The organism is Pseudoneobacillus rhizosphaerae (assembly GCF_917563885.1).
Lineage (GTDB): Bacteria > Bacillota > Bacilli > Bacillales > Cytobacillaceae > Pseudoneobacillus > Pseudoneobacillus rhizosphaerae.
In genome coordinates this window covers 57672-99157 of the sequence record NZ_CAKJTG010000016.1, presented here as the reverse complement: position 1 = coordinate 99157, position 41486 = coordinate 57672, and the positions used below count along the sequence as shown (strand labels likewise).

The 41486-nt window shown below is 35.4% G+C and carries 33 protein-coding genes and 1 tRNA gene; 3 read left to right on the top strand and 31 right to left on the bottom strand.

Features of this window, described 5'->3' with window-relative positions; all coding sequences use genetic code 11:
- Nucleotides 1–96 precede the first annotated feature (96 nt).
- The 4 genes from LRP83_RS14575 to queG all read right to left on the bottom strand — a co-directional run bounded on the left by LRP83_RS14575 (nucleotide 97) and on the right by queG (nucleotide 5384).
- The gene (locus tag LRP83_RS14575; RefSeq protein WP_230497409.1) at nucleotides 97–1992 is read right to left on the bottom strand and encodes a PrkA family serine protein kinase; all 1896 of its coding nucleotides are present in this window, start codon (nucleotides 1990–1992) and stop codon (nucleotides 97–99) included.
- 337 nt (nucleotides 1993–2329) lie between these two features.
- Nucleotides 2330–2806, bottom strand: a complete 477-nt coding sequence (gene trmL / locus LRP83_RS14570; RefSeq protein ID WP_230497408.1) for a tRNA (uridine(34)/cytosine(34)/5-carboxymethylaminomethyluridine(34)-2'-O)-methyltransferase TrmL — start codon at nucleotides 2804–2806, stop codon at nucleotides 2330–2332.
- 60 nt (nucleotides 2807–2866) lie between these two features.
- Nucleotides 2867–3745, bottom strand: coding sequence for an amidase domain-containing protein (locus LRP83_RS14565; RefSeq protein WP_230497407.1), 879 nt, complete (start codon nucleotides 3743–3745; stop codon nucleotides 2867–2869).
- A 496-nt stretch (nucleotides 3746–4241) separates the two neighbouring features.
- Entirely contained in the window at nucleotides 4242–5384 is a 1143-nt protein-coding gene (gene queG / locus LRP83_RS14560) for a tRNA epoxyqueuosine(34) reductase QueG (RefSeq protein ID WP_230497406.1), read from the bottom strand.
- Between the two features lie 74 nt (nucleotides 5385–5458).
- Here queG and LRP83_RS14555 point away from each other — a divergent pair, with 74 nt between their 5' ends.
- The gene (locus tag LRP83_RS14555; RefSeq protein WP_230497405.1) at nucleotides 5459–6127 is read left to right on the top strand and encodes a B3/B4 domain-containing protein; all 669 of its coding nucleotides are present in this window, start codon (nucleotides 5459–5461) and stop codon (nucleotides 6125–6127) included.
- Nucleotides 6128–6212: 85 nt separating this feature from the next.
- Here LRP83_RS14555 and LRP83_RS14550 read toward each other — a convergent pair.
- The 17 genes from LRP83_RS14550 to LRP83_RS14470 form a co-directional block, all read right to left on the bottom strand.
- Nucleotides 6213–6286: transfer RNA gene (locus tag LRP83_RS14550), tRNA-Gly, on the bottom strand.
- 259 nt (nucleotides 6287–6545) lie between these two features.
- Nucleotides 6546–7538, bottom strand: coding sequence for a nucleoside hydrolase (locus LRP83_RS14545; protein ID WP_230497404.1), 993 nt, complete (start codon nucleotides 7536–7538; stop codon nucleotides 6546–6548).
- A gap of 92 nt (nucleotides 7539–7630) precedes the next feature.
- A complete protein-coding gene (gene rbsK / locus LRP83_RS14540; RefSeq protein WP_230497403.1) occupies nucleotides 7631–8503 on the bottom strand; it encodes a ribokinase in 873 nt (290 codons plus the stop codon).
- 158 nt (nucleotides 8504–8661) lie between these two features.
- Nucleotides 8662–9876: a NupC/NupG family nucleoside CNT transporter gene (locus tag LRP83_RS14535; RefSeq protein ID WP_230497402.1), complete on the bottom strand. Its 1215-nt coding sequence runs from the start codon at nucleotides 9874–9876 to the stop codon at nucleotides 8662–8664.
- A gap of 93 nt (nucleotides 9877–9969) precedes the next feature.
- The gene (locus tag LRP83_RS14530; RefSeq protein ID WP_230497401.1) at nucleotides 9970–10980 is read right to left on the bottom strand and encodes a LacI family DNA-binding transcriptional regulator; all 1011 of its coding nucleotides are present in this window, start codon (nucleotides 10978–10980) and stop codon (nucleotides 9970–9972) included.
- Between the two features lie 246 nt (nucleotides 10981–11226).
- The gene (locus LRP83_RS14525) at nucleotides 11227–12513 is read right to left on the bottom strand and encodes a DUF4179 domain-containing protein (protein ID WP_230497400.1); all 1287 of its coding nucleotides are present in this window, start codon (nucleotides 12511–12513) and stop codon (nucleotides 11227–11229) included.
- Nucleotides 12506–13045: an RNA polymerase sigma factor gene (locus LRP83_RS14520; RefSeq protein ID WP_230497399.1), complete on the bottom strand. Its 540-nt coding sequence runs from the start codon at nucleotides 13043–13045 to the stop codon at nucleotides 12506–12508. The genes LRP83_RS14525 and LRP83_RS14520 overlap by 8 nt, the downstream gene beginning before the upstream one ends.
- 102 nt (nucleotides 13046–13147) lie before the next feature.
- Nucleotides 13148–14005 carry a S16 family serine protease gene (locus LRP83_RS14515; RefSeq protein ID WP_230497398.1) on the bottom strand — a complete coding sequence of 286 codons (858 nt, stop codon included), beginning with the start codon at nucleotides 14003–14005 and terminating at the stop codon, nucleotides 13148–13150.
- A 173-nt stretch (nucleotides 14006–14178) separates the two neighbouring features.
- Nucleotides 14179–14631 (bottom strand): DinB family protein, encoded by a 453-nt coding sequence (locus LRP83_RS14510; protein WP_230497397.1) that lies wholly within the window; start codon nucleotides 14629–14631, stop codon nucleotides 14179–14181.
- Nucleotides 14632–14820: 189 nt separating this feature from the next.
- On the bottom strand, nucleotides 14821–15789 hold the full coding sequence (locus tag LRP83_RS14505) for a sugar phosphate isomerase/epimerase family protein (RefSeq protein ID WP_230497396.1): 969 nt from the start codon (nucleotides 15787–15789) through the stop codon (nucleotides 14821–14823).
- Between the two features lie 14 nt (nucleotides 15790–15803).
- Complete coding sequence (locus tag LRP83_RS14500) at nucleotides 15804–16832, bottom strand: Gfo/Idh/MocA family protein (RefSeq protein WP_230497395.1); 1029 nt, start codon at nucleotides 16830–16832, stop codon at nucleotides 15804–15806.
- A gap of 22 nt (nucleotides 16833–16854) precedes the next feature.
- Nucleotides 16855–17577: a ThuA domain-containing protein gene (locus LRP83_RS14495; RefSeq protein ID WP_230497394.1), complete on the bottom strand. Its 723-nt coding sequence runs from the start codon at nucleotides 17575–17577 to the stop codon at nucleotides 16855–16857.
- Between the two features lie 13 nt (nucleotides 17578–17590).
- Nucleotides 17591–18361, bottom strand: a complete 771-nt coding sequence (locus tag LRP83_RS14490) for a response regulator transcription factor (protein ID WP_230497393.1) — start codon at nucleotides 18359–18361, stop codon at nucleotides 17591–17593.
- Nucleotides 18342–20150 (bottom strand): sensor histidine kinase, encoded by a 1809-nt coding sequence (locus LRP83_RS14485; RefSeq protein ID WP_230497392.1) that lies wholly within the window; start codon nucleotides 20148–20150, stop codon nucleotides 18342–18344. Before LRP83_RS14485 ends, LRP83_RS14490 begins: the two co-directional genes overlap by 20 nt.
- 189 nt (nucleotides 20151–20339) lie before the next feature.
- A complete protein-coding gene (locus LRP83_RS14480) occupies nucleotides 20340–21626 on the bottom strand; it encodes an ABC transporter substrate-binding protein (RefSeq protein WP_230497391.1) in 1287 nt (428 codons plus the stop codon).
- A gap of 82 nt (nucleotides 21627–21708) precedes the next feature.
- Nucleotides 21709–22533 (bottom strand): carbohydrate ABC transporter permease, encoded by an 825-nt coding sequence (locus LRP83_RS14475; protein ID WP_230497390.1) that lies wholly within the window; start codon nucleotides 22531–22533, stop codon nucleotides 21709–21711.
- Nucleotides 22533–23429 (bottom strand): carbohydrate ABC transporter permease, encoded by an 897-nt coding sequence (locus tag LRP83_RS14470; RefSeq protein ID WP_435531360.1) that lies wholly within the window; start codon nucleotides 23427–23429, stop codon nucleotides 22533–22535. The genes LRP83_RS14475 and LRP83_RS14470 overlap by 1 nt, the downstream gene beginning before the upstream one ends.
- Before the next feature lie 336 nt (nucleotides 23430–23765).
- On the opposite strand from LRP83_RS14470, the gene LRP83_RS14465 reads away from it, so the two are divergent.
- The gene (locus tag LRP83_RS14465; RefSeq protein ID WP_230497388.1) at nucleotides 23766–24137 is read left to right on the top strand and encodes a VOC family protein; all 372 of its coding nucleotides are present in this window, start codon (nucleotides 23766–23768) and stop codon (nucleotides 24135–24137) included.
- Nucleotides 24138–24220: 83 nt separating this feature from the next.
- Here the strand turns inward: LRP83_RS14465 and LRP83_RS14460 are convergent, their stop codons facing one another.
- Both LRP83_RS14460 and LRP83_RS14455 read right to left on the bottom strand, forming a co-directional pair.
- Nucleotides 24221–24538: a hypothetical protein gene (locus LRP83_RS14460; protein WP_230497387.1), complete on the bottom strand. Its 318-nt coding sequence runs from the start codon at nucleotides 24536–24538 to the stop codon at nucleotides 24221–24223.
- A gap of 144 nt (nucleotides 24539–24682) precedes the next feature.
- A complete protein-coding gene (locus LRP83_RS14455; protein WP_230497386.1) occupies nucleotides 24683–25252 on the bottom strand; it encodes a hypothetical protein in 570 nt (189 codons plus the stop codon).
- 404 nt (nucleotides 25253–25656) lie between these two features.
- Between LRP83_RS14455 and LRP83_RS14450 the strand changes: the two genes are divergently transcribed.
- Nucleotides 25657–26937, top strand: coding sequence for a hypothetical protein (locus LRP83_RS14450; RefSeq protein ID WP_230497385.1), 1281 nt, complete (start codon nucleotides 25657–25659; stop codon nucleotides 26935–26937).
- A 94-nt stretch (nucleotides 26938–27031) separates the two neighbouring features.
- Here LRP83_RS14450 and brxL read toward each other — a convergent pair whose 3' ends face one another.
- The 8 genes from brxL to LRP83_RS14410 form a co-directional block, all read right to left on the bottom strand.
- Nucleotides 27032–29086: a protease Lon-related BREX system protein BrxL gene (gene brxL / locus LRP83_RS14445; protein WP_230497384.1), complete on the bottom strand. Its 2055-nt coding sequence runs from the start codon at nucleotides 29084–29086 to the stop codon at nucleotides 27032–27034.
- An 18-nt stretch (nucleotides 29087–29104) separates the two neighbouring features.
- On the bottom strand, nucleotides 29105–31666 hold the full coding sequence (gene pglZ, locus LRP83_RS14440) for a BREX-1 system phosphatase PglZ type A (RefSeq protein WP_354002347.1): 2562 nt from the start codon (nucleotides 31664–31666) through the stop codon (nucleotides 29105–29107).
- Between the two features lie 69 nt (nucleotides 31667–31735).
- Nucleotides 31736–35254: a BREX-1 system adenine-specific DNA-methyltransferase PglX gene (gene pglX, locus LRP83_RS14435; protein WP_230497382.1), complete on the bottom strand. Its 3519-nt coding sequence runs from the start codon at nucleotides 35252–35254 to the stop codon at nucleotides 31736–31738.
- A 15-nt stretch (nucleotides 35255–35269) separates the two neighbouring features.
- On the bottom strand, nucleotides 35270–38851 hold the full coding sequence (gene brxC / locus LRP83_RS14430; RefSeq protein WP_230497381.1) for a BREX system P-loop protein BrxC: 3582 nt from the start codon (nucleotides 38849–38851) through the stop codon (nucleotides 35270–35272).
- An 18-nt stretch (nucleotides 38852–38869) separates the two neighbouring features.
- Nucleotides 38870–39436, bottom strand: coding sequence for a DUF1788 domain-containing protein (locus LRP83_RS14425; RefSeq protein WP_230497380.1), 567 nt, complete (start codon nucleotides 39434–39436; stop codon nucleotides 38870–38872).
- 13 nt (nucleotides 39437–39449) lie between these two features.
- Nucleotides 39450–40046 (bottom strand): DUF1819 family protein, encoded by a 597-nt coding sequence (locus LRP83_RS14420; RefSeq protein ID WP_230497379.1) that lies wholly within the window; start codon nucleotides 40044–40046, stop codon nucleotides 39450–39452.
- A gap of 26 nt (nucleotides 40047–40072) precedes the next feature.
- Nucleotides 40073–40324 carry a TIGR04540 family protein gene (locus tag LRP83_RS14415; RefSeq protein ID WP_230497378.1) on the bottom strand — a complete coding sequence of 84 codons (252 nt, stop codon included), beginning with the start codon at nucleotides 40322–40324 and terminating at the stop codon, nucleotides 40073–40075.
- A gap of 197 nt (nucleotides 40325–40521) precedes the next feature.
- Nucleotides 40522–40746: a hypothetical protein gene (locus tag LRP83_RS14410; protein WP_230497377.1), complete on the bottom strand. Its 225-nt coding sequence runs from the start codon at nucleotides 40744–40746 to the stop codon at nucleotides 40522–40524.
- Between the last annotated feature and the right edge of the window lie 740 nt (nucleotides 40747–41486).

Sequence of the window (41486 nt, the reverse complement as noted above, 5' to 3'; positions counted from 1 at the left end):
GGACAGTCCCTCAACGCATTAAAGCGATGAGGGACTGTCCCCCATTACGTTAGTGCGTAAAAGGACTGACGAGTTATCGTCAGTCCTTTTTACACATTATCTGTTTAGCAGGCTTCCAACGTACCTTAATAGTTCGTTTGCGGATGTGGAGTTGTAGCCGTGTTCGTCGATTAGGCGGGCTACGACTTCGTTTACTTTCTTTAACTGCATTTCATCAGGTGTTTTTGTTGAGGTTGTAATTTTGACGACATCCTTTAAGTCAGCAAATAATTTCTTCTGGATGGCTTCACGTAAGCGATCATGAGAATTATAATCAAATCGTTTACCTTTGCGAGCGTAGGCAGAAATCCGAATGAGAATTTCTTCACGGAACGCCTTCTTTGCATTTTCAGATATGCCGATTTGCTCTTCAATCGAACGCATGAGCTTTTCATCTGGATTAATTTCTTCACCTGTTAATTGATCTCGCATTTTATTTTTATTACAGTATGCTTCGACATTATCTAAATAATTATCCATTAGCGTCTTAGCCGACTCTTCATACGAATAGACAAATGCTTTTTGTACTTCTTTTTTAGCGATATTATCGTACTCTTTACGGGCCAACGAAATAAAGTTCATATAACGCTCTTTCAGCTCGTTTGTAATCGATGGATGTTGATCCAGTCCTTCTTTAAGAGAGCGTAATACATCCAAGGCATTAATGGACGGTGTCTCTTTCCGAATAATCGTTGAAGAAATTCGATTGATAACGTAACGCGGATCAATCCCACTCATACCTTCATCTGTATATTCTTTCTTCATTTCCTCTATATCAGCAGAGTTATAGCCTTCTACTTGTTCACCATCATATAGTCTCATCTTTTTCACTAAATCGATATCACCTTTTTTAGGCTCTTTCAGTCGGGTTAATATCGTAAACATTGCTGCAACTCTTAACGTATGCGGAGCAATATGCACATCAGCTACATCACTCTCACGAATCATCTTTTCATAAATACGTTCTTCCTGCGAAACCTTTAAGTTATAAGGAATTGGCATGACGATAATCCGGGAATGAAGGGCTTCATTCTTTTTATTCGAAATAAACGAACGGTATTCTGTTTCATTCGTATGAGCCACAATTAGCTCATCTGCTGAAATTAACGCAAACCGCCCAGCTTTAAAGTTACCTTCCTGTGTTAGTGATAATAAATGCCATAAGAATTTCTCATCACATTTTAACATCTCTTGGAATTCCATCATCCCACGGTTTGCTTTATTTAACTCTCCATCAAAACGATAGGCACGTGGGTCTGACTCTGAGCCATACTCCGCAATGGTAGAGAAATCAATACTTCCCGTTAAATCAGCAATATCCTGAGATTTTGGATCAGATGGACTGAATGTACCAATCCCTACCCGTTTGTCTTCCGAGAAGAAAATTCTTTCCACTAATACATCTTCAATTCTGCCACCATATTCCTGCTCTAATCTCATCATATTTAATGGAGAAAGGTTACCTTCGATTCGTATCCCATACTCATCATGGAAATCTTGACGCAAACTATGCGGGATTAAATGTAACGCATCCTCATGCATTGGACAGCCCTTAATTGCGAATACGGAACCGCGGTCGGAATGAGAATAGGCCTCTAATCCTCTTTTCAGCATCGTAACTAATGTGGATTTACCACCACTTACTGGACCCATTAATAACAAGATCCTCTTACGAACATCTAATCTTTTGGCAGCTGGATGGAAATATTCCTCTACCAATCGTTCTAAAGCTTCTTCTAGACCAAACAGTTGATTCGAGAAAAAGTTATATTTCTTCTTCCCTTTTACTTCTTCAATACCTGCGTCTCTGATCATGTTATAGACTCTTGAATGTGCTGACTGTGCGACCCATGGCTTTTCCTTTAATAATTGTAGATAGTCTCCAAATGTCCCTTCCCAACGTAGCTTTTCTTCCTCTTCGCGAAACATCTCAATCTTCTTTAGAATATCCATAAAGACCTCCCTTGTGGTAGCCATAATCCATAATCGAGAGACGACTACTATAAATCTATGCGCTTGGGCAATTGAACATTCTTATTGATATGAGTTGTCAGTTTGTCCTTTTAATTTTTTTAAAAAATCTTTAGTTTAGCATTCACTAGATGTAATTGTTAGGATATAATAGGACATATGTGTATTAATGAAGCTTTGAAAAAAGGAGGCTTACATACCATGGGTACAATTTTACTTATTGGAGTTACAATCGCATTTTTAGCGGCTATTTTCACATCAGGATACAATGACCGCCCAGGCTCAAACAAATAAAAAAAGGACCTCAAGGGTCCTTTTTTTATTTTCTTAAATGTAAGTAATCAAGTTGTCTTAACGCTTCATAAATTAATATCGCTGCGGTATTAGACAAATTCAAAGAGCGAATATTTTCGTTCATTGGAATTCTCAAGGCATGATCGAGATTTTTTTCAATAACATCCTTTGGAAGGCCTGTTGTTTCTTTTCCAAAGATAAAATAATAATCCTTATTTTTATCAGAGTAATCGAAATCGGAATGATTCTTTTGACCAAATTTCGTAATAAAGAAAAATTCGCCGCCTTTATTTTTCTCAAAGAATTCGTCTAAGGAATCATAATATAAAATCGTAACATGCTCCCAATAGTCTAATCCTGCACGTTTTAACATTTTGTCATCCGTGGAAAAACCTAATGGTCGAATGAGATGCAGGGTAGTATCTGTTCCTGCACAGGTTCGAGCAATATTACCGGTGTTGGCTGGGATTTCTGGTTGATATAACACTACATGAACTGCCACAATTTTTCACCTCATAAAATCTAATCTACCTGCTATTATACCATTTGTTTCGATAAATGATTATTCATCATCAACGATTGTAAAGAATTTGTATTTGATGTTAGGCGTGTAGGCGGTTGAATCGGTATAAGACCAATAACGTAGCCTGCTATTTGTTGTATGGGCATTCACCAATGGCATTCCGTAATAATCATATCCCGTCACAATCGTATTGTGATTGAAACGACCATCTCCTTCAAAGTCATAACAGATGACATCCCCTAGCATTAACTCGTCTGGCCGACTGACCTCTCTTGCTCTTAAACCCGTCTTTGAGCTACTTAAATATAATTGAAGCGCATGGGCAATTGGCCAACTCCAACTCCAATTATTTCCTCTAATCCACCAGCCGTGCCCCCGGGTTGGATAACCACGCATAGGAGCTCCACCTGCATTTAAGCATTGTGAAATATAATTTGTACAATCATTTTCTTCAAATTTTTTGAAGGCTGGATTATAAGAATTCCACCAAGTTTCAGCATATTGAACTGCCTTTAGTCGATCATATTGAAAGCTTTGGCGCGTGTCTTCATGGGAAGTTTCAATCATTGTTGGCAGTTCTGCCTGATTAGATGCGATTTGATTTACCTCCATATCATTTATTAAAGTTCCTTGATAAAAATCAGCCTTTCTAAGCTCCATCTCCTCCTCCATGTATAGCTGTTTATTTTGTTTGATTAAGTATTGAAAGTGAACTTGATACATAACACTTGATGTATCCTTATTCGTAGTCTTATTTAGAATATTCCCAGCTGCTTTTGCTTTTACGATTTCTGCGGATCTTTTGGAGGCACTTTCTTTTTTGGCTTCTATTTTACTACATGTCGCCTCAGTGTCTTTGGAATTAGTTACACATTGCTTAACTCGTTCATCAAGTAAACGTTGAAGTTGTTTTCTCAATTGCCTTCACTCCCTTCATAAAATACATATGAAGAGAATTTCCTTTTAAGCTCTTTTTGTGTTGCTAAAAATTAGGTGACTTTTTTTCTGCTAGCGATAACGATTAGGCACATCCTTACCTTAAAAAGCGAAACCCCTGTTATTTGCAAACTCTACCCCAAAAAGAGGTCATTTTCTCTTGAGGTTTTACTTCTGTGTCTGCTGATTCGTCATTTTGGCGCTTATTATCAGTGGGATTGCTGAAATAAACCTTTTAAGAGTGTTTTTTTTAGTGAAAACCCACTAGAACAATTTTATGCGCCAAAACGAGACGGTTATGTGCGGGTTTCTTTGTTTTATGTGCAGGTTTCTTTGTTTTATGCGCGGGTTTCTTTGTTTTATGCGCAGGTTTCCTTGTTTTATGCGCGATTTTCACATTTCTGACACAACTCGGTTTCTTCTCAATTTTCTACTTCTTTCACTAACGATTAAGCACAAAATAAAAGAACAATCCCTTTTAGGATTGTCCTCCATTAAAATAAGCTAAGCCCTTGTTAATTTCAACTATTACTTCCGGGTCTGTTTCGATATCATTCGCCTTTTCAAGCGCTACTTTTGCTGCTTCCCCACCGATTTTTCCAATTGCCCAGGCGGCAGTCCCGCGGAGAACTGGGCGACTATCTTTGTTCATCACATCGATTAAGTCCTCAACAGCTGTTTCATCCTTAAAATGGGCTAAAGCCACAATTGCATTTCGTTGAATTGGTTTCTTCCCCCGCCACGAACCAGATAGAGGACCAAATTTTTCTTTAAACTCGCGATTGCTAATTTTTAGAATAGGCTTCAATAACGGCTTTACTAACTCAGAATCAGGCTCCATTTCATCGTGAAAATGAAAATCCTTCCCCTTGTTTTTCGGACAAGCTGTTTGGCATGAATCGCAGCCATAAACTCGATTACCTAGCTTTTCACGAAATTCATCAGGTAAAAAGCCCTTTGTTTGGGTTAAAAACGCTACACAGCGCTGGGCATTTAATTGTCCGCCTTGTACAAGTGCTCCGGTCGGGCATGCATCTAAACATAATGTACAATCCCCACATTGATCTTCTATTGGTGCATCTGGTTCAAAGGGGATATTAGTAATCATTTCACCTAGGTAAACATACGAGCCGAATTCAGGTGTAATGATGGAACAATTTTTTCCGCTCCAACCGATTCCAGCTCGCTCCGCTACAGCACGATCGGAAAGCTCACCTGTATCCACCATCGACTTTACTCTTGCTTCAGGAACTTTTGATAAAATAAATTCTTCTAACTTACGTAATCGGTCTCTTAATATATGGTGATAATCTTCGCCCCAAGAAGCCCGGCAAAATATGCCTCTTCTTTCACCCTTTTTACTTGTGACACGCACTTTCATTTTAGAGGGGTATGCGAGAGCGATAGATATGATAGACTGTGCTTCATCTAATAACAATTTTGGATTTACCCGTTTTTCGATGTCGGATTCTTCAAATCCGGATTGGTAGCCTAATTCTTGCTGCCGAACTAACCGATTTTTTAATTCGCCAAACGTTGATGCTGTTGTAAAACCAATTTTATCAATGCCAATTTCTTTACTATATTGAATGATGTCTTTTTTCAGAGATTGGATGCTCATCAGGTCACCCCTTTCTTTTGACGATTCTATTCCTTATGATAAACTATTTTTATATACTTTTGGAGGTGGAAACATTGGAAATTAAGGTATCTGACAAACTTAATACGCTTATTCCTCATTTTAAGATAGGAGTTATTCATTATAAAAATATAACGGTTTCAGAATCTCCACAGATGCTAAAAGGACGTTTGCGATTATTCCAAGAATCACTTTATTTTGACTTAGAAAATAAAAACGTAACTGATTTAGACGGGATTAAAGAGTGGCGACAAATCTTTAAAACAACAGGTAAAGATCCGAATCGCTATCGCCCCTCTGTTGAAGCACTTTATAGAAGGATTGGGAAACAAAACTACATAGATTCAGTGCAGAGCGCGATTGATGTTAACAATTTCTTCTCGCTTCAATATCAAATTCCAATCGGTGTATACGACACTAGTAAAATTAATGGAAATGTGACGGTTAGAATTGGTCATCCTGGTGAGGAGTATGTTGGCTTGAACGGTCGTCTAAACTCTGTTGAAAAACTGATCGTTTCGGCCGATGAGGATGGAGCATTCGGAAGTCCATTTGTAGACTCTGACCGAACTCCAGTTAAATTGGAAACGAAGTCTGCTTTACAAATTGTTTATTTAAGACCTTCATTGGACTTAGAAGAATCTCAGAAACTCACCGAATCATTAATGAATATGTTTGTACAAATTCATGGTGGTGAAGGAAGCTATTCGATTTTGGGGCACTAGTAGTTAGTGTCTTTTTTTTTGAAAAAATAAAAAACGCAATGCTTTATTTATTAAAAATAAAACACTGCGTTGAATCACATATGTATGGAGCGGGTGATGAGAATCGAACTCACAACATCAGCTTGGAAGGCTGAGGTTTTACCACTAAACTACACCCGCATGTTAATAATTGCCATTCCATAAAATCGACTTCTTTATAATATACTTTTTTCTAATGAAGGTCAAGTCAAAAGTGAAAAAAATGTCGAATTTTGTACCATAAACGGTAACTATTTAATGTCCAACTAAAGTGACAAATCTAATAATGATTAAATTTAGTGCTTCCTTCCAAGAAAGAAGCACTAAAGAAGATATACATAAGGGCATCTATTCTCTTAAGATTTCATTTGAAATTGGGGCCAGACTACCCTTGTCCCAATTATAGAATATATTTGGTATACATTGAATAGGATTCTGGGAAGCAAAGTTTGAAGAAGGCTTTTCGATAGTTGTCGTTGTCGATTCCCATATAAACATTTGCATTTCTAGGTTCATCATCACTAGGAGAGAATTGAACCACCGTCTGTCCTTTGCATATTCCTTCGCATTCCATCTGTAAATTAACTTGTTTATAGACGTCATCCTCATCACTTAAACTAGGGTCAATCGCAAGCATGACCGCAACTAAATCATGAACAATAACCCCGGTGAACCGAAGAACTTCCCAATACATTTTTTTATAATGATTTGACATTTCACTTAATAGTGACCCTAAATTTCCACACTCTGTTTCTAGGAAGAATAAGTCATCTAAAGTCATTCGAGTACTTTGTGTAACATCTAATCCGATCATATTAATTTCAACATCTTCACCGATCAACTCGTAGACTTCTTTTGCCGCTTCAGGGTCTGCCCAATAATTAAATTCGGCTACAGGTGTTCTATTTCCTAAGCGAACGCCACCACCCATAGACCAAATCTTTTTAACCTTTTTCATCGTTTCTCTATCTTTTCGAATGGCTAAGGCAATATTCGTTAATGGACCTAAGGTAATTATTTCAACCTCACCTGGGTTTTCTTTTACAGTTTCTAAAATAAAATCTACTGCGTGCGTATCTGAGCGTTTCGTTGGATCAGGAGTAAGTGTAACCGTACCCAATCCACCTGCTCCATGGACCGAAGATTCTATATTATATGTTTTAGCATTTTCCAGACCTACCAATGAAGCCGTCGCTCCAGGATAAACCCGACAGTCGGCATTCATTAAGTTAACAATCCCTAAAGCGTTATTAACACAGTTCTCCAAGCCTACATTACCAGCTACAACGGTTATTCCTAATACATCAAATCCTTCATAACTAAAAGCGGCTACCAGAGCATAAGTATCATCAATGCCTGGATCTGTATCAATGATAATCTTTCGTTTTTCCATGTTTGTCACCCCTATAAGAATTTTGATTTACAAATCTATAAAACTAATACAATGTATGCGCCAAACACTCGCATCGCGGTGTCGCCTCATTCCTAACCCAACCGGTTTAGGACCATCTCATATGAAGGCATGCCGGTTTGTGCCCCTTTTTTCTCAACTGATAAAGAAGCACTTGCATTTGCAAATCTTGCAGCTTCTTCAATCGTTTTTCCCTCGGTTAAGGCAACGGCAAAGCTTCCATTAAAAGTATCCCCAGCACCTGTTGTATCAACTGCTTTTACTGGATAACTATTAATATAAACATGTTTTTCGCCGTCATAATAACGAGCACCTTGATCCCCTAAAGTAACAACTAATTTATTTGGATATTGTTCTAAAGTTTCCTCCATATTTTCACCAAATAGGCTTATACATTCCATTTCATTCGGTGTAATATAGGTTGCTAAATCAATAAATTCTTTCCTGAATTTATCCATTGGTGCAGGATTTAGGATCGTAGGAATATGATATTCATTACAAATTTCCAATACTGCCTGAACTGTTTCAGGCGGTATTTCCAACTGAAGAACAACCATTTCACTTTTTACTATTTCATCTTTCACAGAACTAATTTTTTCTGGTGTTAATAAGTAGTTTGCTCCTGGAACGACAATAATTCGATTATCAGAATTAGAAACTATAATCGAGGCAACACCTGTTGAAACATCTGGAACTAAAAAGACATGATCCGTTTTAATGTTTTCCTTTTTTAATGATGATAAGGCAATCTTTCCGTACTCATCAGTACCACAAGCACCAATAATTTGTGTTTCCTTTCCTAATCTTGAAATCGAAACTGCCTGATTCGCACCCTTTCCACCAGTAAAAATGGATAGGGAATTCCCTAACGTCGTTTCTCCTTGTTCGGGCATGTGATCTGTTTGTACAACTAAATCAATATTTATACTACCTACTACAGTTATCATTCAAGCACCTTCTTAGTGGGACGCAGGGACAGGTTCCTTGTATTTTTCAAGCGTGGTAATAATTAATTCCAGTTTTCTTGTCCAAATGTAGCATTTATTTTTCTACCTGCTTACCGAAAGATCTGTCCTCATGGAACACTTATGCATACTTGTACCGATTAATAAAACATACCAACGATTGTTGCTGTTAGCATGGAGGCCATTGTGGCACCTAATAAGAGTTTCAATGAATATTTAGCAACCATTCTTCCTTGTTTTTCATCGATTGATTTAATTGAACCGGATACAATACCTAATGTTCCGAAGTTTGCGAAACTAATTAAATAAGTAGAAATCATCGCATGTGCTTTTGGAGACAATGTTTCAGCAACTTGCGCTAACTCACCCATTGCAACAAATTCATTCGTAATTAGTTTAGTAGCCATGATACTACCAACTCTAACCACTTCATCCCAAGGGACACCTAATACGAATGCAATTGGTGCAAAGACCCAGCCCATAATTTCTGTAAAAGTAATATTAAACATAATTTCAAAAGAATTATTTAAAATCGTTACTAAAGCCATAAAACCGATCAACATGGCTGAGACAATGATTACTAATTTAAAACCATCTAAAATGTAAGTACCTAACATTTGGAAAAATGGTTCCCTTTCTTCACCTTCTGCACTTACTAACCATTCTGTACTTTCCTTACTATTATTATCCGAAGCATCTTCATTAATTGTTTTTGGGTTGTAAGGGTTTACAACGCAGGAAATAATTAAAGCTGAAAAAATATTTAGAAATACAGCAACTACTACATATTGGCCTGGAACCATTGTCATATAAGCTCCCAATGTGGCTGCACTAACAGCTGACATTGCCGACGCACAAATGGTATATAGTTGTTGCGGTTTCATTTTTGGAAGTTGTTCTTTAATTGTGATAAACACTTCAGGCTGTCCTAAAATAGCTGTTGAAGGTGCAAAGTAACTTTCTAGATCTCCCATTCCTGTGATCTTATTGATTAGTTTTCCTGTCCATTTAATAATAAATGGCAAGACCTTGAAATAATTTAAAATTCCAACTAAAGCCGATATAAAAACAATAGGCATTAAAACGTGGAAAAAGAATACAAACTTCATTTCTATACCGCCGAATACAAAGTTGACGCCACCATCAGCTTGTTTCAACAACCAGCTAAAAAAGTCAGAAATTCCACCTAAAATGGTAACACCAACCGCAGTGTTTAAAGCAACAAATGTAATCACAAGTTGCAAACCAATCATGATCGCCATTGGTTTATACCGAACATTTTTTCTATCAAAGCTTATCAAATAACCTAAAACAAAAATGAAGGCTAAACCAATTATCCCTCTAACGATGTCCATACTTTTTCCTCTTTTCTGAAGTCATATTTAGATAGTTTTACAGTACTATTGAAGGAAATGAAACGTTTCATTTTTTATATAAAAAAAGAATAGTTAGATAAGTTCAGATACAGATCCACCTTCTTTAAGTGTACAAGTAAAAAATATAGGCGTTTTTTCATAATACTCACGCTTTAAAAAATCTAGTAATCGATAGGCAGTATATTCTGCCATTTCCTTTATTGGCTGGATAATCATTGTTATACTAGGATTAACAATTTTAGTTAAATCATCGAGGTCAAAACCAATCAATGAAATACCTTCACCAATTTTTATGTTATGCTCATTCAAGTATTCGATTACGCCTAATGTCATATCATAGTTTGTTACAAAAATAGCTGATGGGAGATTTTTTAATTGAAATATTTTTTCGCAAGCTAGATACCCGCCGCGTATAGTAAAATCACTATAAATAATATAATCAGGATTAATTTCCATATCGTTTTCTTCTAAAGATTTTTTATAGCCTTTCATACGTTCAATCGTCGTATACCCGTCCATATCTCCCCCAATAATTGAAATCAATTTATGGTTTTTATGGATTAGATAATCAACAGCCATTTTTGATGCGCTTTCATTATTGACTAAAACATATTTCGCTTTATTATAATCCTCAATGATACGATCAAGTATGATAATCGGAATCGGACTTTTTAGACTTTTTAGCCATTTCTCTAATGTTTCATTATTTGTTGAAGGGATAATAATCATGGCATCCGCATTTCTAGATTGTAAATTAATTAACTTTTGATAATCTATTAACGGAGAATGACCGATGACTGTGATCATAACCATAAACCCTTTTTTTGATAGAATCTTTTCAACGACTGAAACGAGTTTGGCTGAAAATGTTAACTCAGATGATGGGACGACTAAACCAATTAACTTTGACTGTTTTGTTTTAAGCGATCGGGCAGACATGTTAACATTATATCCCAATTCTTCAATGGCTGTTTCGATTAGAATTCTATTTATTTCCTTGACATTTCTTCCATTTAAATAGTTTGAAATAGTCCCTAGAGATAAACCCGTCTTTTCTGAAATATCCTTAATTGTAGCTTCCAATTCAAAACCCCTTATAAAAATGAAACGTTTCATTTTTATGAAAATATAAACCGCTTACATAAGTTAATTTACTATATTAGTCGATTTTTGTCAAAAGAAATATTTGGAAAAAACCACCTGCTAAAGCTGGTGGTTTTACATATATTGTCAACGACTAAATTTGTGATTGAAAAACTCATTTTCTTATGGTTCGTTTCACCGTATTTGATCTAAATGTAAAAATTACATTCATTGATAAGCGCATTTCTAATCCACTGGAATCTCCATTTTCTGATTGTATGATTTCATAAAATGCATACCTTCTATTAAAAGGTACTCTGGCTTTGCGGTGGAATCGAATAGCAAGGTACGTTCTTTTACTTCCTTATTCTCATCTAGTTTTGTATGAAGTTGGTTTACGGTTGTTCTTAAAGGGGTGATATCCTTTTGCGTTTGGATGGATACACCATCAAGCATCACATCATCAGCTGTCGCAATCGTTATTTCTACTCCTTGTGAAGTAGTTGCCATTTTTTTGATCCAAAGGTCTTTCCCACCAAGATTAATCGGACTATCGCTAATGGATGCAAGGGAAATCTTTTTGTCCAGCTTTTGATAACCAACAAATTCTTTCATGACCAGTTCTAGTGAATTTAGCTTTTTGGGTAATGCATCATAGCGAATATCAAACTTTTTTCCTGTTAAGGAAGAATTACTGCCGCCACCCATTATTTCAATCGGCTTTCCATTCGCAATTAACTCAATTCCCTCTAATGCGAAATTGACTCGATCAAAATTTTCAACATTTAACGATCCTTTAATGACTGTCATTGATGGTGAGGCTGTTATGGAGTGGAATTTAATGGTACCTTTATCAACTTTAAATGTCTTTTTTAACGGCTTTTTCAGCTCAGTAGCCATTGCTTTGTTTGGATTATAAGGAAATGAAATAGTGCCTTCAATCATCTGGTCGTTCTGAATAGGCTGCCAAAAGGATACATCTAATTTTTTCGCAAATGGACTAACAGGGTCAAATGACATCGTTCCTTTAATCTCCGTATTATCATCATTAATTAAGTACGTGCCGCCACCTACATTTGATTTTGTTAAAAAACCAGTAATTCTTGATAGTCTAAAATGGTCACTCGTACTCTCCTTTATCCCATTTGGATTGGATAATGTGTAATACAATACCAATTGATTAGAATCCGAAATAATTCCGTTAATGATAAGTTCCGTTCCATCTCTTAGATTCGTCTTTTTGTCGACGATTTGTCCCATACCCTTTTCATTGAGTTCTTTTAAGGTACCAAAAATCACTTCATCAAAACCTAGTAGTTTTTTTCCATAATAAGCAAAAGCATTATATTGAGATCCCATCATGATGATTAAAAATAATGAAATAGCTGCGGCCAGCCAGTTAAATACATTCCGTTTTGTTTTTTCCGGAGCATGATTTAGAGCATTCCTTAATCTCATTTCTAATTCTTCTGGAGCCTGTATGGAGTTTATGTGCTTCTTCTCTTCAGCTAATCGTTTCTGAATGTCATTCACCAAAATCACCCCTATAATGAGTTCTTAGCTTTTTCAAGCCTTCGAAGATCCTTGATTTTACCGTTCCAATCGAAACAGATGTTATAGTAGCAATTGTTTGGTAATCGAGATCATGAAAATACTTTAATTGAATCGCTTCTTTTTGATGGGGATTTATATGAGTGAGCATATCCTTGATATCCATTTGTTGATCACTGCAAATATACGGATCACTAGTCAGACTAGATGGTTCCTCATTAGAAGTATTCCAATCTTCAAATAACACCAGCTTTTTTTGCCTACGAAGCATTGATTTACAACCATTCACTAAAATCGTCTTACTCCAACTGTAAAAGGCTTCTTCCTTTTTTAGTTGGTCCAATTTTTCATATAACTTTACAATCATTTCCTCCATCGCATCCATGGCATCATGTTCATTCCCCATATAAGTGAGAGCAAGTCTATAATAATCATCTTTTTCAGCGAAAATTAATTGAAGCAACGCCTCTTTATCTCCCTTTTTCGCCTTTTTCACTAACCGAATAACATCCATGCTGTCACCCCTCTCCCTTATATGAGTCATGACTAGAATATAAAGTTCATTTTTTCTTGAAAAAATAATTCTTGAGGCCCCTGGTCCTCGCATCTAAATTGCTCATTTATTCAGGTCGTTAATTATTTGAATAGCTTCATCTACATTTGATACAGCAAAAATCTCCACGTTTGCCTTTAGTTTGTTTTGAATTTCCGCTACTTCTTCAGCATTTCCGCTGGGAATAATCATAAATGGAATGCTAGCCCTTTCAGTTATTTGTACCTTTTCTTTCATATAATCGACAGGAAAGACATCTCCCTTTTCATTAATTGCTCCAGTAACAGCAATTGGGATTTCATTTTTAAATTGACCTTGTTTGTATAATCCATTCAGCACTAAGTTAAGCCCTGCACTATCACCACTGATTTGTTCTCGTTTAAAAAATTGATTGAGCCACTCATCTTCTTGTCCTAAATATTTTTTTACATTATTTTCACTTTCTTCTATTAATGCTTTTTGAAACCAGGATAATATTTGTCTATTTTTATATCCATAGATCTTACGATTATTAAGTTTAGTCATCGTTAATACATCATCATTCCTTGATGTTAAAATTTCCTCCAGATCATGTTTGTTCCTGATGGTTATCACCTGAACGGGTAACAAAAATATTCCTGAATCCTCTATCGCTTCTGTTGGTTCTACATACAGGTTGATCAAGTGTGATGGTGTTGTGTATCCCAAAAGTAGAAACTCATAGCTAAATAGAAGCATTAAAAGGATTAAGGCGGTTGAAATTTCCCGTTGGCTTGCACGTTTTTTTCGAAATACTATTAATGAAAGCAACAGAGCTAGTAAGCCGAAAAACAATACACTTAGAAACACCCATTCATTGATAGCATCTTGAAGGTATAATAATAAAAATACAAAATAGAAAAGAATAGATAATATACCAGCAACGATATTTGATTTATTCATTTACTATCCATCCCCCCTGTTTGTTTATGTACTCTTCTTTAACTAACTCGTTAGCTCAATTAAAAAAAGCTGCCACATTGACAGCCATGATTTTCAACACTTGCACTTATTTTTTAAAGTACAAAAATCCACAAACTTTCTACAAGTATTGAACAAGGCAACCCGGAATACATTTATCTCACAAATGTAATATAGTCAATATTAACTGGTTCAGAACCATCTGCTCGAAGTCGTGAATTAATCTGTCCTCGATGATACTGACCATGCAGGGCTACATGAGTTAAAATGTCCCTTACAGAATTCTTAAACTCTTGTCCTTTACTATTTGAGTAGGATATTAATTTATCGAGGTCAGTATTTGATATATTAGTAAGAAACGTTGTTAAGCTCTTTTTATTTTGGATAACAAGGTTTGCACAGACTTCTATATCGACCTTTGATGACCAAATGGGCAATCGTGAACTGTCCAACCCTTGTAATCTAGTTATCCATACCTTTTCTGCAAATAGGATATGGGAAAACAAACGATTAGCCTCTTGATTTTCACCTTCCATACTTTGCAATGTTTCAAGAATACGTTGGTTCGCCCAATCTAAATGCTCATACATCTTTAGGATAGTTTTCAAAAAGAATCACACCACCAATGATTGAATTTCCCTTATAAAAATCATTTTCCTTACTACTTATATTACCACATAATTCCAATAAGTTAGTAAAATAATTGGATTCTTCTTTTGGTAATCAAGAATATGGTAACTATTATCATTTACCGTCAACAAAAAAAGAGGAAGAACACATTCTTCCTCCCCAACCTATTACACCCACCACAACTCAGCAGGCTGCTCCTCAATTAAAATACTCTTTAAGTTCTTAACCGCACGAGTAAAGCCCTCTTCAATGGACATAAGTGGATCCTCATGTTCAATACTTACTACATAATCATAGCCAAATGTTCGTAACGCACTCATCATGTCTGACCATTCCTGAAGACTATGTCCACAGCCAACGGAGCGGAAAGACCATGCTCTTGTTTGTACATTGCCATATGGCTGCATATCCGTTAATCCATACATGTTAACATTATCTTGATCAATATACGTATCCTTTGCATGGAAATGATGAATCGCATTCGCACGACCTAATATTTTGATTGCCGCTACAGGGTCGATACCTTGCCACCATAAATGGCTAGGATCAAGATTTGCACCGATTGCATCACATGTTTCTTCTCTTAATTTAAGCAGAGTATAAGGAGTGTGGACAAGAAAACCGCCGTGAAGCTCCAGTCCAATTTTCACCTGATGATCCTTTGCATACTGCCCTACTTCTTTCCAATACGGGATTAATTTCTCCTCCCATTGCCACTTCAAAATATCTCCATATTCGTTTGGCCATGGAGCCACTGGCCAATTTGGATATTTAGCACCTTCGTGATCCCCTGCTGTCCCTGAGAAGCAGTTTACAACCGGCACACCCATCAAACTAGCAAGTTTAATCGTCTTCTTTAATACTTGATGGGATTCATCTGCAAATGCTTGATCTGGTGAGATTGGATTACCATGACAACTAAAGGCACTAATTTGTAATCCTCTTGATGTCACCTTTTCTAAATAGCCGTTGCGCAAGTTCTCATCTTCTAACAGTTCATCAAGAGGACAATGGGCACTTCCTGGATAGGCACCTGTTCCAATTTCTACAGCGGTTACACCAGCAGCTTGAACATAATCAAGCATCTCTTCAAAGGTCTTTTGTGAAAATAAAACGGTAAATACACCTAATTTCAATTTAGCTACCTCCTCTAAACGATCTTTACAATTTGTTTTGTCTCATTCGATTCAAGCGCGGATAACACGACTTGTAGCGATTTTAATCCTTCTTCTCCAGTAATCGGAGGAACTGAATCTTGGACAATCGAATGGACAAATTGATTAATAATTTGCGAGCTTTTTTGGCCGCCCGATTCATTCGTCTGAATCGCACCAAGCTCGTATTTAACCACTTCTCCGTTTTTATATTGAACAACTAGTGAATGGGTAGGATCATCTTCTAATCTTAAAATCGCTTTCTCGCCATAAATAATGGTTGAATTATCTTCTTTCGATACATAAGACCAGCTTGCCGCTAACGTACCGATGATACCACTATCTGTTTTTAAAACGCACACGGCCGTATCATCTACATCAGCATTTTCTTTGGCACTTGTTTCAATAAAGGCTCCAACCTCGACAAATTCTTCTCCAAGGATAAAGCGAAGTAAGTCTGTTTTATGGACACCAAGGTCTCCCATCGCACCAATAAAGGCTTCTTGCTTTTTGAAAAACCAGCTCTCTTTTCCATCTACACTCCAGCCTTCTGGTCCTCCATGACCAAATGCCGTACGGAAGCTATATATTTTGCCTACTTCACCGTTTTCGATTAATTGTCTGGCTTTTTGGTGAGAAGGGACGAAACGTTGATTGTGGGCGATCATTAGCTTTTTACCATTCTTTTCTGCCGCTTCAATCATCGCTTCTCCTTCAGCTCGGGAGGTTGCCATCGGCTTTTCGCAAAGGACATGCTTCCCAGCGTTTAGGGCTGCAATCGAAATTGGTGCATGCAAGTAATTAGGAGTACAAACACTTACGGCATCAATTTCTGGATTGGCTAGTAAATCTTCATAGTTTGTATAAGCCTTTGCATTATAAGTATCAGCAAGTTCATTTACACGATTCTCCACGATATCACAAACAGCAATGATTTCTACATGCTCATTTCTTGCATACTCTGGTAGATGGCGATGCTTGGCAATACTTCCACAACCAATAATACCAACTTTGATTTTTTCCATTTTATTAAACCTCCCAGTTGTTTTATTTTTCTTTTATAAGCTCAAGTGCTTTAGCATTACCATAAACGGGCTTTGGTAGTTTTGTTGGCTCCGCCCACTTAACAGCATTCGTAATGACTCGTTGCACCTCTTTATTGTAATACGTTGGGTATGTTTCATGACCAGGACGGAAATAGAATATCTTCCCTTTTCCTCGTTTGAAGGTACAGCCGCTTCTGAAAACTTCTCCTCCTTCAAACCAGCTAACCATGACTAGTTCATCAGGGGTGGGAATATCAAAGTGCTCCCCATACATTTCTTCGTTTTCAAGTTCAATATATTCTCCTAAACCTTCCACAATCGGATGACTTGGATCAATAATCCAAATACGTTCCTTCTCACTTGCTTCTCTCCATTTTAAATCACAGGAAGTACCCATTAAGGTTTTAAAGAGTTTAGAAAAATGGCCAGAATGAAGAACGATTAATCCCATCCCATCTAGTACGCGTTGCTTGACCCTTTCAACCACTTCATCCTTCACTTCATGATGGGCAATGTGTCCCCACCAAATTAGTACATCGGTTTGATTTAATACTTCATCTGTTAAACCATGCTCTGGCTCATCAAGTGTTGCAGTACTCACGTCAAACTGTGCTTCACCTAGAAAGGATGCAATGGTTCCATGAATACCTTCCGGGTACACTTCTCTTACTTCCGGGTCTATTTGTTCATGTCTATTTTCATTCCAAACTACTACCTTTAACATCGTTTAACCACCTTTATTTATTAGATAAAATAGCATTTCGATACTCGTTCGGGGTTACCCTAGTTTGCTTTTTAAACACTTTACTAAAGTATTTTTCATTTTGGTAGCCAACTTGATAGGCAATTTCATATATTTTTTTAGTAGGATTCCCTAATAATTCTTTTGCATTTTCGATTCGAATTTTCGTTAAATAATCGGTAATCGTTTCATTAAATTCTTGTTTGAATTTCCTAGAAATATAGTCTCGATTTAAAAAGAAACGATCGGCAATATCCTGTAAATTAATATCCTCTTGAAAATGAATCCTTAAATATTCTTCAATTTTTTGCATGTTATTCTTTTCTTCATTAGGAGTAAAGTCATCTATTTTAAGAGAATCAACATTTTGTATGGTTTCCCTCGAAAGCTGTTCATCATTCCATTCCTTTACAGCACGTTCTAATGTTTCATTCAATATTTCCGGATCAATTGGTTTTAGTATATAATCAAAGCTTTTATAGGCAATCGCATTTCTCATATAGTCAAAATCATCATAGCCACTTACAACGATCGTTTTACTTAACAGGTCTGATTGGTGTATCCATTTTAAAAGACTGATTCCATCTCGTTTCGGCATCCTCATGTCCGTAAATATGATAGATGGACGATGCTCAGAGATGAGTTTAATAGCATCATTACCGTCTTCCGCTTCTAAGATGGTTTCGATTCCATGCTTTTCCCATTCTCCTAAAAGGATCAGTCCTTCACGAACATGCTTCTCATCATCAATAATGATCGCTTTCATTCTTCTCCTCCTCCACTGTAATTGGAAGTTTAATGAATACTAAAAAGCCTCCATTTTCTTGATTACTCAGTTCAAAAGTAGCCTGTTGGTCGTAATTCAGTCTTAAACGGGAATGAACATTTTTTAAACCAATATTTGAATCTGAACTATACGGACTACTATTTTCTTCATTTAAAAATAGATTGATTTCCTTTAAGCGAACTTCAGATACGCCACTGCCATTGTCTAAAATCCTTATCGCTAGAAACGTCCCATCCTTTTTACATTCAATCTCGATTTTCCCTACTCGATCTCTTGATTCAAAACCATGTTTAAAGTAGTTTTCAATAATCGGCTGTAATATCATTTTAGGAACAGGAACATTTAGTACCTCTTCATCTGCCTGAATGGAATACTCTAATTGGTCGCCAAACCGTTCTTTTTGCAACAATAGGTAGGCGTTTATATAATTGATTTCTTTTAATAAAGGAACCATATCTTCTTCCATATTCATCCCATATCTCATTATTTTTGATAAATGAGTGACTAGCGTATAAATTTGCGGGACTTTATTTTTTAAAGCGATCGTACCAATCGATTGTAAGGCGTTATATAAAAAATGGGGGTTGATTTGTGATTGTAATACCTTTAGTTGATTCGTTTTGTTTTCCAATTCTAATTTATATTCTCGATTAATTAAGTCATCAATTTTTTCAATCATATTTTTAAATCGAAAACCAAGAACACCTATTTCATCATTTCCTAATGGCTCTAGCTCGACCTTCATATTTCCTTTTTCTACTTGTTGTATGTATTGTAAAAGTACTCTAATGGGTGATGTAATTCTGAAGGATACAAATAACGTAGCTAAAATGACAAGAACTAGTCCAATAACCCCAAACATAATATTTATTTTCGTTACATTAAACGCACTTTCATACAAAGATGAATAGGGGATTCTTTTGACTAAAAACCAACCACCCGAAGTTTCTGGCAGCTGATCATAAATCATCACTCCGTTAAAAGAGTCTTCTTTCCATTCCATTGTCCCCGATTCGTTTTTTGCAGCTATTAATGTATTGATCCATTGCTGGTCTTCTTGCTTATCAGGAACATCATGATTCGAACTGTATATTAACTTTCCTTCTGCAGAAATAATATAGAATTCCTCTGAATCTTGATTATATAGATTTTGACTAAGTTTATAGATTTTATCAGATGAAATCTCTAAGGAAACAAAGGCTAGTACTTTGTCTGTAGGAATATCCGTCAAGGTTCGATGTATAGAGAATATTTTTCTTGGTTTAGCGGTATTTTCATATAGCGTACGAAGAGGTTCAATATACATATTATTAGGACTTTCGATTGCTTTAATATAATAGTCCTGATTTTTCGCCATTAAGTCTTTCGTAAAAACAACGGCAGACCGCTTCGACGCCGAAACAATTCGATCATCCTCAGCAATTGTAATATTCACTCTTTCAATATTATCCTCTGCATATAGAATCGTTTGTATCACATTTCTGATGATGCCAATCGTCAAATAATTATTTTCCTTAGTAGAGTTTTTGAGGAAGTTTATAAACCCAGGATTATTGTATAAGGACAATGTTAATCCATTTAGTTCATTGATGTAGCCTTCAAGATTGACCCTACCTTGATAGAGGAGGTTACTATTCTCTTGAACTACTTGATTCTTCAATGATTCCTTTGTATGAAAATAGGTTACGATAATCGATGTCCCAAACGGAACAATCGTGGCAATGAGTAAAAAGGCAATTAACTTATTTCGGATGCTTGACTTAAACATGATGCAACCTCCCATACTTCCCTTACACCTAAGTATAAAGCGAAGATTCCTATAGTTGAAAGGTTTTTTGAAGTTTCTTACAATCAATTATTTCACAAGTAGAATTAAACATAATTTTCAAAAAATATCCAAATAGTAGAGAAAGCACGTCTATAGTAAGACATGCTTTCTTTCAATCTAGTTATATTATTACTTCAAATTATCCCATGATTCTTGGAAACGTTGTAACACCGTATCATAGTCAATTTTACCTGCAGCATACTCCTGGATAACGGCAGCAAACTCTTTGTTTGCTCCATCTGGCCATCTGAACCAAGTCCAAGGAATCGTTTTATCTGCTTTAGAGTATTCAAGAATCGATTGACCTAAATCACCTAAACCAGTTGGCTCGATATTATCAAATGCTGGAATGAAAGCAAATTCTTCTGTGATATAGCGTTTTCCTGTTTCAGATGAAACCATCCAATCTAAGAAAAGTTTCGCTTCTTCAATATTTTTAGAGTTTTTGTTGATTACCCAGTTATTCGGAACCCCTACTGGTAAGCGGTCAGAAGCAGCTTTATCATCATTAAGTGCGATAGGTAGGAAGCCCATATTGATGTCTGGATTGATTTCAGTAATCATATTCTCAGTCCAGTTACCTTGTTGCACCATTGCGGTTTGACCAGAAGCAAATAGTGTAACTTGTGTATTGTAGTCCGTTGTAATTGGGTTATCGTTCGCAAATCCAATTTCAGTGTCTAATACTTCTTTAAATTGAGCGAATTTTTCATTCCCAACAATTTTTTGAGATCCGTCATATAATCCAGCAATATAAGCAACAGGATCATCCTGTTGAGCAAATCCGATATTTAATAAATGTTGTCCAATTACCCACCACTCGCCATAACCAGCTGAGAATGGAGTAATGCCAGCGTCTTTAAGCTTAGCAGCAGCTGCCTTTAACTCAGAAATCGTTCCAGGTGGCTCTGTAATGCCCGCTTTTTCAAATAAATCTTTATTATAGATAAATCCATAGCCTTCAAGGTTTACAGGCATACCGTATAACTTACCATCTGTATCTGTCATTGGTACTTTCCCGATAGGAAGAACATGCTCTGCCCATGGCTCACCAGAAAGATCTGCTAAATGCTCTTTCCAAAGCTCTAGCTCTTTAAATCCACCATTGTTGAAAATATCTGGTTTTTCACCTGAAGCAAATTTCGCCTTTAAGGCAGCACCGTAATCAGCACCCCCACCAACCGTTTCAAGCTTTACCTTGATATTTGGATGCTCAGTTTCAAACTCGTCAATCATTTTTTGTAATTGCTCAGCAATCTCCACTTTAAATTGGAAAAAGTTAAGAGTGACCGTTTCTTCTTTGTCGTCTTTCTTTGGATCGTCCTTTTTGTCATCAGTCGAACTCTTAGAAGAACAACCGACAATAATACCTACAACTAACAATAACGTGATAGCCATTAGAAAAAAGCGTTTCATAAGTATTAACCTCCCTATTATCTATGTTTTTTTATATTAATTTTTGTATCTATCTATTTAGATAACTACAAAAATATAATATCTATTTAATAGACCCAGATGCAATTCCTTTGATGATATGTTTTTGCAAAAATAAGAAGAAAATGATAACTGGAGTAATCCCTAGCATTAATGCCGCTAGCCCCATGTCCCACTGCTTCGTGTATTGGGCAAAGAACGAACTTGTAGCTAATGGAATCGTCCTTAGCTCCTTCTCTTGTAAAACAAGTAATGGTAATAAGTAGTCATTCCAAATCCAAAGCGTATTCAGAATAACAACCGTTACGGTAATCGGTTTTAATAGTGGAAAAACAATTCTCCAAAACACTCCAAATTGACTACATCCATCAATTCGTGCCGACTCCTCAATTTCGATTGGAACGGTTTTTACAAAACCATGATAAAGAAATAAGGATAGCGGTACACCAAATCCAAAATACATGATGACAAGACCAGGAATACTATTCGTAAGGTTTAATATTCCGCCAATTTTCATCAATGGAATCATCACTGTTTGAAACGGGATGACCATTGCGGCTATAAAAAAGATAAATATTATTTTACTCAGTTTACTTGGAGTTCTTACTAGCTTCCATGCAGCCATAGAACTAATGACTACAAGGCCAATATTACTAAGGACGGTTATAATCAATGAATTCCAAAAGGCTCTAGGAAAATTAATAATCTCCCATACCTTTAAATAGTTGGAGAATAAAAACTCTTTTGGCCAAGCTGCTCCATCAATTAAAATCTCTGCAAAGCTTTTGAGTGAATTGATGATGACAAAATAAAACGGGATTAGAAAAACAATGGCTAAAAGTATCCCAAATATCTCTAATACGAAGGTTTTCTTTGTATATCGGTTCATTATGCCTCAACCTCCCTCTTCTTCGTTGCTAATACTTGGACGGTTGTAAATATGGCAACCACTATGAAGAATAAAATGGACTTCGCTGTACCTAAACCATAACGATTGTATTGGAACGCTTCTTGATAAATATTAATCGCTACAGATTGGGTGGAATTAAATGGTCCACCATTTGTTAATGAAATATTAATATCGAATATTTTGAATGCCATCGAAATCGTTAAGAAAATACAAATCGTAAACGCCGGTAATATTAACGGAATGATAATCTTAGTTAATAAAGTCCAGTTTGATGCACCATCAATCTTTGCTGCTTCTAAAAGATTTTGATCAACACCCTGTAAGGCAGCTATATAAATAACCATCATATAACCACTAATTTGCCAGGCGAACACAATCACAATACCCCAAAATGCCGTGTTTTCATCACCTAACCAAGGGAGCTTAAAAAAGGCTAAGTCCGTCATTTTTCCAATCGAAGCAAATCCTTTTACAAAAATAAACTGCCAGATGAAACCTAGTAATAACCCACCAATTACATTGGGAATGAAAAACACAGTTCGTAATAGATTTCTAGATTTTAATGCTGCGTTTAATAATAGGGCTAAACCGAAACCGATAAAGTTACTAATGATAACAGCTGCAAACATAAATTTCGTTGTAAACAAGAAAGAGTTAACGAAACCGGGATCATTCTTAAAAATCTTAATATAATTCGCTAATCCCACCCATTCAGCAGTCGAACTAACACCATTCCAAGAGGTAAAAGAATAATAGACGCCCATAAAGAATGGAATAATTTGAATGACAATAAAAAATAAAAGAGCTGGCCCCACAAATGCAGCATAGGTGAGAATGTTTTTTATCGTTTTGTTTCTTTTGGAAACAGATTTAATAGCTTTGTTTGTTTGGCTTTTCGTTTCAAGCTGAGTATTCACCCTACTTCACCACCTCTTTAGAATGTAATCGCTTTCTTTTCATTATAGATGAGGGGGAGATGAATTAGGGAGACTGAATTGACCTAATTGGTGTAAAATTTTGACTATTTGTATGATGGGATTGTACACTGAATGTATGAGGGATTTTGGATGTGAAGCAGACTCTGGGACATAGAACATGGAAAATATTGTGTAATTGAAATTACCCCCTTATACTTATTTGTGTAAAGATACATACTGTACACGGATGGTTTTGTCTGGATTTTTAACTATTAATCAAAAGGTGGTAGAAATATGAAATTAGGCGCTTTTTCAGTAAGTTTAAGTGTAAAAGATATCCATGCATCAAAGGCGTTTTACGAAAACCTAGGTTTTTCAGACCTAGGAGGAGATATCTCACAAAATTGGCTTATTATGAAGAATGAAAATTGTATTATTGGATTGTTTCAGGGGATGTTTGAGAAGAATATTCTTACTTTTAATCCTGGTTGGGATGAGAATGCTAAGAATCTTGATTCGTTTACTGATGTTCGGGAAATTCAGAGGCATCTTAAGGAGAGAGGGATTCCGTTGCAGAGTGAGGCTGATGAGACAACTGATGGGCCGGCTCATATTACTCTTGAGGATCCGGATGGGAATTCAATTTTGATTGATCAGCATAGATAAAACATGGGGACGGTTCTTTTGCTTCATTAGCAAAGAGCCGTCCCCGTGCTTCCACATATACAAACATAAGCAAATGACTCTTCCTAAATTCCTGGATTTATATAACCTTCCGAATAATAGTGCACTTTTTTCCCTTTACTTTTGGCATATTCTATCTCTTTACTTGTGCTGTTACCGATATATTGATTAACATCGATAACCAAAATTTCATCTGCCATATCTATTTTTCGATAATGCAGTTTCTCAAACAATCTTTCTTGTTCCTCTGTAATCTTTATACCTTCGCTCTGTTCGAAAAAACCAAGACTTATGACAATATTTCCGTTTAATGTGATGAATGCTTCTGCTTCTCTAAACAGCTTCTTGAATCTAGTAGAGCCGCATAAAGTAATAACTTTCAAGCATTTCCCCCCTATTCTATAGAATCCCCATTCTGTAAGGTAGTCCAAATTTTTTACGTTTCACACTTATCATCATAAAAGGGCATTCCAGTTGAAACCTTTTACAAAATGGTACCAGTTAAATGAATGGCAGCCATTGCAGGATTAAAAAAATTCACTACCGGCTAGTTTTGATATTGCTTTACAAAACTTTGCCCATTTTAGTGGAAAGTGGTTATCTCCCATTTTTATTTCACAATGAGTATCGTATTCTATACGAGTGCTCCAATGGGTGCCATCTAATACACCCGGTGCTACATATTCCTCTGCCCAGTTGACGAAATCACATTTATATAGCTCTGACCGAAACAATTCAATATCTTTAAATGTAAGAAGTGCTGAAACAGGCTCATAAATATATTCGACAGTAGTGGACTCACTAACTACTTCCCTTGTTTCTAAATCTATTTTCAATCGGAAATAAGGACCAGGATAACCACCAGCGTATGCATCTATTTTTTTGATGCAATCATACGGTTTTCTCCCTCGATACTTCTTCCATGTATAACTACATTCGATACAATGATATTTAGCATTTCCAATAGTCATTTGATGAATATCGACTGAGAACGGCTCATTTAATAATTGAATTTGTGGTAGATCTTGAATACCTGGAATGATATCATACGTATTTTGACTATAACATTTAGGACAAACAGGCGAAATCCTTCTCATTTTTTTCATCCTTCTTATTAAAATAAAAGTAAAACCTTTTCAATTATACACCAACTGATAATTATAGAAGTTTAGTATTATTCTGTTTTAAATGATTGAACGCTTTCAGAATCCAAAAGATATGGAACTGAAATAGGACAGAGGAAAATTGACCCGATGTCCCTTATGCTGTGAAAAGTTAGTCAAATTGATATTAACTATATGATAAATCGCCGCATTAGTAGTATTGATTTTTTGGAATCGGGTTACCCTTCACCTTAAACAGAAATATTTAATTCTATAGTAAAAATATATTTATAAAATATTATTTACTTATAAGAAGAATAAAGGATTATTACTTTCTGCATCGAAAGTCTTATAAAGTAGGTGAAAATTTATTAAAGGATTTTAATTGGAGGTTACTAATGAGTATCTTTAACAGATTATCGTCTATTGAACTCAGTGAACAAATATCATTTGCTACTCAAAAAGTAATATATGCAGCTCCTGGTATTCATAAAGAAGTAACAGATTCAATGATCAACTGTATTGAATTATTAGGAAAAGAAAATATAGTCACGATCATCGACAAAGATCCAGAGATATGTAGATTAGGTTATGGTGAAATTGAGGCTATTGAAAGACTATTACAAATTGGAACGATTGTTCGAAAAGCGTATGGGCTAAGAATAGGGGTTTTAATTGTTGATAACAATGCATGGATATTTTCTCCTACACCTCTATTAATAGAAAATCAATTTAATAGAGCTATTATTAATGCTATTAATGTCAATCTAGAGCAAGGTCTTGAACTAATTAGATCAATATCGCCTGATTTATTTAATAAAGATGATAACGCAATATTAAAGGAAAGTTATAAAAACTCTATAAACAATAATAAAAGTACTCCAGAAATAGGTAAAGAAAAGTTTAACAAAGGCGACTTAGACATTGCAAAAAAGGACTTAAATGAAAGACCTCCTAAAAAATTTGACTTTGAAAGGCGAGTACGAACATATAGTAGCCATATTCAATTTGTTGAGTTGAGCTTGCCTGGTCTTCAGTTAAATAGACGAACTTTAAAAATACCATCCAAACTATTAAATGTGAGTAACAATAAGGAAGCTCAAGAACGATTAAAGGCAACTTATAGCTTAATAAATGAAAATAGTAAAATTTCGAGTAAGGATATAGAACAACAGCTATTAAAAATAAGACGAACATATCTTAAATCACTAGGTAAACGTGTAGGTAATATTATCTTAAGACAAAAAAAAGAAGAATTTTTAAGTGAATTAGAAAAAATAAAAGTATCTATCGATAAATTTTCAGCTAACATAAGAAAAAACCTAGAGAAAGAATTAGAAAAATCAAAAAAAGAATTATGTAAAATTCTACTTCCTGGAGTAATGCAAAACCCACCAGATGATTTAAAAGGGGGAATATTAACAAAAAAACCTGATAAAAATACAGCAACTGCTTACTTAAACTTTGAATTAGATAAAGTTATTCCACAAGTAGACGAACTCGTTAACGATATTAAATTATATTGTGACTTTAAAGATGTTACTTATGAAATGTTAACAGACAATGAATTTCAAAAAAACTTACGAATACACTTTCCACATGTACCTTGGCCAAAACCGTTCGATGAACACTATGTAATTCCTGAGAAAGATCCAGAGCAAATGAAATTAACCTTCTAGTAGTTTTGATGTAATTATCTCTCTATTAGAATAAAGAAAAAATGCTCTAAAATGAGCATTTTTTCTTTTTTACAAATAAATACATTGTTAATTTTTATCCTACCCCTAATGCTTTAAACACAGCATCTATCGGGTCTGAATAGAATATTGGTTGAACCTTTATTAATAAATCAGACGGTACAGTTTGAAAGTCCACTACAGATGAAGCTGGTATTAATACCTTCTTAGCACCTGCATCTACACAAACCTGCAAGACGTTAGCAAACTCTTCAACTTTCTCAATGGTTCCACCAACGGTCATGTTCCCTAAAACAACTGTACTCTCTTGGACAGGCTTTTCTAATGCCCCCGAACACAAGCCAATTAATTCAGCAATGGCTAATTGAGGAGTGAGACCGATTCCCTGGAGATCCGCAATATGCATGAGGTAATCTTTTGTTTTTATCGCGATTGAACCACTGATGCTTTTGCTATTAGCAGTAAAGTATCTGTAGGCAGTATCCAGACTTTCTTTAACTCCACGATTAGATCCAACACCTGACTTTTCGAACTTTCCAGAGCCAGAAACAACCTGATTCTCCAGTTTAAAGACACCAATCATTCCTGATTCCCCAGCACCGACTGTATAAACATGTCCTGGTTTACCCATTCCTTCTGGAATCAATTTACCTCCACCCTGTTCAGGAACAGATACATATTCCTCTTGCAAGGATTCCTTATCTATATAAGAGAACATAACATCGTAGAATTCCATACCACCAATTTTCTTTAATTGCTCCTTTACTCGTCTGCGACCCTCTAAGGCATATTGAAGAACTTCTTCAACATCCTCCTTAGTATAATCCTCATGAGGATAGAGTAATTTCATTAAACCTGAAACTGTTCTTCTTACTCCATTCACATCACGTTGATTAAGATTATTACCGAGCTTAAAGTAACGATCAATTGCATCGCTGAATGATCGTTTTCTCATTTCCCTAAAATACTCAGCTAAATAATCTACAATGAAACCATAACGATCCGTAAAGAAATCCGGCCTCATTTTTGGAATTTCCCACCCAGGAAGATAGTAATGCATTCGATCAAAAAACGCTGAATCATTTGCCATCTCTTCTGGAAATGGGGCAAATAAATGTGAAGTTTTAATTAAGGAATCGACACTTTGATTAATATTCCCAACGAAAACCATGGAAGCAGATGCCGCTTTCTCTTCTTTCCCTCTAGCAAAGGAACCACTTGCCATGAAATCCTTCATAATCTGGATCCCGTCTTTATCTTTAAACCTAATACCTGCTACTTCATCGAATGCTACTACATCCCACATTCCCACCAAACCAACTGTTCTTGAAGACATATTGTAAAAAAGGTTGGCTACGGTTGTCTGTCCCCCAGAAACTAGGATAGAGTTCGGTGAAATTTCCTTGTAAACATGACTCTTCCCTGTTCCCCTTGGGCCAAGTTCGCACATATTGTAGTTATTTTCTACAAGAGGTACAAGGCGAAGAAGTAAATGCCATTTTACTCGGTCATTTAATTGAGTAGGTTCCATACCAGTAGAACGAACAAGTATATCAATCCATTCATCCTTGGTAAAATTCTTTCTCCCCTCAATGATTTCGTTAAGATCCATATTCGGCATTTGAATAGGTTTTAGATTGCTAATGCTAAATGGACTGACGTTTTTCAACTCTTCGTCAAAAAAGTAATCCATTTTTAACATACACCAAATTCCACCAGCTAAGAGCTTGTCATATTCCTTTACGTAGTTTGCAGAAATCGGCACATCCTTTAAACCTAAATTAGAGAACTCCGCCTCATATGTATCCTTCTTTGGATTTAATCGGACTGACACCTTATCAATTATAGAATACTGGCCTATCTCTCTAATCTTACTTTTAATTTTTTCCGCTTCATCAGGTCGAACAAAGTTTTCAGAAAGGATTTTCTTAACCCTTGCCACACCTTCTTTAATGCTCTCATCATCATCAGTGGCCGCATACATACCTAATAGGTATTCAAGTACATAAATAGGTACGTTAGCTCCTTCTTTTATGAGCTTTGTTAGATCTTTTCTAACCACACGACCCGCAAATACAGAATTTAGTTTTTTATCTAATTCAATAACATTCACTTCATTCATGTTTTCCATAGGACTCCCTCCCTTACTTTAGAAATCGAACTCGCTGACAATACCCAAATTAATGATAAACGGTATCTTTTCCAGGACTACACCAGTCTCTATGTCTTTTATGGTTAGATAATAATGCTTGTTTTTATCATATGTTGTCGTTTTTAGGGCAAAACGTAGCTTAAATGTCCGTTCTTCAGGGTTTTCAGATGTACGATCACCGATGATTGTCTCCTCATTAGAAATAACCATATCATGTTCATTAGCCATAAAGATTAATACCGTTCTTGGCACAACCTTATCTTCTACTTTTTCCGTTTGGAAGAAAGAAAGATGGAATAAACTATTCGTAATTTTACGTATGGAACTTGTCAACTTGATATCAACTTTAACAATTTCTCTGCTGTTAGCTTGTCCCTTGCGAATATTTTTGTATTTAATTAATGGAACCACCACTTCTTGAAGACTTGCTCCCCCATGAACAAAATTCACACCAGAACCCTGCATCTTAAAACGGATGGTTGATTTCGGAACGTGAACCCTAAGTTGATGATAATTATTAATGATAGAATCCATATTTATGTTAAGAATTCCATCCATCTGTCTATTTTCCTTTGAAAGCATGTATCTTCTTTTCAATTCAATAGCCTGGATATCCTCTTTTTCAATTTTATCACTTTCTACTAATGGCTCTCTTTGATAGACAAATCCATGATCAGAGGTTATTAAGATGTTTGTTCCAGACAAATCATCTCGAATGATTTTTATTAGTGTGGAGATTTCATCGATCGCCTTTTCAACCGCATTAAACGTATAGATTTCAGTAGAGGCTTTGTCCCCCATGGCATCGATTGTATCATGGTAAATGTAAATCAACTTTTTCCCTTTAAAATGCTCTCTTCTGCCTGCTTTGTTCATGGCAAACACTTCTTGTGCATGAATGGCAACACTATCTGCAACTGTAGATTCAATGATTACCTTCCGATTATCCAAACCACTTGATGACTTTCCATCAACCAGAACTCTTACGTTTTCATCGATATCTAAAACCTTGTGCGGTAACAAAGAAGCCATTCCGAGTTTTGTAACAGAAGGAAGAACACTAAGGATTGGTTCGATCTCGCACGCACCTAACGTTTCTGCATTCAGCTTCTCCATTATCTCTACTCCGACTTCGTATCTTAGAGCATCTGAAACAATGACAAAAGTCCGTTCACCCTTATACACTTTTGAAGCAACATATTGCTTATAAAATTCCTGCTGATTTGTAATCCCTGGAAGAACCCACTGATTTTTCATATCCGTTTCTACAGCCATAGACCAATGTGAGCTTAAATCTCCCATATACCAATTAGTATAGAGGTTTTCTACCATCGTTTTTAACTTTTTCAAAATCTCACTATTTGGCTCATTATCGAATGCCACATAAAACTTACGATAATATGTATCCATGGAGTGATACTCGTTAACATAGTTCTTCCAAATATCAATCGCTGATGCTTTTGGAATGCCTGAGCTGTATTTCTTATGGAACTCGTACATCTTCACTGTGTAGAATAACGCATCAAAGATGTATTGGTATCTCTCGTAAAAATGTCTCACTCTTCTGAGATTAATGAGTTTGGTGTATTCCTCATAGTCTTCGTGCAATGCTTCAAGACTATTTGCAATATAAATGATGATAGCTTTATCGAAATAAGGGAACGTATCTGCCTTCTTAAACGATTCAATCGGAAGTTGGCGAACAAGATCCGCTAATTGTAACTCTTGTTCTATCATTTCTGCTAATTCATTGTAAATCACATAGTCTACCTTGTGGTGCATCCAATGATCAATAAATACTAAGGAATTTGACTTGTTTCTTTCGGCAATAAAACTCTTTACGTTTGTAAGCATTGACTCCTCAACCGAATGACTAAGTGCAGTAACCGTAAGATGCATAAAAATAGTCTTTAGGGTCTTGTTCTCCCTATCGTAGTCATATAAATGAGAGACGTACTTCCAGAACACATTAATATCAAAATACTTCACCATTGAAGTTATGTACTTATTTTCTTCTTCTGAAATGCTTTCCTTTAATACCGTTTTTAGCACTTCTTCAAAATCAGGTGTTTTTAAATTACATAAAACACTCATGATGGCGATATCAATACTCTCTTCAGAATAGACCTGAATCCCGTAGGACTTAAATTTTTGTGTATTCTTTTTGATGAAAAATTTCTCATACTTCTTCACAATCGCTCGCAAAGATGGATCAATTCCCAAGTCGCTTAACAACAAAGATATCTTATCTGCATAAAACGTCTTTGAATAGTAAACCGTATCCATAAGCCAATTTTCTTCTCCACTCAAATCATCGTTGGTATAGATAAGGTAATGGGAGGTCGTATCCTCCTCTTCAAGCAAATATTTTGTGTAGAAGTTGTTCTTTTCAGTTAGCTGATGAAATTTTACTTTATCAAGAGCTACTTGTTGGATTTCCTCAACAAACTCCCTATCCTTATCCACCCAAAAAACAATCTTTCTCTGTTCACCATCATTAAGTATTTCATTAAACGTGGCAGTTAATGTGGTAATCACCTGTTCTAAATTCAAGTCCACTCACCCCTCTACAACAAACTCCATAAAACAAGGATACACCAGTCATCACTGGTATATCCTCATGATTGACTATATTTTTGCTACAAGTCCTTTAAACATTTCATAATTTTGCACTACTCCTTCATCCAAATCAATTTCGATTTGCATATCTGCCTTGTGGTGCAACAATTCATCATATTCTTTCAACTCTTCAATCTTCTTGTCTAATACCTTTAATTCCTTCTTTGCATTACTAATTTCTTTCGCAGTATAATCACCCTCAATAATGCTCAATAAATCCTTCTTCTCAGCATCAAGGCGAATTTGGTATTCGTGTAGATAATCAGTTCGAATACGAGATAAGGTAGTCCTGTCGTAACGGTGCATATAAACTAAACAGTTAAATGCCTTTTGCTTACCTGATGTAAATAACCAATAAATCGGTCGTTTCTTATACGTTTGTACATGATCCTTGAAGAAGTCATTTAGGAAATAGCGTCTAATCGTTTCTTTCGCAGTTTCATCTTTTTTCTTGCCAAGAGTATCGGCTAAAAAGTTAAGATTTTCTGCTAATGTCTCTTTTCCATAGATTATTTCAACAAATTCAACAAATTTCGATACAATATCATCTTCATAATATGTACCTGGTAGGATTGGAAGTATGTTGTCCTTATCAACCTTGAAAGTTTTGTATCTATCTAAGGAAAACTCTCCTCCTGCATAGATAAGACCTTCTTCATCTAAAGAATATCTACCAAAAGAGCAACCAACTGCATACGAGATGAAACTCTTAATATCACGCTCTAAATCCGCTTTTCGGATTGTAACATATTGCTCATCTACTTCTGGGGATATTTCATTCTTCAAATCATAGATTTCAATAAAAATGCGATTTAGTTTCTCTTCATTTGTTTTCAGTTTTTGAAAATTGCCTTCTGAAATTTTTTCCCATAGGTTAAAGGTGTTTTTAAACTTACCAGACCTATCTTTCCATTTAATAAAAGGGTGTTCTTTAAAATCCCATGAATCCTCAAAATTATCCCAATCCTGTTTTGAAAGATTTATACACTCTTTACTTAATATTTCAACTTCATTAGTTTTTTCAACAATACATGGAATCCTTTTAATTTGCTCTGGGCCAAAATTTATGGTTGGAGCAAGAATGTTTAATGCCTCCTGAGCTATTTTAGAATTTAATAATCCTATAAAATAATATATACCCTCTTGAACAAAGCCAGTAGGGCCCCCATTTCCAAACAAAATCCCTTGTGGAACATATCTTAATGAAAATAATTTGCTTGAAACTTCTGTCCATGTTAAACCTTCGAGAAAATAATAAGTGCTTTCTCTTAATCTAAAGTTATTTTTGTTGTCAAACTTTATCTCGTAAGCATCATTTTCAAGATTCACTACATTTTCAAAGTTACCATACCATCTTCTAAAGAATCCGCCTCCCGTTATGGGAAACCACTTTTTCTTACTTTCCTGCATATCTTCATAATTTAAAGTATGATATCCTACCTTATCATTTTCAATTTCAAACCATTTTCTTACAAATCTCAAATCATTACCAGTTAATATACCTTTCTTTGTGATTCCAAATTCACCAAAGTTCTTACCTCGTTCAAAATTTTCAATAAATTTATCACTAAGCCAATAAGCAATTGGACTACCTGGGATTTTCCTATAGTCATCTTGATTGAATTTAAAATAATTTGATTGTGTATTATCTCTTACAACTTCAACTGTTTTATCTTTCTTCGACTGGGCAGTTCTTTCTTCGACCAAGCGTAGATATATCCCATTTATATTTGGAATTTTAGTATTTCTCATTACAAATGCTGTAGATTGTACTACTTCTCCACCTATTTCTTCAAATGCTCTTGGTCCTAAATGTAACATCGTAGAAATTGTCTTATTTTTTATAACTTTTTCTCTCAACATTTCAAAACTTGCCAAGAACATCCAAGAATGTTGGTTAATACTCGCATATAAACCTTCTTGCTTTAAATAATGTTCAATTTCCATAAAACAAGCAAATAAGTCAGATTTTGAATCAGTATAATTCTTTTTGAGGAAGTTCGATAAAGTATCGTTCATACTTCCTGAACCCATATAAGGCGGATTTGTTACTAAAATATCATAACGTTGGTACATGATTTCAGCCTGTTTTAATAATTGTGGTAGCAACCCTAATATTTTCGTTCTAATTTCTTCTTCAAATAAATTTGTAGCGGGATTAGATTGAATATATTCTAATCTTTGTTCTAATAAGTCTCGATCATATTCACAAACTTTGATTAAAGAACCTAATGTTTTTCCATGTTGGAACTGTTCGGAAAATTCCTTAACTTTGTTAAACTGTGTTCCATCACTGTCACCTACAATATAGGCTATATCTCCATCATTAAAAGAATTTGTTTCTTGGATAGATGTAAAGTTTAATTTTAAGCCATCTCTTTCAATACTTCTAAAGAAACGGCTGTTATACTCTATAGCTTTCATTACGACAGAAAAACAAGCGAGTTGATAAGCACGATCATCAATATCTAAACCAAAAAGATTATTCTCAACAATTAGCCTTGGGATTTCTCGTTCCATGTACCCGCATTTTTTATAAATCTCATATAGCACATCAAACATATAAACAAGGATGTGTCCACTACCCATAGCTGGATCAAAACACTTTATATCCTCAACTTTAAGCTCTTTATTTATATAAGGAGCAAGTTTTCCCTCAAAATCCGGTTCAGGATTCGGATTTTCAAGATAGAACTCCCAGTTTGCTAATAAATCTCGATGTTCTGGATGGGATTCTATCCAATAACGACCTAATGAATTTTGTACCATATAGCGTACTATCCAATCAGGGGTAAAAAGCTGTGTAGCATATGGTATTTCTTCTGGTTTATATTTTTTCTTTTCTCTAAACACCCTATCTTTCTCTTCCGCAATATAGAACTGGTACAACCATCCAATAACTTCAACCTTCTGCCAATTATCTTCTGGGATAAAATCTATGTCAGTCATTCGGCGAAGAAAGGAGTCCTTTGCTAATAATCCTTCTGGGAAGAGAATCTCAGTATAATCATCAATTGTCTCAAACATAAAAGGAAGATACCGATACAAGTCGTTACAGTGTTTTATTATTAGGTACTTAAAAAGCTCTTCAGTTTTATTATTCAATTTCAACTCATATATGTACTCTTTATCAAGCTCAATCTCTAAGTCTAATTCAAATGCCTCATTTATCATATCTGGATCTGCACTATTTGGATTTGAAGAGGATAACACCCTTACACCTGTCGGTAGATAATCATTTACTTCCATAAAACGTAGTGCTGTAAAACGGTTAAACCAAGTATAAGCGACTTCTTCCATTACCTGTTTAAATCCGATTTGATTAATACGAGCAACAAGTTTATCACGTTGAATCTTTTCTTCTCTTGAAAGCTGTCTTCCATCTATAAAGATGGCATCTGAGCTTTCAACGTCTGCTTTTTTTATTGTGTCTTCGGTAATTCCAATTTTCATTGCCTTTGCTTCTACTTTTTTTAGGAGTTCTTTTCTGGCACTTGTCGCAAAGGTTTTCAGAGCTGACTTATTCATTCTTACATCTCCCGACTAATCAATGAACTCGATTTCTTTATTCGACTTAATGATTTGTTTTAACTTATTTGATAACGTGCTGATGTACTGGTCTACATCCTCTTCCGAACGTAATTCCTTCACTACAATTAGTTCTGAGGCTTTAACCTTTTGCTTTTGAACGGTTGCAACTTGTCCACCGCCAGGTTCGTTACCGCCTCCATCAATTACTACAGGAGGTGTGACAACAGTTCTTCTATGCCATTCCTCTATTTCAAGATTTATCTTCCGTTCGTATTGTTCTTTAAAACTTGTGCTTTGAGAAATTGTCGCATCCACTTTATAAATATCAACAAACTCTTCCACTTGTGCTATTAAGGCAGGAGAATATTGTTCGACTCGTTCTTTTGTTTCGTTCGATACGCCATACTGCTTCGCTTTCAGAGAAAGGTAATCATAATCCAACTTGATTTTCTCTTTTGCATTTTCTTTTTTCTCCGATAAGACAAGATTAATTTGATCCTCAATACCTTTTACGATTTCAGGGATTAGCTTTATTTTCCTGTAAGGAATCGGATCATTTAAGATGTCTGTCAATTTTTCAATGTAATTTTCCGCTTCATTTCCAACAAGATAGGCTTTGTTTTCTTGATACTTATTGATAGCTGATAGCCCTTTATCAAATATGTCCTTTTGATCAGTACCAAAGAAGCTCTTGATGTAAGTCATGTCCTCTTCCCAATAACTAAGGTCTTTTTGTAGTTCTTTCATCTTTCCAAAGAATGATGCATTATCTAACCCTTTGTGGAACTCATCAAAATAACTTAATCCTTTGTCAAGCAAGCTCATACCTGGGTATTTTCTGCCTTCGTAGCGAGCCTTGTATGCATAAATCTCATTCATTTGTTTTTCGATCAATGATCGTATCTCTTTCACTAAACCATCTTCATCATCTGGCAGATCGGTTTTGTTAAATAAATCCTTGCAGACCTTCTTCGCTACCTTTATGAGTGCTTCATCTACTTTTTTTCTTTTTAAGATGATGCCTTTGTCGGCTTCAGATGTTTTGGTTAAAACAGTGACAATCTTGCTTGCAACTACTGCTGGCTCCAGGTACTCCGAGTTATAGCGAATTCTAATTTTCTGATCCCTTAGTAGCTCAGCAATAATCCCTTGGATATCAAGCTCTCTCCATCCATAAGGTTTGTCGTTGAAACGATCAACAATCATTTTGACTCGAATCTGCTTTTGAATCGAATCTTGTAGGCTAATAAAATCAGAAATTTCTTTGATAGCCAGCTCATTTGGTACTTGTTTCATGGCTGTACTTAATGTCAATTGCTCTTCATTAGATTTTAAAATTGAGCGAAGTTCATTTTCAGTACCTATAAATTGTTTTACATAGGTTAATTTTGTATAAACATTGTCTACCAATGAGTGTAGGGCTGTATTCATTTTCTCTTTTACTGTTGAGCCTTTGATAGCCACGTTGTCCCCATTGATAAAGAATTGACCGCTTTTAACCGCATCTTCTAATAATTCACGTACCCTACGTCTTCTTTCTCGCACTTCAGCCTGTTTGTTGTTCAAGATGTTCTGAATACTCTCAGGAAGTTGAGTGATGTTCTTTTTCTTACGATACTCTTCAATTCTTAGCACTTCTTCCATCTCTTCGATATACGATTCATTGCCACCCAATTTTAGTAGTAATTCACCGTTTCCAGACGATATCATCATTAATTCTTGTTCTGATTTTCCATAGTGATCTGATAATGGAGATAGAATATTTACACCAATATTGGATGTTTGATTTCCATAATTCTTTTCATCCATTTTCTGATTGTAAGAAAATGAATATTCGGATGAATAACGGTACTTTTTCTCGTCATAAAGGTCTTGGAAGATATAATTGGCAAGTTCTCTTTTAATCACATCTTCATCTACATTGATTGTCTTAATTTCTCGGTTAATATCTTGTTCATCATCGGTTAAGAAGATAAAGAAATCTCCGTTTTTCTGAACAAGCGTTTGAGAAATCAGCTTTCTTAAAGATACTTTTATTTTTTCTTTTAACTCTAATTTATCTTCATCAATGCTTGTCACCATAAGGGTAGCAATATTTTCAATATTCGCAGGAAGCTCTTTGATGTATTTGATCATAAACAACACTTTCAAGAGGTTTATGTTAAATTCGTCATCTTTAAGAGCAGGGTTTTCATATGCTCCCTCAATTACCCTCGAAATGGTTGGATTGAGGAATTCTTTTATCGTATCGTAAAACGCATAGAAAGGAATTAAAAGACCTTCCTCTGCATCTTTATATTGCAGTCCTGCTTCTTTAAAAGCAGATAGCATGGAACGTTCCCCTTCTGATAAATGCTTACCAGAAGAACCATGTCGTCTTACTTGCTCAAATACATTTTGAAGTAGTTTGAATTGATATGGAATAAAAGGGTAAACATCTGCAAATTCTTGCTCGTTGTCGTAGCCCCTTAAATCCGCAGTGCTTTCTTTGAAACTAATTAAATTCTTCAAGATGGCACTTTTCTCTGGATAAATGACTTTGAGCTTATCGTTAGCAAAGTCTTTCTTTAAGAGAATACGCTTCTTAATTACTTCATCCACTGAAATCGATGAAAGCGATAATCTCGTATCAAAGCGGCCCTGAATACGAGAGAAGTCATCTCCTTTTACCTTAACGATGCTATCAATGCTTTCTTGGGAAGTAACCATGATCCAAACTTTCCCTTTGGCAAAAGTACCCAAGTCCTCCGCAACTGTTTGCAGATTAAGCATGAGACTACGGCTGTCCCCAATAAACTGACCGATTTCATCCACTAAAAACACAAGATGAAAGTTCTTGCCCTTTTGATCTATGTATTCCTTTACATCCTTGGCGAATTTTTCAATGCTAATCTCAAAATTATTTACTCCATTCTCAAACCAATTTCGAGCTGATTCTTCGGACATATCCGTTACCTTTGTTAAGGCTCCAATTACGTAGTCAGCATCGAAATAGAAAGTGTTACGGCGGTCAACCCATTCTTCACCTGAATGTGCCTTAAACTCAACTTTAAACTGTTCGTAGACACCTTTTTGATCTAAGTATTTCTCCATTTCCGCAACGCCAGGAATATCTCCAAAATACCCTTTATGTTCATAGAACACCTTCATAAATACACGTAAAATCGCATCATCTTTCGACTTACTATCCATGGATGCCTTCGAATCAATATTGAAAAGAATTACTTCTGTCTCAACGTCAGAAGTTCTATTCATGTTTGCCAGAACTAAAGGATCTTGTATTTTATCTTGGAAGAACTCAATAGCTTTTTTATTTTTTACTTTCTTGTTTTCAATCAAGTACGCAAGGATTTTCAAGAAATGAGATTTACCAGATCCGAAGAATCCGCTAATCCATACTCCCATTTTATCTGTAGTTCCATCTATGCCCTTTTGATAATTCTCATAGAATTTGGATAAGTGCTTATGTAACTCTCTTGTCACCACATATTCATCAAGCTCTTGATAGATATTGTCATCATCGGTTTGTGCGACTTTTATAACTCCTCTTATATCTCTCTCAATGTCTTTCTGAAACATATCTTTAATGATCATTTTGTATCCCCCTCTTCTCTAATCGACTAACGGAAAGGCTCGGTAATAGTTGTCATCCTTGAACTTGTTAAACAAGTGAAGTGATTGACCATCATACCTGCCAGGGAAAAACATAATGACAGGTATCTTATCAATAACTTCTTGAAGATTATTTAAAATCGTGTGCGATCGAACAAATGGATACACCTTGCCTACCCCTGTGATAAAAACGACATTGTGATCACCCAATTGCTCTTTTATTTTGCTCAAAAAGATATCAGGCTTGGCAAAGGTTGACATGGCTTTAAAAAGGGCACCCTTTCCCTGCTTTTCCTCAACCTGAAAAACTCGATCAAAGATCCGCTTCTCTTTGGCAATGTCAATCAACATTTTGTATAAATCGAATTCGATGATTTTTCTCCCAGAGCCTTCAAATCCAAATTCTTTATGTATATGCTTCACGTAATCCCGAACCACTAATTCCTCTGTCGGCTCATAATCAAAGATGTAAAAACTAATCTCATTACCAAGTCCTCGACCTTGGATGAACTTGTCCTCTTTAATTTTCGGGATAATCTTGTCCAATCTACGGTTAATATTTGCCATTTTTCTATTCCTTTCACTCACCCATTGCTCTTAAATAAGCTGTATCACCGATATACGATAGATGACGCTTTAAACTTTCATCAAGTAACAGTCTATTTAACACACCTGTCTTTTTATCCTTTAGCAAACCAGCCTCAAACAGTAATTTCAGGTAAACCTGCTTCAGTTTATTTACTGTCAGTTCAGTCCATTTTGCCATTTTCTCGTCTTGCTCAGACTTAGATATAAAGAATACGTTTAAATCCTTCTTTTCAAGCAGATAGTTATTTGTTTCTAGCTTCTCTCGGATAACCTCATTCATAAATTCAAAGAAAAGTCTATCCGTCTTCATAATAGCATAGAGGTTTATGATTTTACTCTCTTCTAATGTATTATTAAGTACCCACTCCTGTAGTTGTTCGTCTAAAACGTTTACCCTTCTAATTACAGATGGTACACTTCGCTTTAAACTTGAAGTGAACTTATAATCAAACACATTTTCCTCTATAACCTTTTTCTTGATTTCTTCATTTAATAACCCTTGTTTTTTCAGCTTCAACACTTGTTTTAACTCATACATTAAAAAAGAAGCCCCTGTAAGTGTTGCACTATAATCTAATTCTTTAGTCATACTTCCAAATCCTTCCTAAATAATAATTATGACCTAATTTCAACGCCACCTTTTATAATCCTGTCGATTACTTCAAGCCTTCTTTTTCCACACTGTTGCTGTAACACTTTGGTAAAATCCTCCTCTTTGAGCATTTTACTTGGATTATTTATGTACACATCTTGAACATTTTGGATAAGTGTATCTTCATTTATTTCATTATTCCAGTAGGCATCTACAATTCCATTTAGAGATACCGCGAGCTCCCTTTGTGTCTTGTAAAAAAGTTTTACTTGCAAAAAAGACCACCTCAAATAGTTTCTTTATCAATTATTATTCTATTCTTATTTTATTCTTACTCATTTAAGATTGCAAAGATTTGTAAAAATTATTAGTAGAGTGTGTATTTTATACACCCTCTATTTTATTTTTGTCAGTACTTGATATTTACTTATTCTGGCTTACTATAGAAGTCTTTGATAAAAAGTTAAAACTGCTATTCTAATAAATCAAATACAATACCGTTCCGATGTGATACAGAGCGTGCAGAGTCTGCATGACTAATCTTTTTTTTTAGCATTTTTAAGGTTTGACTTACCTGTTTACGCTCTAAGCTGTTACTACCTATTGGATAGACGTCAATATGAACAGACTTACCTGTGCTGTCCTTAATTGGATTTAAAACAGCCTTTTCAGCATACTTACAGAAGTGGTTATGCATACATTTATAAGTACGAGGATAATCTCCAGGACTTATAAAAGCATTAATGGCTAGTGATTCAATATGATATCCTGATAGTTTACGTGACTACGGGAGCGTTGCATTAATGTTCTTGAATAACTTAATGAAAGGAACAACTTTACCACCATTAGCTTGATTCACTTTTGTTAGCCTTTCAACAAACTTATGAGGTTTTATTACATTACTCTTTTAAACCAGGTTTCTGAATTTTACTTCCAATTGCTGTCCATATACTAAAAAAAGTGCTAGGCACTTTATTCCGTGAATGTTATATGGTTATTGTTTCATCGGATTAATATTCTTTAATGGTATTTTGATAAATTTTGTCGAATACTTTTTTGTTGGAAGGGGAGACAAATAGTGAATGTGGGTAGCTTTACAAATGAAGAAGTGTTCAGTGAACTGAGAAGAAGAGTATCAATTACAAGAAAGGTAGGATTAGGGCTTCAAAAAGATTAAGAAAGAAACATGTGTATTTCTAAAAGGTCACTAACTTATATTCTTTAGTAGTCCTTATCCTCTCTGTTTGGTTTATCAATATACCAAATCAAGACCTTAGTTTACAAGTAACGAAAATGCTATTAATTTTATCTTTATCTTTAACTTTTTTTACTATGTTTCTTGGAACAAAATATTATAAAGAAAGAGCTGGGAGTTTCGAAATGAATTACCAGCATTTAGATGTCTTATTGAATAAGATGTGAAAAAAGTGTCATGCA

Coding starts and splice junctions, on each gene's coding strand:
- LRP83_RS14575 (WP_230497409.1), bottom strand. CDS start 1,992: ATGGATATTCTAAAGAAGATTGAGATGTTTCGCGAAGAGGAAGAAAAG.
- queG (WP_230497406.1), bottom strand. CDS start 5,384: ATGAGCATCCAATCTCTGAAAAAAGACATCATTCAATATAGTAAAGAA.
- LRP83_RS14545 (WP_230497404.1), bottom strand. CDS start 7,538: ATGGAAAAACGAAAGATTATCATTGATACAGATCCAGGCATTGATGAT.
- rbsK (WP_230497403.1), bottom strand. CDS start 8,503: ATGATAACTGTAGTAGGTAGTATAAATATTGATTTAGTTGTACAAACA.
- LRP83_RS14535 (WP_230497402.1), bottom strand. CDS start 9,876: ATGGACATCGTTAGAGGGATAATTGGTTTAGCCTTCATTTTTGTTTTA.
- LRP83_RS14520 (WP_230497399.1), bottom strand. CDS start 13,045: ATGGATGTTATTCGGTTAGTGAAAAAGGCGAAAAAGGGAGATAAAGAG.
- LRP83_RS14515 (WP_230497398.1), bottom strand. CDS start 14,005: ATGAATAAATCAAATATCGTTGCTGGTATATTATCTATTCTTTTCTAT.
- LRP83_RS14500 (WP_230497395.1), bottom strand. CDS start 16,832: ATGGAAAAAATCAAAGTTGGTATTATTGGTTGTGGAAGTATTGCCAAG.
- LRP83_RS14495 (WP_230497394.1), bottom strand. CDS start 17,577: ATGTTAAAGGTAGTAGTTTGGAATGAAAATAGACATGAACAAATAGAC.
- LRP83_RS14490 (WP_230497393.1), bottom strand. CDS start 18,361: ATGAAAGCGATCATTATTGATGATGAGAAGCATGTTCGTGAAGGACTG.
- LRP83_RS14485 (WP_230497392.1), bottom strand. CDS start 20,150: ATGTTTAAGTCAAGCATCCGAAATAAGTTAATTGCCTTTTTACTCATT.
- LRP83_RS14480 (WP_230497391.1), bottom strand. CDS start 21,626: ATGAAACGCTTTTTTCTAATGGCTATCACGTTATTGTTAGTTGTAGGT.
- LRP83_RS14475 (WP_230497390.1), bottom strand. CDS start 22,533: ATGAACCGATATACAAAGAAAACCTTCGTATTAGAGATATTTGGGATA.
- LRP83_RS14465 (WP_230497388.1), top strand. CDS start 23,766: ATGAAATTAGGCGCTTTTTCAGTAAGTTTAAGTGTAAAAGATATCCAT.
- LRP83_RS14455 (WP_230497386.1), bottom strand. CDS start 25,252: ATGAGAAGGATTTCGCCTGTTTGTCCTAAATGTTATAGTCAAAATACG.
- LRP83_RS14450 (WP_230497385.1), top strand. CDS start 25,657: ATGAGTATCTTTAACAGATTATCGTCTATTGAACTCAGTGAACAAATA.
- brxL (WP_230497384.1), bottom strand. CDS start 29,086: ATGGAAAACATGAATGAAGTGAATGTTATTGAATTAGATAAAAAACTA.
- pglX (WP_230497382.1), bottom strand. CDS start 35,254: ATGAATAAGTCAGCTCTGAAAACCTTTGCGACAAGTGCCAGAAAAGAA.
- brxC (WP_230497381.1), bottom strand. CDS start 38,851: ATGATCATTAAAGATATGTTTCAGAAAGACATTGAGAGAGATATAAGA.
- LRP83_RS14425 (WP_230497380.1), bottom strand. CDS start 39,436: ATGGCAAATATTAACCGTAGATTGGACAAGATTATCCCGAAAATTAAA.
- LRP83_RS14420 (WP_230497379.1), bottom strand. CDS start 40,046: ATGACTAAAGAATTAGATTATAGTGCAACACTTACAGGGGCTTCTTTT.
- LRP83_RS14410 (WP_230497377.1), bottom strand. CDS start 40,746: ATGCATAACCACTTCTGTAAGTATGCTGAAAAGGCTGTTTTAAATCCA.